Origin of the sequence: Pseudoalteromonas sp. SWYJ118 (assembly GCF_015864505.1) — a bacterium.
Taxonomy (GTDB): Bacteria; Pseudomonadota; Gammaproteobacteria; order Enterobacterales; family Alteromonadaceae; genus Pseudoalteromonas; species Pseudoalteromonas arctica.
In genome coordinates this window covers 346,030-403,700 of the sequence record NZ_JADYXC010000001.1, presented here as the reverse complement: position 1 = coordinate 403,700, position 57,671 = coordinate 346,030, and the positions used below count along the sequence as shown (strand labels likewise).

The 57,671-nt window shown below is 38.7% G+C and carries 52 protein-coding genes (2 of these 52 only partly in view); 14 read left to right on the top strand and 38 right to left on the bottom strand.

Annotation, left to right across the window (positions count from 1 at the left end; genetic code table 11):
• The 13 genes from I6F48_RS01940 to rppH form a co-directional block, all read right to left on the bottom strand.
• Positions 1-139 carry the 5' portion of an SPOR domain-containing protein gene (locus I6F48_RS01940; RefSeq protein ID WP_197118687.1) on the bottom strand. It extends 491 nt beyond the left edge of the window, so the window shows 139 of its 630 coding nt (coding positions 1-139); the start codon lies at positions 137-139; the stop codon falls past the left edge of the window.
• Between the two features lie 10 nt (positions 140-149).
• Complete coding sequence (locus I6F48_RS01935; RefSeq protein ID WP_231615166.1) at positions 150-3,095, bottom strand: MSCRAMM family adhesin SdrC; 2,946 nt, start codon at positions 3,093-3,095, stop codon at positions 150-152.
• Positions 3,082-3,912 carry a fimbrial biogenesis chaperone gene (locus I6F48_RS01930; protein WP_197101080.1) on the bottom strand — a complete coding sequence of 277 codons (831 nt, stop codon included), beginning with the start codon at positions 3,910-3,912 and terminating at the stop codon, positions 3,082-3,084. Before I6F48_RS01930 ends, I6F48_RS01935 begins: the two co-directional genes overlap by 14 nt.
• Positions 3,913-3,921: 9 nt before the next feature.
• Positions 3,922-4,404, bottom strand: coding sequence for a DUF4402 domain-containing protein (locus tag I6F48_RS01925; RefSeq protein ID WP_197101082.1), 483 nt, complete (start codon positions 4,402-4,404; stop codon positions 3,922-3,924).
• Between the two features lie 3 nt (positions 4,405-4,407).
• A complete protein-coding gene (locus tag I6F48_RS01920) occupies positions 4,408-5,010 on the bottom strand; it encodes a DUF4402 domain-containing protein (RefSeq protein ID WP_165727552.1) in 603 nt (200 codons plus the stop codon).
• A 115-nt stretch (positions 5,011-5,125) separates the two neighbouring features.
• Positions 5,126-5,680, bottom strand: coding sequence for an SPOR domain-containing protein (locus I6F48_RS01915; RefSeq protein WP_165721033.1), 555 nt, complete (start codon positions 5,678-5,680; stop codon positions 5,126-5,128).
• A gap of 371 nt (positions 5,681-6,051) precedes the next feature.
• A complete protein-coding gene (locus I6F48_RS01910) occupies positions 6,052-6,735 on the bottom strand; it encodes an SPOR domain-containing protein (RefSeq protein ID WP_024592961.1) in 684 nt (227 codons plus the stop codon).
• A gap of 703 nt (positions 6,736-7,438) precedes the next feature.
• On the bottom strand, positions 7,439-8,317 hold the full coding sequence (gene galU / locus I6F48_RS01905) for a UTP--glucose-1-phosphate uridylyltransferase GalU (RefSeq protein ID WP_007583126.1): 879 nt from the start codon (positions 8,315-8,317) through the stop codon (positions 7,439-7,441).
• A 23-nt stretch (positions 8,318-8,340) separates the two neighbouring features.
• Complete coding sequence (locus I6F48_RS01900) at positions 8,341-9,192, bottom strand: thymidylate synthase (RefSeq protein ID WP_197118686.1); 852 nt, start codon at positions 9,190-9,192, stop codon at positions 8,341-8,343.
• A 10-nt stretch (positions 9,193-9,202) separates the two neighbouring features.
• Positions 9,203-10,006: a prolipoprotein diacylglyceryl transferase gene (lgt, locus tag I6F48_RS01895; RefSeq protein WP_007583122.1), complete on the bottom strand. Its 804-nt coding sequence runs from the start codon at positions 10,004-10,006 to the stop codon at positions 9,203-9,205.
• Between the two features lie 13 nt (positions 10,007-10,019).
• Positions 10,020-10,829, bottom strand: a complete 810-nt coding sequence (locus tag I6F48_RS01890; protein ID WP_197118685.1) for a sulfite exporter TauE/SafE family protein — start codon at positions 10,827-10,829, stop codon at positions 10,020-10,022.
• A gap of 90 nt (positions 10,830-10,919) precedes the next feature.
• Positions 10,920-13,184 carry a phosphoenolpyruvate--protein phosphotransferase gene (gene ptsP, locus I6F48_RS01885; protein ID WP_165727554.1) on the bottom strand — a complete coding sequence of 755 codons (2,265 nt, stop codon included), beginning with the start codon at positions 13,182-13,184 and terminating at the stop codon, positions 10,920-10,922.
• 30 nt (positions 13,185-13,214) lie between these two features.
• Complete coding sequence (gene rppH, locus I6F48_RS01880; protein ID WP_002958704.1) at positions 13,215-13,733, bottom strand: RNA pyrophosphohydrolase; 519 nt, start codon at positions 13,731-13,733, stop codon at positions 13,215-13,217.
• Positions 13,734-14,416: 683 nt separating this feature from the next.
• Between rppH and mutH the strand changes: the two genes are divergently transcribed.
• A complete protein-coding gene (gene mutH / locus I6F48_RS01875) occupies positions 14,417-15,088 on the top strand; it encodes a DNA mismatch repair endonuclease MutH (protein ID WP_024589993.1) in 672 nt (223 codons plus the stop codon).
• A 197-nt stretch (positions 15,089-15,285) separates the two neighbouring features.
• Here the strand turns inward: mutH and eno are convergent, their stop codons facing one another.
• The 5 genes from eno to rlmD all read right to left on the bottom strand — a co-directional run bounded on the left by eno (position 15,286) and on the right by rlmD (position 22,784).
• A complete protein-coding gene (gene eno / locus I6F48_RS01870) occupies positions 15,286-16,584 on the bottom strand; it encodes a phosphopyruvate hydratase (protein ID WP_024589994.1) in 1,299 nt (432 codons plus the stop codon).
• A gap of 112 nt (positions 16,585-16,696) precedes the next feature.
• Positions 16,697-18,331, bottom strand: coding sequence for a CTP synthase (locus I6F48_RS01865; protein ID WP_010553216.1), 1,635 nt, complete (start codon positions 18,329-18,331; stop codon positions 16,697-16,699).
• A gap of 162 nt (positions 18,332-18,493) precedes the next feature.
• Positions 18,494-19,291, bottom strand: coding sequence for a nucleoside triphosphate pyrophosphohydrolase (gene mazG / locus I6F48_RS01860; RefSeq protein ID WP_165727555.1), 798 nt, complete (start codon positions 19,289-19,291; stop codon positions 18,494-18,496).
• A 2-nt stretch (positions 19,292-19,293) separates the two neighbouring features.
• A complete protein-coding gene (gene relA, locus I6F48_RS01855) occupies positions 19,294-21,450 on the bottom strand; it encodes a GTP diphosphokinase (protein WP_010553214.1) in 2,157 nt (718 codons plus the stop codon).
• 8 nt (positions 21,451-21,458) lie between these two features.
• On the bottom strand, positions 21,459-22,784 hold the full coding sequence (rlmD, locus tag I6F48_RS01850; protein ID WP_165739867.1) for a 23S rRNA (uracil(1939)-C(5))-methyltransferase RlmD: 1,326 nt from the start codon (positions 22,782-22,784) through the stop codon (positions 21,459-21,461).
• Positions 22,785-22,893: 109 nt separating this feature from the next.
• Between rlmD and barA the strand changes: the two genes are divergently transcribed.
• Positions 22,894-25,668, top strand: coding sequence for a two-component sensor histidine kinase BarA (gene barA / locus I6F48_RS01845; protein ID WP_007583105.1), 2,775 nt, complete (start codon positions 22,894-22,896; stop codon positions 25,666-25,668).
• Between the two features lie 82 nt (positions 25,669-25,750).
• Here barA and pdxJ read toward each other — a convergent pair whose 3' ends face one another.
• The 10 genes from pdxJ to rpoE all read right to left on the bottom strand — a co-directional run bounded on the left by pdxJ (position 25,751) and on the right by rpoE (position 34,459).
• Positions 25,751-26,482: a pyridoxine 5'-phosphate synthase gene (gene pdxJ, locus I6F48_RS01840; protein ID WP_007581734.1), complete on the bottom strand. Its 732-nt coding sequence runs from the start codon at positions 26,480-26,482 to the stop codon at positions 25,751-25,753.
• A 22-nt stretch (positions 26,483-26,504) separates the two neighbouring features.
• Positions 26,505-27,197, bottom strand: coding sequence for a DNA repair protein RecO (recO, locus tag I6F48_RS01835; RefSeq protein WP_165739865.1), 693 nt, complete (start codon positions 27,195-27,197; stop codon positions 26,505-26,507).
• A 20-nt stretch (positions 27,198-27,217) separates the two neighbouring features.
• The gene (era, locus tag I6F48_RS01830; RefSeq protein WP_007581730.1) at positions 27,218-28,150 is read right to left on the bottom strand and encodes a GTPase Era; all 933 of its coding nucleotides are present in this window, start codon (positions 28,148-28,150) and stop codon (positions 27,218-27,220) included.
• Positions 28,140-28,817 (bottom strand): ribonuclease III, encoded by a 678-nt coding sequence (gene rnc, locus I6F48_RS01825; RefSeq protein ID WP_007581728.1) that lies wholly within the window; start codon positions 28,815-28,817, stop codon positions 28,140-28,142. The genes era and rnc overlap by 11 nt, the downstream gene beginning before the upstream one ends.
• Positions 28,818-28,819: 2 nt before the next feature.
• Positions 28,820-29,755: a signal peptidase I gene (gene lepB, locus I6F48_RS01820; protein WP_197118684.1), complete on the bottom strand. Its 936-nt coding sequence runs from the start codon at positions 29,753-29,755 to the stop codon at positions 28,820-28,822.
• A 16-nt stretch (positions 29,756-29,771) separates the two neighbouring features.
• Positions 29,772-31,559: a translation elongation factor 4 gene (gene lepA, locus I6F48_RS01815; protein WP_007581724.1), complete on the bottom strand. Its 1,788-nt coding sequence runs from the start codon at positions 31,557-31,559 to the stop codon at positions 29,772-29,774.
• A 275-nt stretch (positions 31,560-31,834) separates the two neighbouring features.
• On the bottom strand, positions 31,835-32,284 hold the full coding sequence (locus I6F48_RS01810) for a SoxR reducing system RseC family protein (RefSeq protein ID WP_197118683.1): 450 nt from the start codon (positions 32,282-32,284) through the stop codon (positions 31,835-31,837).
• Positions 32,285-32,303: 19 nt separating this feature from the next.
• Positions 32,304-33,254 carry a MucB/RseB C-terminal domain-containing protein gene (locus I6F48_RS01805; protein WP_007581719.1) on the bottom strand — a complete coding sequence of 317 codons (951 nt, stop codon included), beginning with the start codon at positions 33,252-33,254 and terminating at the stop codon, positions 32,304-32,306.
• Between the two features lie 4 nt (positions 33,255-33,258).
• A complete protein-coding gene (locus I6F48_RS01800) occupies positions 33,259-33,876 on the bottom strand; it encodes a sigma-E factor negative regulatory protein (RefSeq protein WP_007581717.1) in 618 nt (205 codons plus the stop codon).
• 1 nt (position 33,877) lies between these two features.
• The gene (rpoE, locus tag I6F48_RS01795) at positions 33,878-34,459 is read right to left on the bottom strand and encodes an RNA polymerase sigma factor RpoE (protein WP_002958721.1); all 582 of its coding nucleotides are present in this window, start codon (positions 34,457-34,459) and stop codon (positions 33,878-33,880) included.
• A gap of 246 nt (positions 34,460-34,705) precedes the next feature.
• Here rpoE and nadB point away from each other — a divergent pair, with 246 nt between their 5' ends.
• Positions 34,706-36,316 (top strand): L-aspartate oxidase, encoded by a 1,611-nt coding sequence (gene nadB / locus I6F48_RS01790; protein WP_197118682.1) that lies wholly within the window; start codon positions 34,706-34,708, stop codon positions 36,314-36,316.
• Here the strand turns inward: nadB and I6F48_RS01785 are convergent.
• Both I6F48_RS01785 and I6F48_RS01780 read right to left on the bottom strand, forming a co-directional pair.
• The gene (locus I6F48_RS01785; RefSeq protein ID WP_197118681.1) at positions 36,291-36,647 is read right to left on the bottom strand and encodes a hypothetical protein; all 357 of its coding nucleotides are present in this window, start codon (positions 36,645-36,647) and stop codon (positions 36,291-36,293) included. The genes nadB and I6F48_RS01785 overlap by 26 nt on opposite strands.
• A gap of 55 nt (positions 36,648-36,702) precedes the next feature.
• On the bottom strand, positions 36,703-36,954 hold the full coding sequence (locus I6F48_RS01780) for an FAD assembly factor SdhE (RefSeq protein ID WP_007581709.1): 252 nt from the start codon (positions 36,952-36,954) through the stop codon (positions 36,703-36,705).
• Positions 36,955-37,118: 164 nt separating this feature from the next.
• Here I6F48_RS01780 and ygfZ point away from each other — a divergent pair, with 164 nt between their 5' ends.
• Both ygfZ and I6F48_RS01770 read left to right on the top strand, forming a co-directional pair.
• A complete protein-coding gene (gene ygfZ / locus I6F48_RS01775; protein WP_169044250.1) occupies positions 37,119-38,030 on the top strand; it encodes a CAF17-like 4Fe-4S cluster assembly/insertion protein YgfZ in 912 nt (303 codons plus the stop codon).
• 12 nt (positions 38,031-38,042) lie between these two features.
• The gene (locus I6F48_RS01770) at positions 38,043-38,528 is read left to right on the top strand and encodes an FKBP-type peptidyl-prolyl cis-trans isomerase (protein WP_007581704.1); all 486 of its coding nucleotides are present in this window, start codon (positions 38,043-38,045) and stop codon (positions 38,526-38,528) included.
• Positions 38,529-38,569: 41 nt separating this feature from the next.
• Here the strand turns inward: I6F48_RS01770 and I6F48_RS01765 are convergent, their stop codons facing one another.
• From I6F48_RS01765 to I6F48_RS01755, 3 genes are read right to left on the bottom strand one after another with little or no spacing between them, the layout of a single operon-like run.
• Entirely contained in the window at positions 38,570-39,052 is a 483-nt protein-coding gene (locus I6F48_RS01765) for a hypothetical protein (RefSeq protein ID WP_008168001.1), read from the bottom strand.
• A gap of 25 nt (positions 39,053-39,077) precedes the next feature.
• On the bottom strand, positions 39,078-39,890 hold the full coding sequence (locus I6F48_RS01760; RefSeq protein WP_007581700.1) for a DUF481 domain-containing protein: 813 nt from the start codon (positions 39,888-39,890) through the stop codon (positions 39,078-39,080).
• A gap of 42 nt (positions 39,891-39,932) precedes the next feature.
• On the bottom strand, positions 39,933-40,253 hold the full coding sequence (locus tag I6F48_RS01755; protein WP_007581697.1) for an HI1450 family dsDNA-mimic protein: 321 nt from the start codon (positions 40,251-40,253) through the stop codon (positions 39,933-39,935).
• 366 nt (positions 40,254-40,619) lie between these two features.
• Here I6F48_RS01755 and I6F48_RS01750 point away from each other — a divergent pair, with 366 nt between their 5' ends.
• The 7 genes from I6F48_RS01750 (at position 40,620) to I6F48_RS01720 (ending at position 48,472) form a co-directional block, all read left to right on the top strand.
• Entirely contained in the window at positions 40,620-41,411 is a 792-nt protein-coding gene (locus I6F48_RS01750) for a crotonase/enoyl-CoA hydratase family protein (protein ID WP_165727562.1), read from the top strand.
• A 71-nt stretch (positions 41,412-41,482) separates the two neighbouring features.
• Positions 41,483-41,836, top strand: a complete 354-nt coding sequence (locus I6F48_RS01745; protein ID WP_165740722.1) for a CidA/LrgA family protein — start codon at positions 41,483-41,485, stop codon at positions 41,834-41,836.
• Entirely contained in the window at positions 41,829-42,572 is a 744-nt protein-coding gene (locus I6F48_RS01740) for an LrgB family protein (RefSeq protein ID WP_165727564.1), read from the top strand. Before I6F48_RS01745 ends, I6F48_RS01740 begins: the two co-directional genes overlap by 8 nt.
• Before the next feature lie 38 nt (positions 42,573-42,610).
• Positions 42,611-43,441, top strand: a complete 831-nt coding sequence (locus tag I6F48_RS01735) for a mechanosensitive ion channel family protein (protein ID WP_165727565.1) — start codon at positions 42,611-42,613, stop codon at positions 43,439-43,441.
• A gap of 168 nt (positions 43,442-43,609) precedes the next feature.
• Entirely contained in the window at positions 43,610-46,864 is a 3,255-nt protein-coding gene (locus I6F48_RS01730) for an nSTAND1 domain-containing NTPase (RefSeq protein ID WP_197118680.1), read from the top strand.
• Between the two features lie 22 nt (positions 46,865-46,886).
• A complete protein-coding gene (locus tag I6F48_RS01725) occupies positions 46,887-47,276 on the top strand; it encodes a DP-EP family protein (RefSeq protein WP_166377285.1) in 390 nt (129 codons plus the stop codon).
• Between the two features lie 206 nt (positions 47,277-47,482).
• Positions 47,483-48,472, top strand: coding sequence for a sensor domain-containing diguanylate cyclase (locus I6F48_RS01720; protein ID WP_197118679.1), 990 nt, complete (start codon positions 47,483-47,485; stop codon positions 48,470-48,472).
• A gap of 78 nt (positions 48,473-48,550) precedes the next feature.
• Here the strand turns inward: I6F48_RS01720 and I6F48_RS01715 are convergent, their stop codons facing one another.
• Positions 48,551-49,033 (bottom strand): winged helix-turn-helix transcriptional regulator, encoded by a 483-nt coding sequence (locus tag I6F48_RS01715; protein ID WP_024598591.1) that lies wholly within the window; start codon positions 49,031-49,033, stop codon positions 48,551-48,553.
• A gap of 169 nt (positions 49,034-49,202) precedes the next feature.
• On the opposite strand from I6F48_RS01715, the gene putA reads away from it, so the two are divergent.
• Both putA and I6F48_RS01705 read left to right on the top strand, forming a co-directional pair.
• The gene (putA, locus tag I6F48_RS01710; protein WP_010553201.1) at positions 49,203-53,006 is read left to right on the top strand and encodes a bifunctional proline dehydrogenase/L-glutamate gamma-semialdehyde dehydrogenase PutA; all 3,804 of its coding nucleotides are present in this window, start codon (positions 49,203-49,205) and stop codon (positions 53,004-53,006) included.
• A gap of 117 nt (positions 53,007-53,123) precedes the next feature.
• Positions 53,124-54,317 carry an HD-GYP domain-containing protein gene (locus I6F48_RS01705; protein ID WP_007581678.1) on the top strand — a complete coding sequence of 398 codons (1,194 nt, stop codon included), beginning with the start codon at positions 53,124-53,126 and terminating at the stop codon, positions 54,315-54,317.
• 53 nt (positions 54,318-54,370) lie between these two features.
• Here I6F48_RS01705 and I6F48_RS01700 read toward each other — a convergent pair whose 3' ends face one another.
• The 4 genes from I6F48_RS01700 to I6F48_RS01685 form a co-directional block, all read right to left on the bottom strand.
• Positions 54,371-55,408 (bottom strand): general secretion pathway protein GspB, encoded by a 1,038-nt coding sequence (locus I6F48_RS01700; protein ID WP_024592310.1) that lies wholly within the window; start codon positions 55,406-55,408, stop codon positions 54,371-54,373.
• A gap of 11 nt (positions 55,409-55,419) precedes the next feature.
• Positions 55,420-56,337 carry an ExeA family protein gene (locus I6F48_RS01695; RefSeq protein ID WP_024592309.1) on the bottom strand — a complete coding sequence of 306 codons (918 nt, stop codon included), beginning with the start codon at positions 56,335-56,337 and terminating at the stop codon, positions 55,420-55,422.
• Positions 56,338-56,502: 165 nt separating this feature from the next.
• Complete coding sequence (locus I6F48_RS01690; protein ID WP_121954209.1) at positions 56,503-57,021, bottom strand: Lcl C-terminal domain-containing protein; 519 nt, start codon at positions 57,019-57,021, stop codon at positions 56,503-56,505.
• 9 nt (positions 57,022-57,030) lie between these two features.
• Positions 57,031-57,671 carry the end of an Lcl C-terminal domain-containing protein gene (locus I6F48_RS01685; protein ID WP_197118678.1) on the bottom strand. The gene runs 1,009 nt beyond the window's last position, so 641 of the gene's 1,650 nt are visible here — the last part of the coding sequence; its start codon lies beyond the right edge, outside the window — the gene reads right to left on this strand; the stop codon is at positions 57,031-57,033.

Genomic DNA, 57,671 nt, shown 5'->3' with positions numbered 1-57,671 from the left:
CTTGCTTTGTTATTTTTACGTAGCTTTTTTCGTCAGTTACGTTGGTCTGAGTAGCACCACCATCAATTGCTTTATTATTCGCACAACCATAACTTAGCAACATTGCACTGATTAAAAATATACATTGAACTCTTTTCATCCTAATTCCTTTAATGGAGTATTTTATGTGTTTCAACAACACACTTTAATCCTTGCGCTTTTACTGAGTCGCATACAGAAATAAGCTCTGGCGAACTGTTTGTTGCGTACGCTAAGGCTAAAATAAATTTATTTTTAGCTTTATCATGCATATAAAAAGCTTCTTGCTGCTCTATTCGTGGTTCTATTAAACGGTAATAAATTTTTAAGATATTTAACGAACTAAAACTTCCTGCATTGGCAATGCTTCCAGTTGTTGCACTGAGCGCCTTTAATGTTAAATCAACGCCCATTACTACATCTCCTTGAGGCGATAAATTAACTGTTATATTTTGAGTGTTTTTTAGCTGCTTGCGTTGTTTATATTCATCATCAATTACTGCTTTATACTGCCCCGGTTTAAGGTCTGTAAATAAGTAATAGCCATCATATGCTGCTTGAGTTTGTGCAACTTGATCCCCTTTCTCATTCAACAGCGCTATATTTGCAAAGGGTTGGATCTGTGTTGTATCACCTTTTTGTTGATAAACAACTCCCTCTACTTCACTGGCATTATTTAATGCGAAGTCCATATACTCTACAAAACCAGCCCTTGGTGTAATAGAAAAACCCTCATTAGCTGGTATTAAAAACGGATCTTCAAAACTATTTCTATCAAGTATTATATCTGTTGTACGATTTGCTGGCATTGAAGTTAATAGCGCAACGCCGTGTTCGTCTGTAATTGCTTGACGATAATTGTGAACGCCTTTTACTTTTACGCCGGCAACGCCGTGCTCATCATCATCCATAATACCGTTATTATTTTGATCTAAAAATACGCGTAACATTAAGCTACCCGTGTTAGTTAAGCTGCGCTTAGAGACAAAATATGTATTGTGTTCAACATCAAACCCTAAGCTAAAACGACTATAAATACCGAGCCGCCAATCATCGTTACTGTTGTAGTTTAAGTTACTCGTTAAACTAAACTTGTCGCTTTGCCAATTGAGCCCTAATTCGGTCGATTGAATATTATTACGAAGTGAATCAGTTAAAGTAAGTTCCGCTTGTAAATCTCGGCCCAAGTTACGGCTAAACTCAGCCTCGTAACTAACAAGCTCACTTACTGGCGATATACTATAATCTATACCAAACCTTGTGTAGGTTCTCCCAAAGCGCTTTTGAAAACGTGTTGTTCCAAAAGTACTCTCAGAGCTATCGTCTTGTTGCCACAGCAATTGGTTACTTAGTGCAAATCCTGAGTATGAGTAGTTGAACTGGTTGCGTACTTGTTTAAAACGCCCTCTAGTATCACTATCGTCATATAGGACGTTATTTTGATAAGAAAGGCGTCCATAAGTATTATTCATTAGCCCACCAGCTAAATTTATTTGGTAGCTGTTAAAATCTTGCTGCTGTTCGTCGGTACGATTTGTAGCGCTAAAAAGTAGTGATTGTTCGGCAATTTGAGTTCGGGCTGTAAATTCAAATTCTTGTTCATTGTTATTATTTTTTTCAACATTCGCATTTAATAATAATCGGTCAAATAAGCTTATGTTGGTACCAAATGCATACTTAAGTAGATCGTCATCTGTATTTTTTTGACCTGATGTAGCAGTGTATACAGATATATTATCTGTAAGCCCTTGCTCATATCTACCCGCAATTTGCCAACCCTGCCCCTGCGAGCTTGAAACATTGTTATTTAGTAACTGCTTGCCTTGTTCAGTAACCGACAATTCATAGTTACCTTGTCCCTGTTTCAGTTGATTTCCGTCCACAAAGTAATAATCACTTTTACGCTCAACTTGACCTTGAGGCCCATAAAAAATAAGCTCAAAATTATTAGCTCCAAATAATAGGTTTATATTATCAAAAATATAACGCCCATCTGCGAGGCTAAGCTGCTGGTCTATTAATATTTCATTACGATACAGCTCTACATCCCAACCTGGCTGTATAGCACCGCTTAAGTTAATTTGATTATTGACTATTTTTCTATTGGTTACATTATTAGAAACTTTAACACCTCGGGCATACTGACTACTGTAGCTATTACCAACTTGCGTGGCGATAACATCACCAAAAGATATTTCAGTAGGCATGAAGCCGTTTTTTATTTCTTTGTCTAAGTTTTGCTTTGTAAACGTTAACCTAGAGTTGGTAAGTAAGTCAGTACTTCGTCCAGACAAAAAATACTCTGCAGATAAATATGCAAAGTCTTGAGTGCCTAAAAGTGAATAGTTCGTAGAATGTCTATCATCGCTCGCGGTAAAATTTAGTTGTAAGTCGGCAACCGGAGAAGATAGCGCTTTATATGGGCTAGCTTTCCATGGCAGCGTAGGTGGCGATCTTTTGTTAGGTGATTTAAGGTTGCGCGACTGTCTGTATCTTTGTTGTTCAACCGGTAAGGGGCTCTCTGAGCTTATAAGTAATTCTAAATCTGGGTAATCAATATTAAACTCTAGATTTAAAGCATTATGTAAACTTTGAATATCTACATAAATATCATCTTCAATGGTAATTTGATTTTTTGCTAATAAGTAGCTCTGTGTAGGACTAGTAAATACAGCGGGTGTAACCGCTGCATTTAGAGAAAGAGGTTGTTGATTTGCTCCAACACCTTGAGCAATTCGATTGCTAGCATCAACATTCATTGCAAATTGTAGAATATCAAATAAGTCGCTTAAACTAACTTGTACACTTTGCTCGCTTTTAATTGCTGCAACTTCACCTAAGTAGTATGAGTTTAAATAAAGCGAAAGTATTAATAACTCGCCTGTGGCGATTCGCTGTTGCTGATTTTCTTTGTTTTTATAATCAATTACTTCAACGGGCTTAGTTAGCTTTAGTTCAATTGCGCGTAGTGTTGTTAAAGCATCCCCTACGGAAGAATTAGGATTAGCGATTACACTATTACTAAGCAAACTACTTATGCTTAGTAATAGTGCATACAATAAATTATTTAGCGTCATTCACTGTTAAAACATTAAGTGATTGTGAAGTTAAAGGCAGAGTGTATTGTGCAAATGTAAGGTCTTTATATTCTTGACTGCCTTCATATTTAAAAATGACTTTTCCTGCTTTATCTAAATTTTTGTCACTAAATAAACTAAGGGTTACAAACGCATTATCCACTTCTGGATAAATACTTAAATTACCAATTTCTGCAATTTTAACTTGCTCGTTATTACTATCAACAAAGTAAGCACTTAATTTACCGTAGCTACTAAACTTACCTTCTCGTTTTATATTCAATAAAAACTGAGGACGTTGATTGCTTTCATTTAGCACTAGTTTAGCATGCTCTATGGCAACTTCTGGCTGTTTCATGTCTTTACGTAACAAAATAGGAATGCTGTAGCTCATAATCATATTAACTTTTATTGAGCTTGTTTTATTAGTATTTTCACCAGGCAATGCTTGAAATAGAAGATGAGAGCGGTACTCACCAGAAGCTAGGCCTTTAGGTTTACGTATTGCTATTTTTACTGTTTGTTTTTCACCTGGTGCTAAACGCATTTGTTTTGGTGACAAACGTGCCATTGAACTTAAACTTTCGCTTGTAGCCTCTGCCAACTGTATGTAGCCACCGCTAGGTTGCGCTTGCTTCTCACTCCATAAAACACGATATGTTTGATATTCATCCCCCGTATTAATTACGGTAACTTTAGCGGTTCGTTGACGTTCATCAAAACTAATACGGGTTGGAGAGATAAGTAAATTTGCGTATGCATTTTTTCCTAAAATACATACACTCAGTGCGAGCAGCACTACAACTTTATAAAGCATGTTTTTCCTTTAGTAATCAATCGTAATTTCTAATTGGGTGTCAGTAATAAAACTACCATCTAAGTAACTTTGGCTAGTCCCTGTCGTTATTAAACGGCCACCTACTTTGAGTAAAAGCTCTCCAAATTCATCGCTAGTTTGCGTTCTTGGTAAATCCACTAATACAACCGAAAACTTGGCACTATTAGCTCCTAGCGCTTCACTTTGCAATGTAGAGTCACTCGTTTTGTTAAACGATATTTGAGTAAGGGGAGGTAAATCAGTAAATAAAAGTTCTGCGGGATTACCCTCAGTTAATACGTAAATACTACCAAATGTGATTATTTCACCTTCATGGCTAATGGTTATAGAGCTTAAAGTATTATTTTGAGGGATAACTAAAGTGCCAAAATTAAGCGCTTCTTGTTGTATGCTTGCGCTATAGGCTTGCTCGCTAAACATTAACGAAAGCCAAGCAGAAACATACAAAAAGCGCATTGTTTGTTTAAACACTAATTAATATGACACTTCAATATTAAAGCTACCAGAATACTCACCATCAGGGTAATCCACACTTGATGCGTTTGATGAAGTAGAAAGAGTCGCGCCTATATTAAATGATACAGCGCCATCAACGCCAGCTTGTAGGTTGGGCGTAGCACTTGTATATAATCCACCAGCATTAGTGCCGCTCGTTATAAAGTAAGTCCAAGCACCTACAGTAAAATCAGGTTCATTCAACCCTTGACCAGCTAAAGGTTGTACTAAAGTATTTAATGGGTCGCTAATGGTTAAAATAGAATTTGGTACTACATCTGAAACACTAAAAGCGCCCGCTTCACCACCTTCAATTATTGAGATACTCGCAGCGTTACCAGTTGGATTATCTTGTGAAGTAACATTGCTAGCAGCTGGATCAGGATTAACTGTCAGCGTTGCTTGTTCGGCGCCTAATGGATCTGAAATAGCACGAATAGTACCAAAATTTAAATCGTTATCTTTTGTGAGTACTACAGCATTTTGTACTGTTACTTTCGCTTCAAATGACTCTGTAGCAGCATAAGTGCTAAACGAGCTGACCACGGTGGCTACAGCTAATGCAGATAAATAAAACTTCATGCTAAATCCTTATAAGAAAATGGGCTTTATCAAATATTTGCCCAACTATAGTTAGTATCGACTATTAGTACAAATACTTTAATACTATATAAGTTTAAAAGGCCTAATTTATTAATTATATTGGTTTTCCGACAAAAGCAGCAATATTACATACTTGATCAAGCTGATTAGCTAAATAACAAAACGCACTTACTTGAGCATCGTTTTTAAATGGACCTACACGTAATCCATACAAAGTCATATTATTATTTTTACGTTCAAACATAGTAAAATTAAATTGAGTAAATGCACTGGGGTATAATTGCTTAAGCCTTTCGACTCTTGCTTTAACAAGCTCTGGCTTTAAATACCAACCAAGCTGTGCTCCAATTTTAGTTTCATCTGTTAAGGTGAGTTCTGAATTTTGTAAGTTTGGTGTTTTTACTTCGGGAGTGTTATTTAGTGCCGTCGGTTCCAAATTCTGTGAAGGCTGATTACCATAGGTGATATCGGTTTTACTTTGCATGAGTAAAGGAGGGTTTTCAGTTAATTCACTTCGAGACGATAACGCCATAATTAACAGCTGTAAATCATCTTCCATAGCAGTTAAACGACCAATGCTTTCTTGCTGTAAGTGCCACTGCGAAACATACTCTTTTACTTGTTTATCAGTAATTAAAGAATGCTGCACGCTCTCGTTATTTACAGTTGCGCTGCTACATCCATATAAATAAAAAGATAAGAATAAAACTGATATTAAATGACAAGACTTAAAATACCGCATTGCAAAATGCACTCTACTAACCAAGATAATAAATCAAAGCAAATTTTGCGCCACTTTATAGCAACTTTTTAATTAAGTAGTTTATTTTGAGGTAAGAAAAGCCATATCGATAACAAGGCAAAATTTCATCATTTAGTTGGTATCACTAATTGTTGCTGCATTGCTCTAACTCCGGCATACATGCCGTCGTATATCAAAAATTATTAGCGAAGTTAGCGTCAGGTCTAATCCTTCAAATTGATTAGGTATTATTGTAGATTGATATTACATGCTGTGCGCTAAAGCTTTACTGGCTTATCAGTGTAGTTACTTACTATGCAATCGAGTTTGTACAGTTTGAATACGTCACAGTCTGCTTTTGCATTTTTAAAGTTTTGGTAAGAGCCAAGTTTCAGCCTGTAAAACATTTTGTCGTTTATTTTGGCGGTTTCTACGTTAGTCAATATTTTGTCTCTAAACAACGGTGCTGCTTTAGTATTTAGCTCTTGCCATGCTTTAGCCACACCTTGCTCTGAGTCAACCGAAGCTACCTGTAAAGCAAATACATGTTTAGGTTTATTTAATTTTACAGTTTGTTTTTTATTACTGTAATTTTGTTTAACTTGTTGGCGTGACTTAACATTGCGTGTGTTACGTGGTGAGCGTACAGACTTGCTGCTATACCCTTGATTAGACTGTGCAATAGCTTTACTGTTTATAATATCGATATGATTTACGAGGTAAGTTATTTCTTTTTCTAATCTTAAAATTCGCTCTATGCCTTCACGAGCTTGTTGCCACTGCATTGCGGCATCTTTTAGCTGTGCAAGTTCAAGGGCTGTAATTGATACGTAGTCAGGCGAGTTACTTTGAGGTTGTTCATCAATGGTTTTTATTTCAGGCGAGACGCTGCATGCTGTACCAAATAAAAGCATTAGCAAGCTAAGTAAAAGCCCAATGTTATTTTTTTTATATATAAACATGTATTAGTTGTCCTGAAAGCAGTGTTTTTACACTACATTTCAGTTAAACATTCTCACAAGAAAGCGTTTAACTTTATTTAAGCTGTGAGCTATAAAACTTAGCTCTTCGCATGCTTGTCAGTATTTCGTAAAACACAACGTTGCATACTCCATCCCTTCCTTGAGAGCATTATTTAATACAAATTCAATGCCAATTAACACAAACTTTACAACATAAATAACAATATGTCTGTAATGACTTAAAAACTTTTATTTTAGAGCTATTCCTTTTCTTATTTTATTCTAGGGCCTGTTGACCTTTCAGGATTAAAATTTGTTCAATCTAGGGGCCATTTAATCGCGGCGCGAGGTTTGTAACCTAGTGGGCTCGATAACTGCTCCTGCGTTATTCTACTGGCTTACATCCATGTAAGAATAAGTAAAAACCGAGTAAAGCTTCCGCGTCCTGCTCACGCCCCTTACCTACATCCATGTAGGCAACAAAGAGTAAATTGCCCCGAGGCAGAACCCTTCGGGCAGCGCATGTTTGGCATTTATGCTACGTTATCGCCTATTTATGGGGAATAACCACACTACATAGGCTCTGCCTTGCTTAAATACCAAACAGCCTGCTGCAAATTTAACCTCGAAAGATAAACAGGCCCTGATAAAACTCATAAAAAAAGGCGCCGATATAGGCGCCTTTCATGTTTTACGTTAACTGTTAAATCAGTTTTTTGATAAATGATTTTAATTCATCGGCAAATTCGTCGCGACGAAGTGCAAATTCAATCGTTGCTTTTAAGTAACCAATTTTACTTCCACAATCGTGGCTACGGCCTTTTATAGCGTATGCATCTACTTTTTCGTGTTCCATTAACATCGCAATTGCGTCAGTTAATTGAATTTCGTCGCCTGCACCTTGCGGAGTTTTTGCAAGTAACGGCCAGATATTTTCGCTTAATACGTATCGACCCACTACAGCTAAGTTTGATGGAGCTTCATCTACTGGCGGCTTTTCTACCATATTAAGAATTGGCGAGCTTTCACCTTGCTTTAAGTCAACATCACCTAAATCAACCACACCAAACTGGTTCACTTGTGCCATTGGTACTGGTTCTACCATAATTTGGCTGTGCTTGGTTTTCTCAAAATTAGCGATCATTTCTGCTAAGTTATCTTTTTTAAGATCGCTCTCTACATCATCAATAATTACATCTGGTAAAATAACTACAAACGGTTCGTTACCAATAATAGGCGCTGCACAACTAATAGCATGGCCTAAGCCTTTTGCTTCACCTTGGCGTACGTGAATAATGGTTACGTCTTTAGGGCAGATTGCTTGCACTTCGGCAAGTAGTTGCCGCTTAACACGCTTTTCTAAAGTAGCTTCTAGTTCAAAACTTGTATCGAAGTGATTTTCGATTGAATTTTTACTTGAGTGCGTTACTAACACTATTTCTTTAATTCCTGCAGCAACGGCTTCGTTTACTACATATTGAATTAAAGGACGGTCTACCACTGGAAGCATTTCTTTAGGAATTGCTTTAGTGGCTGGTAACATACGAGTACCAAGGCCCGCTACTGGGATCACTGCTTTCATTTTATGTTTTCCTTAATCTTTTATTATACTGAAAATGGATATTGAATCGCTTCATGGCATTGATAGCCTATTACTTCAAAGTCGTCTCGTGTTACCCACGTTTCTATGTCTTCTAATGATTTAATTTTTGGATTAATTTTTAACTGAGGTGATTCAAATGGCTCACGCGTTAACTGCACGTCTCGCATCAGTTCAAGTTGGTTTTCGTAAATGTGTGCATTAGCAATTTTATGATACGCCTTACCCGCTTTGTGGCCGGTAATTTGAGCCACTAACGCAAGCAACACAAAACACTGAATTTGATTGAAATTAAGGCCGAGCGGTACATCACAGCTTCGCTGGTATGACGTTAAATATAGCGTATCGCCAAGTAGCGAAAAAGTGTGCGTATGCATACACGGCCGCAAACAACCAAGCTCAAACTCACCTGGATTATAAAACGTGATTATTTCACCACGGTCATCAATGCCATTTTTTAAGTTATTAATAACTTTGGAAAGCTGATCAAGCGTTGAGCCATCTGGACGTTGCCAACCACGGCCTTGTACGCCATAAACACGGCCCATATCGTCCTCGCCTTTACGGTAAGGATTATTAAGCCATGCGTTGTTATCGTTCGCGTTGGCATCCCATGTTTTACAGCCAATTTCACGAAACTGCTCAGCGCTGTCGTAACCACGTAAATATCCTAGTAACTCAGCAATCGCTGCTTTGTAGTAACTTTTTCGCGTCGTGATCATTGGAAACTTATTATTAGCCACATCGTATTCTAAATCGGCATTAATAACGGTTAAACAACGCGTACCTGTACGTTTGTTTTCGACCCACTGACCTTCGTCAACAATACGCTGACATAATTTTAAATATTGTTTCATGTTGTTTTTATTATGCCTTAGCTGTTTTAACGTGTTGTGGTTGCTTATATGCCCAAATTAATAAACCTAAGCCGCCTACAATCATAGGAAGTGACAATATTTGTCCCATTGAAATAAAGTCGGCAAATAAACCGAGTTGTGCATCGGGTTGGCGGAAATATTCAATACAGAATCTAAATACGCCGTAACCTAATAAAAACACACCGGCTACGCTGCCTGCTGGACGTGGTTTTTTAATAAACCATTGTAGGATTAAAAACAGCACTAAACCTTCAAAAAATGCTTCGTATAATTGCGATGGGTGACGCGCAAGCGGACCGCCCGTTGGAAATACCATTGCCCATGGCACGTCGGTAACTCGGCCCCATAACTCACCGTTTATAAAGTTACCAATACGCCCTGCTAATAAGCCAACAGGCACAAGCGGAGCAACAAAGTCGCCCACTTGAAGCAGTGACTTTTTACGCGTCCACGAAAAAATTGCGACGGCGGTTATAACGCCCAGCGTTCCACCATGAAACGACATACCACCCTGATCTATTCTAAATAAATATAATGGGTTTTCTATAAAGTAACTAAACTGGTAAAACAATACGTAGCCAATACGCCCGCCTAATATTACCCCTAACATGCCGTAAAACAGTAAATCGCTTACTTGGTCTTTAGTCCAACCTGAATTTGGTTTTGATGCTTGACGATTAGCAAACCACATTGCAAATGCAAAACCAATTAAATACATTAATCCGTACCAACGTACGCTTAGCGGTCCAACAGAAAAAATAATTGGATCAATTTGAGGGAATTCAAGTGCCATAAAAAATAAACCTTTAGCTAAAAACCATTTTAATTGCGATAACTACAAGCAGCACCGCGAAAACTTTCTTAATTGTATTAACAGGTAAATAGTGAGTTGCTTTGGCGCCAATAGGCGCAACAAACCACGAAGTAATAACAATTCCAAATAATGCAGGTAAATAAACAAACCCAGCAAAACCATGTTCTAAATCGGTAACCTGCCAGCCTGCGCTGATGTAACCAATAGAACCAAATAATGCGATAACAATTCCGCATGCGGCTGCGCAGCCAATTGCTTTTTTTATATCAACCGAAAAATAATTAAGCATCGGTACTATTAAAGCTCCGCCGCCAATCCCTATTAAACCTGATAACCCGCCCATTATTGCAGAAACGCCCCCTAAAATAGGACCTGCCGGCAACGGTTTTTCTGACATCGGTTTATTACGCGCGGAGAGCACCATTCTTGCTGCAATAAATACAACACTTATAGCAAACACTGTACGTAATATTTGTTCAGGGATTAAACTTGCTGCAAAGCCACTAATAAGTGCGCCTAAAGCCACACCCGACATAACCCACGGGGCGATTGCCCAAGGCACGTTATCATTTTTATGATGAGCCAGCGCTGAAGACGTTGAAGTAAATAAAATAGAAGCGAGTGAGGTTGCAATAGCAATTACTAATACATGTTCAGCCGACGTTACATTAAATGAGAGTAACAGAGTGCTTAGTACTGGAACGATAATTAAACCGCCGCCAATGCCTAGTAACCCAGCTAAAAACCCAACAATACAGCCTAGTAGTGCGCAGCTTGCGACTAACAAACCTAAGTCATACATAGTAATCTCAAGTACCCTTTGAAGGTTTATATATTAAAGGATTATAAAACTAATAGCATCTGTGTATGCAAATTAATTAGGTGTACAGTATTATTTGGGGGTGTAAAACAAATCACCTAATTTATGCTCTAGCATAAAGCTTCGCGTTAAACGTAGTACTTGTTTAGCTGTCGATTGCGCTAAACATTCACTTAGTAGTTGTTCCATGTCACTGACATTTAAACGCCTAAGTACCCACTTTACTTTATTAAGCGATGATAAGTTCATACTAAGGCGCCTGTAACCCATGGCAATAAGTAAAATAGCCCCTTCAGGATCGCCGCCTAGTTCACCACACAAACTAAATGGCAGTTCATATTGCTCACATTCGTGCGCCACTTTATTTAGTACTCTTAGTACACCAGGGTGATAAGGGTTAAAAAGTTCGGCTACACGTGCGTTAGCCCTGTCTACTGCTAATAAATACTGTGTTAAATCGTTACTACCTACTGAGCAAAAATCGACTTTTTTTGACCACTCTGGAAGCATAAATACACTTGAAGGTACTTCTAGCATTATTCCTATATCAGGTCTTTCTATGGTTTGCTCTGGGTATTTTTCACTTAACTCAAAATAAGCCTGCTCAAATAACGCAAGTGACTCATCAACTTCTTCAGTGCCACTGATCATAGGGAGCATTATTTTTAAATTACCCAAACCAATATTAGCTTTAAGCATCGCTTTTAGTTGATCTAAAAATAACTCTGGATGATCAAGACTAATACGAATGCCACGCCAACCTAAAAATGGGTTTTCTTCGGTAATATTAAAGTAATCAAGTACCTTATCGCCCCCAATATCCAATGTACGCATAACCACAGGATTAGGATGATAGCTAGTTAGTACTTCTCGGTACCAATTTTCTTGCTCTGATTGCGAAGGAAACTGACCCTTTTGCATAAACCACGCTTCGGTTCGATAAAGCCCCACACCGTCACAAATATGCGCGCTACTTTGCTCAGTATTAAGCTCAAGGCCTGCGTTTAATAATAAGCTAACATGTTCACCGTCAAGCGTAATTGATTCTGAGTCTTGCTCAGCTAAAAAGCGGTTATTTAGTAGGTTATCTTGATGCTGTAACTCTGTGTATTCGTCCATCAGCATTTGTGAAGGCGATATATATAAACGCCCAGCAAATGCATCTAAAATCATCGGTTTGCCATTAAACTGCAGTAGAGGTAAATCCTCTATACCCCAAATGGCAGGAATGCCCATCGCACGCGTTAATATAGAAGCATGGCTATTTGCAGAGCCATTTACGCTTACAACGCCTATTAAATGACCTTTTGGCACTTCAGCAAGCATGGCGGGTGTTAAGGTATTAGCAATTAAAATAGTGTTGGCCGGATAATTTTTAACAGCGTGCTCGGTATTTACAAGGTGGTGTAATACGCGAAGACCAATGTCTTTAACGTCAATAGCACGCTCTTTTATATAAGGGTCTTGCATGGCATTAAATTGAGATATTAAACGCTCTATTACAATTTTTAGGGCGCTTTTAGCACACCACCCTTCTTGTAATTGCATTTCAACATTATGCCCTAAACTTTTAGCATCAAGCAGTTGTTGATACACATCAAATACCGCAAGAGCTTCGTGCGGAATAGAATCGCTTAGCGTCATCGATAGGGTATTAAATTCTTTGCGCGTTGCAGCTACAGCTTGAGTAAACAAACGACGCTGCTCAGTGACGTCACTGTCTTTTAAAAGCTCAATAGATTTAAAATCAAGTTTTGGTAATACAACAAATGCTTGTCCTATACCTATTCCTGGCGCGCTCGATACACCTTTTAAAACAGACGTTTGATGAGATGATTCATCTTGGCGTAGTATTTCTTTAATTTCAGCATGCGCTAACTGTGACGCAAGTTGGGCAGAAAGCGTTATTAAAAACGACTCTTCGTCTTGGCTAAATACACGTGCCATCTTTTGTTGGACAACAATAACGCCCAGTACTTTTTTTTGATGAACAACGGGTACAGATAAAAAAGCGTTGTAGCCTTCTTCATTTACTTCGGGGGAGAGCTTAAAACGAGGATGCGATTTAGCAAATGCAATATTAATAGGTTCTTCACGTTGCGCTACTAGGCCAACTAAACCTTCGGTAAAACCAATTCTAAACTTACCTACCGCATCGGGGTTTAGCCCTTCGGTTGCCATAAGTACAAAATTGTCCTGGCTGTAATCTGCAAAATAAATGGAGCAGCACTGGGTTTTCATGGCATCTTTAACCATTTGCACAAAGCACACTAATGCGCTGTCTAAATTCGCTTGTCGCGATACAGACTCCGCAATAGATCTCAGTGTAGCCAGCATGTCCTGCTCCTTTATTTTATTCTGAATTAACTACCTTTTACTTCGCCAATGATCTTTATGTTGTTCTCTCTTATTAAAAGGCATGGCGAAAGGAGCAAACTCTTTCATTACACGTCGATAAACATCCCGTTTAAACGATACAACCTGTCTTACAGGATACCAATAACTTACCCAGCGCCAATCATCAAATTCAGGATGATGGGTTTTAAGTAAATTTACATCTTCGTCTTTACAGCGTAATTTTAGTAAAAACCATTTTTGTTTTTGCCCAATACACACCGGACTAGAGTCTCGGCGGATTAATCGTTTGGGTAATTTATAGCGTAACCAATGTTTTGAGCTTGCGACTATTTCTACATCTTCTGGTCGCAACCCTACTTCTTCGTGTAATTCACGGTACATGGTTTGTTCTGCAGTTTCGCCATCATCAACACCACCTTGGGGAAATTGCCAAGAGTGTTGACCATAACGTCTGGCCCAAAAAACCTGTCCCTGATTATTGCAAATCACAATTCCGACATTGGCACGAAAACCTTCGGCATCAATCACCTTAGTGCCTCATTTGTAAGTCGATTTTTAATGATTGTTCCACATTAGCCGCAATACGGCAAATACTATTATACCCAACCCGATTAGTAAGCTAAGTTTGAGCTTTTAGTACATTGATAAATTATGGAGAGTGGGTAAATATTTGGAAAATAACTTAACAAGGCTATTGCGGTTCTTGTTTTCCTCTAGTTACTCACAGTTTGTGCATAACTTTTGTAAAACACGCTCATTTTGCAAACAAATCCACAATATTAGATCTAAAAACTTGGCTTCTCCACAGATTCTGTGGATAAACATGTTCATATAGTTGTATTTATCCTTACAACTTTTAAATTGCTTAATCAAAACTGAATGTACAACATTAAAAAAACCAACTGAGTCAGTAACTTAAAGTAAAGCAGCTTAATTTCGATATGTTCAAAATTAACTCAAACAACAAGCGAGCAAAAAACACACAACTCTAGTGATATCCACGGCTTAGCCTATTTGCTATCATGGCTATGATATTTATACAACCGAAATTAAGAATACTAATTACGTTGAATTGATATTTATAATCGCAATAAAAAGTAGCTCAATAACAAAAAACTATCATATGCAGTTTCTCCGCATAAGTAATTTCAACGTAGTTAGTGAGTTGTTAAACCTCTATAATATTCATATTTTAATAAAATTGGCATGACATGCGACCTACAAAACCACACTCAATAAACGATTTAATGCAACGCGTTAATAATATTGCCGGATTAACTCTAGGGCAGCTTGCTAACAAGTATAATTTTAAAACGCCAGATGATTTACTGCGCGAAAAAGGTTGGACTGGTCAGTTAATTGAATATGTACTAGGTGCTACTGCGGGCTCAAAACCACTTCCTGATTTTGAAGATTTAGGAATTGAGCTAAAAACACTCCCTATTTCCTATAAAGGTAGGCCACTAGAAACGACCTTTGTATCGGTTACACCCTTAATGAACGTTACAGGAATGACGTGGCATACCAGCTCTGTACGTAAAAAACTAAATCATGTTTTATGGCTGCCAATTTTAAGCGAACGTGATATTGCCCCGTTTGATAGAACCATTGGCAGCGGCTTTTTGTGGCAACCCTCACCTGAACAGGACGCTTTATTACAGCGCGACTGGGAAGAGCAAATGGAGCTAATTGCGCTAGGTAGAGTCGACGAAATATCAGGCCATTTAGGCGATGCGATGCAAATACGCCCTAAAGCAGCTCATAGCAAAATAGTGACTGATGCTATTGGTCCAAATGGGCAAATAATTAAAACCCTACCCCGTGGCTTTTACTTAAAAACCAGTTTTACAGGTGATATTTTAAAGCAGCAGTTTCAGCTTTAACTGTGTTATAAAATATTAAAACTTAAGTAACCTTTAATATTATTGCCGCCACCCTCTTTCGCTCTGTGCGCGCGCCAGCAAGCTTAACCCTACAACTTATTCTCATATCTTTGAAAAAGTATCAGGCATAAAAAATCCCCGCTTATGCGAGGATTTTATCATCTAAAATTAAAAATTAGATTCTATATAAAATAGAATTACTGACCTTTAACTTCTTTAAGACCGTTGTACGGTGCTTTATCACCTAATTGCTCTTCAATACGTAGTAATTGATTGTACTTTGCAACACGGTCAGAACGGCTCAATGAACCTGTTTTAATTTGACCTGCAGCAGTACCAACCGCTAAATCAGCAATTGTTGAATCTTCAGTTTCACCAGAACGGTGAGAAATAACAACAGTAAAACCAGCATCTTTAGCCATTTTGATTGCAGCTAAAGTTTCAGTTAAAGAACCGATTTGGTTAAACTTAATTAAGATTGAGTTAGCAATACCGTTGTCGATACCACGTTTTAAAATCTTAGTATTTGTTACAAATAAATCATCACCTACTAATTGGATTTTATCACCCATTAGTTTAGTTTGATGTGCAAAGCCATCCCAATCAGACTCATCAAGACCATCTTCAATAGAAACGATTGGGTACTGATTAGTAAGATCTTGTAAGAAGAAGTTAAATTCTTCAGAAGTGAATTTTTTGCCTTCACCCTTAAGGTCGTAGATGTTTGCTTCTTTGTCGTAGAACTCAGATGCAGCACAATCCATCGCTAAAGTAATATCTTTACCTAGCTCGTAACCTGCGTTTGCTACAGCTACTTTAATTGCAGCAAGAGCCGCTTCGTTAGATGCAAGGTTTGGTGCAAAACCACCTTCATCGCCAACCGCTGTTGAATGACCATCAGCTTTAAGTACTTTAGCAAGGCTATGGAATACTTCAGCACCCATGCGTAGGCCTTCGCGGAAGTTTTTAGCGCCAACAGGTTGGATCATGAATTCTTGAATATCTACAGAGTTATCTGCATGCTCACCACCATTGATGATGTTCATCATTGGAAGTGGCATAGAGTAAACACCTGGCGTGCCGTTTAAGTCAGCGATATGTTCATAAAGCTCAACTTTTTTAGACTGTGCAGCTGCTTTCGCGGTTGCTAGTGATACAGCTAAGATTGCGTTTGCACCTAATTTTTCTTTATTTTCGGTACCGTCTAAATCTAGCATCACTTTATCTACAGCGCTTTGATCTAATGCACTTTGGCCTTTTAAAGCATCAGCAATTTCGTTATTGATATAACCAACTGCTTTTAATACACCTTTACCTAAGTAACGTGATTTATCACCGTCGCGTAACTCTAATGCTTCACGAGTACCAGTAGATGCGCCTGAAGGTGCTGCTGCACGACCCCAAGAGCCATCTGCTAAATGTACGTCTGCTTCAACAGTTGGGTTACCACGCGAGTCCATAATTTCGCGACCGATTACTTTTACGATTTCTGACATCTTGATTCCTCTATATTCCCAAAATGGTGAGTTCAGCTAACTTTACTACGTTTTATATAGCTTAGTCAGCCCTTAAAACAAAAAAGCCGTGCAATATGCACGGCTTTTAAAATTACGAATTCGCTTTTTGGTGGATATGCGCGGCTGCTACAAACCCTTCAAACAACGGATGACCATCACGTGGAGTTGACGTGAATTCCGGGTGGAACTGCGCGGCAATAAACCATGGGTGATCTTTATTTTCGATAATTTCTACCAGTTTTTTATCTTCTGATAAACCAGTAAAGCTTAAGCCTGCTTTTTCAAGTATTTCTACAAAGTTATTATTTACTTCGTAGCGATGACGATGACGTTCAACAATTTCGTCGCTGCCATATACTTCGCGTACTTTAGAACCTGGTGTTAAATGACATTTTTGTGCGCCTAAACGCATAGTGCCACCTAAATCAGATTTTTCGCTACGTGTTTCAACATTACCTTCAGCATCTAGCCATTCAGTAATTAAGCCAACTACTGGCGCTTCTGAATTTGCATTAAACTCTGTAGAGTTTGCATCCGTTAAGCCTGCAACATTACGTGCATATTCAATTAATGCTACTTGCATACCTAAACAAATACCTAGGTATGGTACTTTATTTTCACGTGCGTATTTAGCCGCTAAGATTTTACCCTCAACACCACGTCCGCCAAATCCACCTGGTACTAAAATAGCATCTAAGTGTGAAAGTAATTCAACACCTTTGTTTTCTAAATCTTGTGAATCTACGTATTGAATATTAATTGTTAAACGGTTTTTAAGGCCCGCATGCTTTAATGCTTCGTTAACCGATTTGTACGCATCTGGTAATTCAGTGTATTTACCAACCATACCAATTGTCACTTCACCCGTTGGGTTAGACTCTTGATAAAGTACTTGTTCCCACTCAGCTAAATCAGCTTCTGGTGGATCTAAGTGAAAACGACGACATACGAAGTTATCTAATTCTTGCGTTTTTAATAGCGCTGGAATTTTATAAATGCTGTCTACGTCAGGTAATGAAATAACCGCTTTTTCTTCTACGTTTGTGAATAATGAGATTTTTGCACGCTCATTATTAGGTAGTTTACGGTCTGAACGACAAATAAGAATATCTGGCTGAATACCTACTGAGCGTAACTCTTTAACAGAGTGCTGAGTTGGTTTTGTTTTAACTTCACCTGCAGGGCCTAAAAATGGCACTAACGTTAAGTGAATAAATAGCGCGCGTTCGCGGCCAATTTCAGTTCCCATCTGACGAATTGCTTCAATAAACGGTTGTGATTCTATATCACCTACAGTGCCGCCAATTTCTACAATAGCAATATCATAACCTTCAGCACCGTCGTATACACGTTGCTTAATATCGTTAGTGATATGTGGAATAACCTGAATAGTAGCGCCTAAGTATTCACCACGGCGCTCACGACGTAATACGTCTTCATATACACGGCCTTGTGTGAAGTTATTACGACTAGTCATTTTGGTACGAATAAAACGCTCGTAGTGACCTAAATCAAGGTCAGTTTCTGCGCCGTCTTCTGTAACGTAAACTTCACCGTGTTGAATTGGGCTCATTGTGCCTGGGTCAACGTTGATGTAAGGATCCAGCTTTAAAATGGTAACATTTAAACCACGGGCTTCTAAAATAGCGGCCAGTGAAGCTGCGGCAATACCTTTACCCAACGAAGAAACAACTCCGCCAGTAACGAAGATAAATTTTGTACTCATGCGAACCCTAGAATATCAGGAATTAAAAGGAATATAACACCCAAAGAAGAGCCTAAGGGTATATCATCAAGACGGGGCGAAATTGTACCAAAACACTGCTTATCAATCCAGCTAAAATTAGCTAATGCGCGCACAAAAAATGTGCACTATTTAACATTAAGCCTATTTTACTTTTTTAATCGCATCCCATGCGCTGTCCATTTCTTCAAAGGTGGCTGTATCTAAGCTTTTACCTTGCGCATGCAAATAGGCGTTTACCTTTTCAAAACGCGCTGAAAACTTATCATTAGCGCTACGAAGCAGTTGTTCGGGATCTCGTTTAACATGGCGTACAACATTAACAGTGGCAAAAAGTAAGTCGCCGAGCTCTTCCGCTGTATGATCAGATAACGGGTCTTGCTCAATCGCTTCTTTTACTTCAAGCACTTCTTCGCTCACTTTATCAAGTGCACCATGATACGTTGGCCAATCGAAACCTAGTGAGGCAACCCGTTGTTGAATTTTTTTGGCTTTACTTAAGCTTGGCATATTGGCAGGAATATCTTGCCAAAAAGAAGGTGATTCTGTTTGCGCTTTAGCACTGCGCTCTTGTGCTTTGATTGTTTGCCACTGGTGCGATAGCTGCTTATCTGTTAGCTCTTTTTTATCACCAAATACATGCGGGTGACGACGTGTAAGCTTATCGTTTAATTGCTCCACTACATCATTAAAATCAAATAGATTTTGCTCTTGTGCAAGCTGCGCATAAAAAATAATTTGAAATAACAAATCACCCAATTCACCTTTAAGCTCATCTAAGTTGCCTGACTCAATACAGTCGGCAACTTCGTATGCTTCTTCTAGTGTATGCGGCACAATAGATTTAAAATCTTGTTTGAGATCCCACGGGCAACCGCCCTTGGGATCTCGCAGTGTTTTCATTATGCTAAGAAGTTGTGTAAGCGCTGCATTATCATTCATGATTAATGACCACGCTTGGCATCGTGTACACCTTCAATTTGGTGTAACTTAGAAAGAACACGGTTAGTACCCGATAAGTCATGTACTTCTATTTGCATCGTAAATATAGCTAACTGATTATCTTCAACCGTATTTACGTTCATATTTAAAACATTTACTTTTTCGTTAGCAAGTACTGAGCTTATATCGCGTATTAGGCCTGAACGATCGGTTGCTTCTATTTTAATACTTAGTGCGTACGAGCCGTTGATATCATCAGACCAACTTACCGAAATAACACGCTCTGGATGCTGATTTTTTAAGTTATTAAACGAATCACAGTCTTCCTTATGAACACCTATTCCTCGACCTTGCGTTATATAACCTATTATCTCATCGCCAGGGACAGGACGACAGCATTTGGCTACATGGCTCATTAAGCTACCAACGCCATCAACCACTATGCCGTTTTTGTCACCGGTTACTTTGCTAGGCGCTTTAATACGAATAACCGGTTCATCTTCTGTCCGATCACTTACAAAGTTAAGCATTTGATTGAGGCGTACATCGCCCGCACCAATTGCAACCATTAAGTCATCAAGTTCTTTAAAGTTAAAACGCTTGATGGCTGGCTCTAAATCTTTGTATGTTAAATTAAGCTTTTGTAATTCACTGTCGAGAATTTCTTTCCCCGCACTTAAGTTTTTGTCGCGGTCGAGCTGTTTAAACCAGTGATGAATTTTAGCTCTAGCACGCGATGACTTAATATACCCTAATGATGGGTTTAACCAATCACGACTTGGATTTGGTTGTTTTTGGGTCAGTATTTCTACCTGATCCCCAGTTGTAAGTTGATGCGTGAACGGCACTATTTTGCCGAATATTTTTGCACCAATACAACGATGCCCCACATTTGAGTGAATGTAGTAAGCAAAATCAAGCGGTGTAGCGCCAAGTGGTAAATCAATAATATCGCCGCTTGGGGTAAATATGTATACGCGATCTTCTACTACTTGGTTTTTAAGCTCTTCAGCTAAATCACCACCATCGACTACTTCTTCTTGCCATTGAAGTAACTTACGCAACCAGCTAATTTTTTGCTCATAACCCGAGCCGCGTCCCGGTAATGCACCTTCTTTGTACATCCAGTGTGCAGCCACACCCAACTCAGCATCTTGATGCATATCGCTGGTACGAATTTGTATTTCTACTGTTTTACCTTCAGGCCCAAATACTACGGTATGGATTGACTGATAGCCGTTTTGTTTTGGGGTTGCTACATAGTCGTCAAACTCTTTATTAAGATGACGCCAATTGGTGTGCACAATACCCAGCGCTCCATAACAATCTTGTAGGCGTTCAACAACGATACGCATTGCACGAATATCAAAAAGCTGATCAAACTCGTAGTTTTTTTGCTGCATTTTTTTATAAATGCTGTAAATGTGCTTGGGGCGGCCATAAACTTGGGCCTCTATGCCCGCTTCACTTAAACGGTTTTTTACTTGCTCAACCATATCTTCCATATAGGCTTCGCGCGTAAGACGTTTGTCGTCAAGTTGTTTGGCTATGCTTTTATAGGTGCCTGGGTGCAAATATCTAAACGATAAATCTTCCAGTTCCCACTTTAATTGCCCTATTCCTAATCTGTTTGCCAATGGTGCAAAAATATCAGCCGTTTCTTTAGCGGCAATGACGCGGTCTTCTTCATCCGCATTTTTTACATTACGTAAATGACATACCTGCTCGGCAAGCTTAATGACCACGGCGCGCACATCTTCAACCATGGTTAATAACATTTTTCGAATATTATCAACTTGCATAGTTCCTTTACCTTGATGCGATAAAGTACTAATAGTGGCCATTTGTGCAACCCCAGTTAACAGCATGGCTATATTACTACCAAGCTGCTCTTCTATGGTTTCAAGTGATATTAAATCGTTTAAAAAATACGGGGTTAAATACGCAGTAGCTAACGATTCGGGGTCGAGATTTAGCTCAGCTAAAATTTCAACCATTTCGATTGCAGTAGTTTGCCTGCTTTCATTATCACATTTTACGCAGAGCGCTTGCGCTTTAGTAAGTAGCTCTGTTTTTTCTTCAGACAAGGCAAGAAATGAAAGCCGAGTGCTAAAATCTGTTGTCTCATCTTGTTGATGTGATTGTCGTGTAGCTACCATAATGCGTTCTACCTCCGTTGAAATAACGCCATAGTTTCAATATGCCCTGTATGAGGAAACATATTCATTAGCCCAATTTTATTAAGATCAAAGCCAGCTTGTGAAATAATTGCGCTGTCACGGGCTAAAGTAACAGGGTCACAAGAGACATATAAAATAGTTTTAAACTGCTTTAAAGATAATTGCTCTAATACAGCCATTGCACCAGTCCTAGAAGGATCGAGTACAAGCACATGTAAGTTTTTACTAAACCATGGGGCGCTCTGTATGCTTTGCGTTAAATCAAAGCAATGAAACTGCGCATTGGTAATAGAGTTAGTTTGCGCATTTTGAGCAGCCATTGCAACCGCTGAAGTCACACCTTCTACGCCAATTACAGATTTTGCTTGTTTTGCCAACACTAATGAGAAATTACCAATGCCACAAAATAAATCCAATAAATTTTCATCACCTTTTAAATCAAGCCAATTTGCGGCTTGCTTTAACATAGCTTCGTTAACTTGCGCATTTACCTGAATAAAATTACCTAAACCAAATTCAAATTTTAGATCAAACTCTTTAAGATAATAAAACGGCATGGCTAAGTGTGAATGCTCAATTACATCGCTCTCGCTTTGCCATACAACTTCAAACTGTTGGCTTTTTGTTATGTGCTCAACCAAAGCCTTTGTATCATCGTTAATTGCTTTAGTGTGACGAATAACAACAAAGTTTTTCTCATCACTTTGGCATAACTGTAAATGGCTTATACTGTGCAGCGCTTTGTGTTGATTAATTAAACCATCAAAAAGTGTAAAAACATCTGCAAATACTTCATCAAGTACTGTACATTTATTAATACTGACAATATTTTTTGAACCACTGGCTCTGTAACCCACACGCATTTTTTTTGCTGCTTTATCAAACATAACGGCTATGCGAGCGCTGCGCCTGTAATGCACAGACTTACTTAATAATGGAGCTTGCCAGTTTAAGCTGTTTAATTTAGCAAACTTACTAAATAGCTGAGTAACTGCAGTTTGTTTTTCTACAACTTGTTGGCTTACTTCTAAATGCTGTAATTGGCAGCCACCACACTGATTATAGTGCTCACAAAAAGCGTCTACTCTTGATTCACTCGCTTTAATAACTTTAATTACTTTTGCACTGCTGTATTTAGCTTTATCTTCGACGAGCATTGCTTTAACTGTTTCATTTGGTAATGCACCGCTTACAAAGCATACTTTATTATTATGCTTAGCAATGCCACGCCCTTGATGATCCATTCCCGTTATATTTAATTCTAATGTTTGTTGCTTAAGCGGTTTTTTTTTCGCTTTAAAAATTTGCGCCATTAGGCATTACCTTCAGTTTATTTATGAAGCACCTATATTTAGATGCTTTAGAATGCGTGTTGAACCGTATATACTCAAATCATACTAATAACGATAAAACGCTCCCATTATGACCAAATTAGGCTTACGCGATTCTGTTTTAACACTGACCCTGATCCCAACGGTGATCATAGGATTACTACTTGGTGGCTATTTTACAATAAATCGTTACATTGAGCTTGATGAAATTTTATATCAGCAAGGTACTACTATTTCTGAGCCCCTTGCTATTGCGCTTGAGCAACCCATGCTCGAAAAAAACAAACAGCTATTGAATCGCCTTATAAGCTACACACATAACAAGCACTCCCCTACAATTAAGTCGATTGCAATTTTTGATAAAAATAATGCGCTATTAATGACGAGTAATTATCACCGCTCATTTGAAAAGTTAATTAATCAAAAGACGCTCATAAATTTAAAAACGACCCACGTGCAAAAGTCAGATGAGCTTGTTACATTCTTCACGCCCATTATTAACCATACAAGTCACGACTCTAAATGGGACCCATCTGCTTTTCAGTCATCTTTGGGCACCGTTATTATACAGCTAAACAAAGACCAAGCGGTTATAGGGCAGCAACGTGCTTTATTAATTAGCGGTATTGTAATTATTTTATCATTGGTGTTTGCAGCAATTTTAGCTTTAAGGTTAAGCCGCATGTTTATGACGCCGCTTAATAAGTTAGTACTTGCAACCGACAAGTTAGTCGAAGGTAAAAGAAGTACTGGCCTTAACGACAACATGATAGGTGAATTTGAGCTATTGCGAGAAGGCTTAAATACCATTGCTCACACTATGGTGATGCAAAAAGATGAAATGCAAAAAAATATTGATCAAGCAACTAGCGACTACCGTGAAACACTAGAGCAATACGAAACTTCAAATATAGAACTCTCGTTTGCAAAAAAAGAAGCTCAAGATGCTAACCGCGTAAAATCAGACTTTTTAGCTAAAATGAGTCACGAACTTCGTACTCCGTTAAATGGTGTTATTGGATTTACACGCCAGCTTTATAAAACACCACTAAACAAGCATCAAAAAGATTATCTCGACACTATTATGCTATCAGCAAATAGTTTAATGACTATTATTAGCGACATTCTAGATTTCTCCAAACTAGAAGCGGGTGCAATGGAACTTGAGTCGATTCAGTTTCAACTTCGTGATGCTGTAAATGAAGTGATGACGCTACTCGCTCCTAGCGCACACGATAAGCAATTAGAGCTATCCATTTACATTAACCAACAAGTACCAGATGACTTAACGGGCGATCCCACTCGCTTTAAACAAGTGCTGATAAACCTATTAAGTAATGCGATTAAATTTACTGAAAAAGGCTCCATTAAGGTCGACATAAGCCATCGGTTACTCGACGACGAACGCACCTCTTTACTTGTGTCAGTAACAGATACTGGCGTGGGTATACCTATGGATAAGCAAGACTCTTTATTTACTCCATTTGGGCAAGCAGACTCAAGCATTACACGTAAGTTTGGTGGTACAGGTCTTGGCCTCATTATTACTAAGCATATTGTTGAAGCGATGAATGGCCGCATAACATTAAACTCTGCACCAGGTAACGGTACCTGTTTTACATTCAATAGTGTGTTTAGTTTGCCCAATCATGTATTTACTAACGACTTACCGACTAAATCGCTCATTGGTAAGCGTATTTTGTATTTAGAGCCACACGAGCATACACATCACGCTGTACTTTCGTTATTGACTCAGTGGGAATCAAGCGTAACGGCATGTTTTAATGAGACTAGCTTTTTAGACGCTATAAAAAATACTGAACATAAATATGATGTTTGCTTAATTGGCCATATGGCATCAGTTGATGATATGCAGCAACTAAAAAGCTATGTAAAAGCCGTGCGTGAATCTACAGACTACTTATACTTAATGCTTAATACAGTATCGCACAATATGCGAGAAGCCTTTATAGGCAGCGGTGCTGATGCGTGTTTAAGTAAACCACTTAATCACCGTAAGTTATGTGAAGTACTTGCCGCACCTTACAGGCTTGACCACCCTACTCATAATATTGAACAAAACGATCAAGCTTTGCTGCCGTTAAAAGTATTGGTTGTTGATGATAACGATGCCAACTTAAAACTTCTCCATACTTTATTAAGTGAGCAGATTGAAGTAATTGAAACAGCACATAATGGTTCACAAGCATACAGCTTAAGTAAAAGTCATAAATACGACATAATTTTTATGGATATTCAGATGCCAATTATGGACGGTATAACCGCATGCAAGCTTATACAAGAATCATCACTTAATGAAGATACACCCATTATAGCTGTAACGGCACACGCCCTTCAAAGCGAAAAAGAGCAACTACTAAAAGATGGCTTTAAAGGCTATTTAACTAAGCCTATTGATGAAGATATGCTTAAACAAATTATTAGCGACCATAGTCCACAGACCCCAGTTAATCGCGATAAAGCTAAAACAGATACACCACAAAGTCCTGCACCATTTCAAAGTAGTCGAATTGATTGGGCACAAGCCCTGCAGCGTGCTGGCGGAAAGAGCGAGTTAGCGCTAGAGATGCTTAATATGCTACTTCTAAGCGTCCCTGAAACTCTTACATTGCTTGCTAAAGCGATAGAGAGTAATGATTGTCAGCAAGTCTTAAGTATTGTCCACAAGTTTCATGGTGCATGTTGCTACACTGGTGTACCAAAACTTAAATCACTCGCAGAAACAATTGAAACATCACTTAAAAATAAATGCTTGTTAGAGAATATTGAACCTGAATTATTTGAGCTACAGGACGAGCTTGAAAACTTACTTGCTGATGCAAGCGTAACTGAGTTACAAAGATAAGCTTTGAATTTTAGATACAAAAAAACGCGGCATTAACCGCGTTTTTTTAATTAAGCTTTTTAAATACTTATGTAGAATCGTATTACATTCTTGCTTCAATCATTAATCGTTTCATATCGCGTACGGCTTTATCGAGTCCATCTATCGCTGCACGAGCAATAATAGCGTGGCCAATATTTAGCTCATAAATCTCAGGCATCGCGGCAATGGGTTTAACGTTATGGTAATGAAGACCATGGCCAGCGTTAACAATCAAACCTAAGCTTGCTGCGTATTTAACACCTTCACGAATATGCTCTAACTCTTTGTGTAAATCAGTATCATTTGTTGCATCAGCATACGCGCCTGTGTGTATTTCTACATAAGGAGCACCACATTCTTTGGCTGCATCTAGTTGTGCTTTATCTGCATCAATAAATAGCGATACTTTAATACCCGCGTCGGTAAGCGTTTTTGTTGCGGCTTTAATTTTATCTATATTACCCGCTACATCTAAGCCGCCCTCGGTGGTTAACTCTTCGCGCTTTTCAGGTACTAAACACACGTACTCGGGTTTTACTTCAAGCGCTATTTGTATCATTTCATCGGTAACAGCGGTTTCAAGATTCATGCGAGTTTGGATAGTTTTAGCCATCACATAAACGTCGCGATCTTGAATATGGCGTCTGTCTTCACGTAAGTGGATCGTAATACCGTCTGCGCCTGCATGCTCTGCTACACTGGCTGCATGGGCTGGATCTGGGTAACTTGTTCCACGCGCTTGACGAAGTGTTGCAATATGATCTACGTTTACACCCAAAAGAATATCTTTCATTTTCTTACCTGTAAAATTACGTTTATTGAGAGGCCATAAATAGCTCACGGCTTTTTAATGGTTTACTACCTAATAAGGGTTTTAATAAATAGCGACTTAATTGCTTTGCCATATATAGCACATCACTTTGGCTAAAGTCATGATTTGCTATGGCGTTAAGTTGTTTGCCACTAAATCCAGAACGCGTATCTTCTTGTACTAAAAAACCAAGTTCGGGGAAATAACTATACGTCTGCTTTTCATCTATTGGTTCACCACTGGCATCAAAACTAAAATCCACGCCATAACCGAGTAATTCCAATAATTGAAATTCGTACGAGCGAAGCACTTCTTGTAAATTGGCTCCGCTGTTTAGGTTTTCTAGGTGAGATTTATATAGCTCAAATACTTGTTCAATTGGCTCATTAACAGGAACGATGCGATTAGTCAGCTCATTCAAATAAAAACCACAATAAAGCTCATCACCTTTTAAAAAGTGCGGGTTACCATGCAGTTCAAACTTATTGATATATTTTAAATCGTACTTGCCACTGTAATTAACAAGGAGTGCCTGGAACGGCTGAAGTTGTGCTTTATGTTTAGTGGCCTGGCGACCACTAATTCGGGCCAGCATTCTTAACTGGCCAACGCCTTCTACAAGCATATCTAACATTACTTGGGAGTCACTATAAGGACGCCGATGTAATAAATACGCGGTGTAGAAGTCGCTATCCATTCACTAAGCTACTGCTTGGTTTAGTCTTCACTGTAACCTAAGCTTCTTAGTGCACGTTCATCATCAGCCCAACCCGACTTAACTTTAACCCAAAGCTCTAAAAACACTTTGTTATCAAGCATTTCTTCTATGTCTTTACGGGCTTCACGGCCAATGGTTTTTAGCTTTTCGCCTTTATTACCAATAACCATGCGTTTTTGTGTTTCGCGCTCAACAAGAATCAACCCATTGATGTGCCAAATACCGTTGTCTTGCCACTTAAACTGCTCAATTTCAACAGTCACAGAATACGGTAGCTCTTCACCCATAAAACGCATTAGCTTTTCACGAATAACTTCAGCTGCCATAAAGCGCATCGAACGGTCAGTTACATAATCTTCAGGAAAGTAAAATTCGCAAGGAGGTAAGCGTTTAGTTACTTCTGCTTTGATTAAATCAACGTTTTTACCTTGCGTTGCTGATACTGGCATAATTCCAACAAAATCAAACTTGTCACTTAACCACTTCATATGAGGCAATACAAGATCACGGTCTTTAACTTGGTCAATTTTATTAATAACCAATAATACAGGCTTACCACTTTGCGATACTTTATTAAGTACCATATCGTCATCTGCATTCCAATGAGTGCCTTCAACGACAAAAATAATAAGCTCTACATCGCCGATAGAACTAGACGCTGCTCGATTCATTAGACGGTTAATAGCACGCTTTTCTTCAACGTGTAGACCCGGTGTATCTATGTATACCGCTTGGTGTTTATCTACGGTATGAATACCCATAATACGATGACGTGTAGTTTGTGGTTTACGTGAGGTAATACTCACTTTTTGCTCAATGATTTCATTAAGCAAAGTCGATTTACCTACGTTTGGTCGACCGACAATCGCCACCATTCCACAAAATGTATCTACATCACGTTCATGAGGCTGTATTAAGGTATCAAGGTTCATTTTTAAGTATCTTCAATGCTTTTTCGGCAGCTTTTTGTTCGGCCTTACGGCGCGAGCTACCAACAGAAATTATGCTATCCATTCCATCAACAATACATTCAACCGTGAATGTTTGATTGTGTGCTTGGCCTTGTGTATCAACCACTGTGTAGCCCGGTAACGATAATTTACGGGCTTGTAAATACTCTTGCAGCAGGGTTTTAGGATCTTTCTGGTTAAGCCCTGGTGAAATAGCATCCAAACGTGATTGGTACCACGCCAATATAAGATCGCCACAACTGTCGATACCTGAATCTAAAAATGCAGCGCCTATAATAGCTTCTACTGCATCAGCAAGCGTTGACTCGCGACGAAAACCGCCACTTTTAAGCTCGCCCGGCCCTAAGCGTAAATAATCGCCTAGACCAAATTCAAGACCAAACTCGGCAAGTGTTTGACCACGCACAAGTGTTGAACGCATGCGGCTTAAATCGCCTTCACGCGCTTTAGGAAATTTGGCATAAAGTGCATTGGCAATCACAAAGCTTAAAATCGAGTCGCCTAAAAATTCTAGTCGCTCATTATGTTGGCCTTTGTGGCTGCGGTGCGTCATTGCTTGTTCAAGTAAGCCTTGATCAGCGAATTCATAGCCAATTTTTTTATATAATTCTGTTACATTTTTTTTCATCGTTACTGAATATTACCTAGGCGTTCAAAGCGAACACCAGTTGGAACCCATCCTGGTAAAATATCATCAGGGCCATTCTCAAATTCAAAACTCATCCATATAAAGACAGCTTTACCCACCAAGTTTTCTTTTGGTACAAAGCCCCAAAAGCGACCATCTTGGCTGTTGTCGCGGTTATCACCCATCATAAAATAATGATCAGCAGGAACAGTCCATTCATCAGAAGGCGTGCCCGGTTGCTGATAGTAACGCCCTTTTCTTTCAGGCGCTTGTGGGTTGATTAATATATCATGCGTAACTGTTGTTAAATTTTCATTCACACGAGCTAGAGGCATTGGGCCTTGTTTAAATTCGTTATCATTAATTAGTTTAAAATCAATTTTATTGAATTCATTACATAAAAGCTCACCCTGTTGGGTTTCGCCTTCTTTACAGTTTGGCTGAATATATAAACGTTTATCACGATAAACAATTTTATCGCCAGGTAAACCAATCGTACGTTTAATATAGTCAACACTTTCATCTAAAGGGTATTTAAAAACAACAATATCACCACGTTCAGGCTCACCGACATCAACTAACTGAGTGCGCCAAACTGGGTCTTTTATTCCATATGAATACTTTTGTACTAAAATAAAGTCACCCACTAACAGTGTAGGCATCATTGAACCAGATGGAATTTGAAACGGTTCAAAAATAAATGATCTAAAAATAGTAATTGCTGCAATCATCGGGAAAATCGACTTTGCTGTTTCTGTTAGTACTGGTTCTGGTGCAATTAATGCCGCAGTTTCTTCATCTAACAGAGCTCCAGCAGACGTTTGCGCTATCGCTAAGCGTTCCTGTCTTTTAGGTGCATACATTAAGTGATCTATTAACCATATTAAGCCTGAGCCTAAGGTTAATAGCACCAATAAAACTGAAAAATAACCAGCCATTTATAATCCTTTGTTTTTATTTACCAACTTTTAAAATAGCTAAAAACGCTTCTTGAGGCACTTCAACATTACCTACTTGCTTCATACGTTTTTTACCATCTTTTTGCTTTTTAAGTAGCTTTTTCTTACGACTCACATCGCCACCGTAACACTTAGCAATTACGTTTTTACGTAACTGTTTTACCGTAGTACGTGCAATAACGTGTTGTCCAATAGCTGCTTGAATCGCAATATCAAACATTTGACGAGGAATAAGCTCTTTTAATGCATCAGCTAATTGGCGACCACGAGACTGAGCACCATCACGGTGAACAATAATCGCAAGTGCGTCAACACGCTCACTATTGATTAAAATATCAACACGCACCATATCTGATGTTTGAAAGTGTTTAAAGTTATAATCAAGCGATGCAAAACCACGGCTTGTTGATTTTAATTTATCAAAAAAGTCCATTACCACTTCAGCCATAGGTAGCTCATACGTAACAGCTACTTGCTTTCCGTGATAGGTCATTTTTGTTTGGCTACCGCGTTTTTCAATACACAAAGTAATAACATTACCTAAGTATTCTTGTGGTACCAAAATATTAGCTTCAACAATCGGCTCACGAATTTCTAAAATATCGTTTACTGCAGGTAAATCAGACGGGTTATCAATCTGGAATGTACCTTCTTTAGTAACTATCTCATAGATCACCGTAGGTGCCGTTGTAATTAAATCAATATCGTATTCACGCTCTAAACGCTCTTGAATGATTTCCATGTGTAGCATACCTAAAAAGCCACAGCGGAAACCAAAACCTAATGCAGTTGAATTCTCTGGTTCAAAGAATAACGACGCATCGTTTAAGCTTAATTTATTAAGCGCATCACGGAATGATTCATACTCATCTGATGCAATTGGGAACATACCTGCATAAACCTGAGGCTTAATTTTTTGAAAACCAGGTAAACGAAGTGGAGCCGCATTTTTTTGATGAGTTATAGTATCGCCTACTGGCGCACCATGTATCTCTTTGATGCCAGCAATAACAAACCCTACTTCACCGGTTCTTAAAATACCGGTGTTAGTTTGCTTAGGTGTAAACACACCCACTTGGTCGGCAGTATGTATATGCTCATTCGACATTATTTTTATTTTGTCGCCAGTGCGTAATTCACCGTGCTTAATACGCACTAATGATACAACGCCTTGGTATGGGTCAAACCAAGAATCGATAATAAGTGCTTGTAGAGGTCCATCTGTATCGCCTACTGGCGGCGGAACATCTCTCACAATCATTTCAAGAACTTCGGCAATACCTACACCCGTTTTAGCGCTACATTGCACTGCATCAAGGGCATCAATACCAATAATTTCTTCAATTTCTTCTGCAACGCGCAAAGGATCCGCTTGCGGTAAATCGATTTTGTTAAGTACTGGAATTACTTCTAATTCCATTTCAATAGCGGTGTAACAGTTAGCTAATGTTTGTGCTTCAACGCCTTGGCCTGCATCAACAACGAGTAGTGCACCTTCACATGCAGCTAAAGAACGCGATACTTCATATGTAAAATCAACGTGTCCTGGAGTATCAATGAAATTAAGTTGATAAGTTTCGCCATCGTTCGCTTTGTAATTCAACGTTACACTTTGCGCTTTAATGGTAATACCACGTTCGCGCTCAATATCCATTGAATCCAAAACTTGTTTTTGCATTTCACGGTCGGTTAAACCGCCACAAACTTGGATCAAACGATCTGAAAGGGTCGATTTACCATGGTCAATATGGGCGATGATCGAAAAATTACGGATATGCTTCATAAACTGGATTCTATACTTCTATTTTAATGGACTAAATATGAATACCTAAGTGACTTGAAAATACTTGCTGTAGGATGCCATAAGCTCAGTTTGTAAATTACAAACATCACGAATGCTTTTTAATATTGATTAAAACCATTTTATTTATTGAATAACAATAAGTTAAACTTATTTAATTTACATAATTCAGCTAGATAAAATAATTTAAAAAACCACTATTCCCTGTATTTCCAAGTTACTTTGGTATAAAACGGCAATTTTACATTTAATTGGCGTCAATCACCATCTATTTGAGTTAAAGGGATACTAATTGGGTGAATTTTTATAACTTTTATATCGTGCTTTAGCGATTTCACGCGAGTTTTAGCTATAAAGAAACCAGTAACACCACCTAAAGCTGCAGCTAAAATTTGCCAAACTTCGGAAGACATAAATAATTGCGCTGCAATCAGTGCAAAAACCAGACTTAAAAGCAGTGGTAGCATGTATACCGCAAATGCATGCTTAACGACGTGACTATCATCAAGTGACAAGGTTACCTTTTGTCCTACTTCAACAGAGGATTCAAATTTATAAGGGAAGGTTTTTTTTGCAGTGCCAAACAGCTTACCAAACACTTGTGAGCCGCAACGACCATTGCAGCCTTCACAAGCTTGTTTTTGTTGTGCTTCTAAATGAGCAATGTGGCCATCGAGGGCCACAACAGTGAGGGTTTGTTCAATCATAACAATCCTTACGAATCGTTTATAATGCGCGGGTAACTGACTCAGCAATCGCTTTTGCGGTCATACTCGGTACATTACCAACAACCGATACATCAAAATTACCGCCATTATGCACATATACTGTCGTTGCACCAGAGGTTAGTGCACCACTTAAACGCTTACCCGGTAATGGACGCTGAATAAATACCGAAATTTCAACAAAACCATCGGAGAACAAGTAATAGTCTGTTAATTCGTTATTTAAATCGAGCTTATGTCTATCTGATTTTAGTAATTCAAAGCCATCCGGTAACCAACTAATCTGCCAGTTAGTCGCTGTACTGTCTTCGTTTATAAGTGCATCGTTTGGTAAAGGCGTTGGAAAGTTTCGATTGAGCACTTCAAGTAACATACCTGCTGGCTGCTCTGTCACACTAATATGGGTAAGCTGTAACTGTTCTAAGGCCTCACCTTCATGGTTAACGTACGCGGCTTTTAGTAACAACGACGATTCCATATCCAGCCAAATCCAATAATTATATTTATACTCGTCTTTAGATTCTATGCGAACTAGTTGAGCAGCACGCCCTGCAATACGACCTTTCCCGCCTAATACAAAATCATAGTGCGCGCTTAAGCGATCTATATCTTTAAAAAGCACTTCAGGGATTGGACCCGCTATTGAATCTGTTTTTAGGGAGTATGGTTCAGACTGAGGTTCAAAATAAGTAACTTGGTTGTCAATACGGACCATTTCAAGCCCAGCACCGTTAAGTAAACTTAAATGCTCAAGTTCTGTATCACCTTGTAAAGCATGCACCCATCGGTAGGGTTCCATTGTTTTACCTTTGACAACCACAAACGAAGCGTCAAAATTACGGGTGTGAACGGCATTAGCCATTTTTAGTAATAAATCTTTGGCAGGATTTGTGTCGTTGGCAAATGCATTAAAGCTTACTACCAACGACAGAACAAAAGTGATTACTTTCATTTAATTAGTTTTTTTCCTCAGACGCTTTGGTATTAGTTTGCGCTGTTTCTAAAGAATTCGCAACTCGTGCTTGGCGTTGATGCTCAAGAACTAATGCACCAATACGTTGTTGCTGTAATTCACGTAAACCTTGCTCTGCATTTTCAAGCGCAGGTTCAGATGAGTAACTTACTGGCGACGCCATACCTGTCAGCGGTGTGGTTTGTAGTAATGGAATTTCGCTTTGTTGCTCGTTGTTACTTTGAGGAAGCGTATTAACTCCCACAATAGCAAACATTGCCACACTGGCTGCAATTGCTAGTTGAGCAACTGGCTTGCGCCAATTAAAAGCCACTACTTTATTATCTTGTACCGTCTCAGTGATTGCTTGAGGCTGTGTTTTTGACTGACTAAAGTCAGCATAAACAGGCTCGCTTTCAAGTGCTAATGCAACGCGATCGCTAATATCAATATGTATGTCGTTATTATTTTTTTGAGCACGCATCGCATCACCAATTAACGCATAACGGCCAAACGTAGTTACATCTTGCTCTGCAATTTTTGCATCAGTCAGATGTTGCTCGCCATCAAGTAATGCCGATAACGCTTCGTTATCTAACTTGTTAAGGTGTGCTTTTGTCATACTAAGACTCGCCTATTAATGGGTTTAATTTGTTATCTATTGCTTCACGGGCACGAAATATACGCGAACGCACAGTCCCGACCGGGCAATCCATTACCACTGCTATTTCTTCATAGCTCATCCCTTCGATTTCTCTAAGGGTGATTGCGGTTTTAAGATCTTCAGGCAAACTATCGATCGTATTAAAAATAACAGCGCGTACTTCTTCGCTTAAAAGTAGGTTTTCAGGAGATGCATTAGATCGCATTGAATCTGCACAATCATAAAACTCGGCATCTTCAGCGTCTATATCATTTGCTGGCGGCTTACGCCCCTGGGCTACTAAGTAATTTTTAGCACAATTAACGGCAATACGGTATAACCACGTGTAAAAGGCGCTGTCACCTCTAAAGTTTGGAAGTGCACGGTAAGCTTTAATAAAAGCCTCTTGTGCTACATCAGCAATATCGCCTTGGTTTGATACATAACGTGAGATCAAACCTGCAATTTTGTTTTGATACTTCTTTACTAATAGGTTGAAGGCGTTTTTATCTCCTTGCTGGACCCTTTTTACTAGCACTAAATCTAATTCCTGCTCGCTCATTCGAGCCGGTACTCCTATGTCTGATTTTTGCTTGTTATTCATATTGTCGTCATTGTTCACAAATACTCTGACCTCTTTATGAATAAAAAGTTCTGCTTAATATTATTTTTTTATAAAATAGATGATAAATAACGGCGCTAAGCCTTTAAAATCACTACGTAGTAGTATGACAAATATGGTACAACTACAGATATTAAAAACAAATATTGCTCTATATGAGCATTGTAACCGCAAAGTACCTCTGACATGAACCAAAATAAACATCACATTGCAGATGTCGCTATTATAGGTAGCGGCGCAGCAGGCTTATCACTTGCATTATCTCTAGCTAATTATTGTAACGTTACCGTGATCAGTAAAGGAGCGCTTACAGAAGGTTCTACTTTATATGCTCAAGGTGGTATAGCAGCTGTATTTGATAAACAAAACGACAGCATAGAATCTCATGTTGAAGATACACTCGATGCGGGCGGCGGTTTATGCGATAGAGACGCTGTTCATTATACTGCCAGCAATGCTCACGATTGCCTACAGTGGTTAATCGACCAAGGTGTTCCCTTTGATATGGAGTTTGATAGCAAAGGAAAAGAGCGTTTTCATTTAACACGTGAAGGCGGTCACAGCCATCGTCGTATTTTGCATGCAGCCGATGCTACTGGCAAAGCTGTGCAAACCACGCTTATTAGCCAAGTTAAAATTCATAAGAATATAACGCTCTTAGAGCAATACAATGCTATTGATTTAATTACAGATAAAAGCGCCGGAAAAACAGGCTCACACATTGAAGGTATGTATGTGTGGAACAAAAAAGCTAAAAAGGTAGAAACCATTTCAGCTAAATTTGTTGCTCTTGCCACTGGTGGCGCAAGCAAAGTGTATTTGTATACATCTAATCCAGATGTATCAAGTGGTGATGGCATTGCAATGGCATGGCGCGCAGGCTGTAAAGTTGCCAATATGGAATTTAATCAATTTCATCCAACGAGCCTTTATCATCCAGAGCTACAAAACTTTTTAATTACAGAAGCTATGCGCGGTGAAGGGGCTTATTTAAAACGACCTGATGGCACTCGTTTTATGAAAGATTTTGACAGTCGTGAAGAACTTGCACCACGCGATATAGTGGCACGCGCAATCGATTTTGAAATGAAGCGTTTAGGTGCTAATTGTGTTTACTTAGATATTAGCCACAAAGACAAAGATTTTATTATTGAGCACTTCCCTACTATTTACGCAAAATGCTTAAGTGTTGGCCTTGATATAACTAAAGAAGCAATCCCTGTTGTACCTGCTGCGCATTACACCTGTGGTGGCGTAATGACTGACTTTAACGGTAAAACAGATCTCGATAACTTATATGCAGTTGGTGAAGTGGCTTATACAGGCCTGCACGGTGCAAACCGTATGGCAAGTAATTCACTATTAGAATGTATTGTCTTTGCCCACGCTGCAGCGAAAGATATTTTAAGCAAAATTGAACATGCACCTGAGCCAATGGAACTGCCTCATTGGGATGAAAGCCGTGTTAGTAATTCAGACGAGGAAATAGTTATTACCCATAACTGGCATGAGCTACGTTTATTTATGTGGGATTATGTAGGTATTGTACGCTCAACTAAACGCTTAGAACGCGCATTACACAGAGTTGAGTTACTGCAGCAAGAGATACACGATTACTATGCAAACTTTAGAGTAAGTAATAACTTACTTGAGCTTCGTAATTTAGTGCAAGTATCTGAGTTAATTATTAGAAGTGCGATGGAGCGAAAGGAAAGCCGAGGATTGCATTACACAATTGACTACCCTGAACAAAATGAAAACCCAACACCGACTATTTTGACTCCGCAGCGCAATTAATCGCATTTAAAGCCGCGCGCTTTAAGCGTGCATAGCTTTGTTTATTAACACCATTGGCTGAAATTATTAGCCAATGGCTGTTACTAAAACCTTTAATATGTAGCCATATATTATTGCCATAAAAACGGCTTTTTTTACTAATTTCACCCTGAATTTTTAAACCTTCACCCTCAAACCTAAATAGCTTGGGTTCTAGAATTATAACGCCATGGTTTGGATGAATTGCCAACACTTTTTGCCACACTAAAAAGCCAGCTAATATATTAATTATCAAACAAAAAAGCATAGCTAGTAGCGAATCTAAAAATAAACATAATATTAAACTGAGCATGCAAAAAAAGACCACAATAGGTTTGTGGTCAGCGTTATTATTAGTAACTGTAAACCTATACACGAACTCGGTCTAAGATCAGCGAAACCATACCGTTTAACTGCTCATCTTTACATTCTTGATGACCCATAAACCATGCAAATAAGTCAGGGTCTTCTTCTGTTAGCAAACGCTGAAAAATAGCCTGTTGCTCTGCGCTTAAAGAGTCGTATGCTTCTTCAACAAACGGCATAAACAAAACATCAAGCTCTAACATGCCACGACGGCAAGCCCAACGAATACGTGCTTTACTATGAATTTCAACCATTTTAAACCTCATACTTAATTGACTCGAGTTTAACAAACACAAGCCTATTTAGCAGCTATTAATCTCTCATTAAAGAATAAACCCGCACCAATAAGCGCTTGTCTGTACCATACGTAACAACTGCGTTATTATGTCACTTCATTTATATTGCAAAGAAGGTTTTTATGTCGAGCGTTTATGCATGTCCGTTATCTCATCAACTTATTAGCCTCTGCGGTGCTGATAAATTATCTTATTTACACGGGCAAATCACTCAAGATCTAAATAAATTAACCAGCAGTAATTATTTGTGGGCTGGCCATTGCAGCGCTAAAGGTAAACTTTGGGGCGTATTTAAATTATTTTCTTATCAAGACAGCTACTACCTTACAGGCAGCGAAAACGAAGTAGAAAAATCGTTAGCTGAGCTAAAAAAGTATGCCGTATTTGCAAAAGTTGACATTAGTGCATGTTCAAAGCGATTAATTGGTCTCATTGGTGATGATTTATCGGGTGTACTCGCACAACTTGATATTAACTTTGAAGGTGATGCGAGCGCGTGTGACTTTGAAAGCGGTAAAGCACTAAAATTAGCTGATAACCGTGTTTTATTGATGGTCGATAGCCAGTTTAGTATGCCTGATGACGTATCTACACTTGATAACGAAGCTCCTTGGCAACAAGCATCTATGCTTGCAGGTGAACCTCAGTTAAGTGCAGATGCAATTGGCGAGTATGTTCCTCAAATGGTAAACCTACATGCTATTGGCGGTATAAGCTTTAAAAAAGGGTGTTATACCGGTCAAGAAACTGTGGCTCGCATGAAGTACCTAGGTAAAAATAAGCGTGCAATGTATATAGTTTCAGGTCAAAGCGAAGGGATACTTTCAGAGCCCGATTTAGAAACCCAATTAGGCGAAAATTGGCGCCGTGCGGGTAAACTTATTGCACAAAGCTTTAATGAACAAACAAATAAATTAACAGGCCTCGTTGTGTTGCCAAACGATACTGATGTAACTCAGGTACTTCGTGCAAAACACACACCTCAGGTGGAGCTAAGCATTCTGCCTCTACCCTACTCTCTTGAAGATGAATAAATAGGAATGACTATGATCGTTGCGGCAAACAAAGTGGTAAAAATGCATTATTCGGTAATGGATAATGATGGCAATAGCATTGATAACTCGTTCGGTGGTGAGCCACTACACTTTATCATTGGCACAGGCTACTTAATTTCAGGCCTAGAAAATGCTTTGCAAGGCAAACAACCAGGCGACACACTTAGCGTAAAAGTTGAACCTGATGAAGGTTATGGCGAACGCCACGATAACCTAATGCAAGCTGTACCTAAGTCGATGTTTGAAGGTATGGAAATTGAAGTCGGCATGCAATTTCGTGCATCAACAGATGATGGTGACCAATCAGTAATGATCATCGATATCCAAGATGAAGAAGTTATTGTAGATGGTAATAACCCACTTGCAGGCATAACACTTAACTTTGATGTAGAGATACTAGAAGTACGTGATGCAACCGAAGAAGAACTCACTCATGGTCATGTACATGGTGAAGGTGGGTGTGGTCACGACCACTAATACACTGTTAAACCAAGAAAAAAGCGCCTAGGGCGCTTTTTTTATATCATATTGTTGCGCTTAACCGTTTCAGTTTTTGCCTTACTAGGCAGCGCGATTGATACATTCTTTTCTTTTAGAGCGGCTAGTAAACCTTTTTGATCGTTTGTGCCAACTCGATACAAAGTGCCATCTTTAAGCGTTAGCTGTATTGCACTAAAGCCAGATACTGTATACACCCAACCATCGTGAGTAATTCGCATACCAATACCGTGTCTGTAAGAGTTTTGAACTGCCTTAGCTTCTACTACTTCGCCAAGCTCAATGCTTTGCCCTGCAACGCCTGGGCCAAACGCCCAGCTAATTTTTTTATCATCTACTTTTACTGTTAGACCATGGAACAAAAAGCCCACCAGCACTAAAATCCCAGCAAATATCATTAAAGGTCCATCAGCGCCTAACAAGTTCCATGCAAGCGCTACAAAACCGCCTATCCACGCTAATACAAAAAAGATAAACACCGCATACTGTTTATGCTGATACATAATATTCTCTAAATTAAATAAATACTTAAAAGCTGTACACCAATGTAGCACTCAGCTCTGAGTCAAACTTGAGTTTATCATCTTCGGGTTTTGAATTATAACGATACATGTAGGTAAATTTGAGTGATACCGCACCAATCACTTGGCTTATTAGTGCGGTTTCCGATTTTAAGCGAGAATTAAGACCTGAGAGCGACTGCTCTATACTCACATCTTGATTAAAACGAGTACGCTTAGAAACCAAACGTTCCCACTGCATTGCAACACGTACTAAATAACCGGTTTTATTAATTTCATCTTCGCTCACATCCGAATCTTCATCCGCTACTGAACGGTATAAACCAGGTCCTATATCAATATCTACTTTGTTTTTAGAGCCTTGATATACACGTGCACCATAGCCTGTCGCCACCGTACTTTTAAAATCAAGTCCACTAAACTCATCTTCTTCGTAATCACCGTAAATAAAAAATGAGGAGTTTTTAACACCTACTTTATAGTTACCTTGCGCTGATACAAAAACACGATTAGCTGTAACATCAGTGCCACCGCTTTCATCGTTCTCATCACGCTTATAAAGAGAGTCTATTTTAAATTGGTTACGCCACTTTTCAAAGTCTTGGTATAAATTACCTTTGAGCTTAAAACTGGTCGAATTGGTGTTACCTTTACTTAGAATAAAGCCAAATTCAGTATCACCATAGAACATGTCACCTTTGTGTAACTCATGAATTTCTTCATCAGAGAGCTTGCCATATTCATGAAAATCTTCAAATGGATCAACGGCCCAACTTGGGCTGCTAATTATTAAAAAAATTAAAAATAAATACTTACGCACAATACTCTCTCTGCACACAATTATAAAAATAAGCCGTATTGCTTATTCAGTTTCTTTCCATAAAATATGACAAAACGGAGCATCTTTATCACGACTAATCAAAATTTTAGCAAACAAAACATCATCATTTTCAAATTCTAAACCAACCAACACCTGAATAAAGTGCTCTGGCTCTATTTCAAGGGCTACAAAGTCTTGCCACTGGTCATCTGGCTCGTCTTCTTCAATAAAGCCTAGGTCTTCTCTAAACTCATTAAAGTCTTCAACATCTTTTTCACTCAAGTTATTTGGCGCTAACTCTAAAAAAATATCATAAGCTTGGTGAGTAGCTTCTTCTACCGTATATAAACGTGGACCCGACATATGTGCTTACCTTAAGCTTTTAAGTTGCGCTATATTATCAAATCTCATCATCATTTTGATAAAAAAAAACGTAAAACACTGACTTTTTTGTAACCGAGTCATGCTTTATTCAGCATACAACTAAATCGACAAATAACAATTCACCTAAACTATTGAATATAAAGATTACTTTTATTATTTTAGTTAAAATAACAACGTAAAATATTTTTATTATCTTAGGTTCGAATTGTTTAGCTTTTTCTCATCTAAAACCAATCCTTTAAGACTACGGCTTTAGCAATAAATTCCATTTATTTAAAAAATACCGTCACTTTACTTAATTCCTATAACAACATAAGCTCAAGCAACAGGTCAGAGGAGTGTGTAATGATAAAACTAGAAAAACAAAATGGCATTGCAACCGTCACGCTTAGCAGAGCAAAAAAACAAAATGCATTAAGCTTTGAAATGTTTGTAGAGCTAAACAAAGCCATTAAAAATATAAAAAGAGATCGTAGTATTCGTGCTGTGGTAATAAAAGGTGATGGCGAGCATTTTTGTGCAGGCCTTGATATATCTGCAGTAATGGCTACACCAATGAACATAGTGAAATTATTGCTTAAATGGTTACCAGGCAATCAAAATTTAGCGCAAAAAGTAGTATTAGGCTGGCAGTCACTTAGTGTGCCCGTTATTGCACAAATTGATGGCAACTGTTTAGGGGGTGGTTTGCAAATAGCTTTGGGGGCAGATTACAGAGTTGTTCATATTGATGCCAAACTTGCCATTATGGAAGCGCGTTGGGGATTGTGCCCCGATATGGGCGCAAATGTAATGATGAGCGGTTTAGTTAAGCGCGACCAAGCACTTTGGCTTGCAAGCCACGCAAACCCAATCACTGCACAACAAGCAAATGAGCTAGGTTTGGTTACTAAACTTACCGATGATACTCAGCAAGCAACGCAAAACATGCTCGATACATTACTTGAGCGTTCACCCGATACGCTTGCTGCTATTAAACGTGTTACACAACTTAGCTATAAACCAAACCAACGAAAAATACTCGCTAAAGAAACCTTAAGCCAAATTCGCTTACTGCTAAACCCAAACACTAAAAAAGCAATTGCTAAAGCTAAAGGAAAAGCAGATATAACCTACGCAAATACAAAGCACTGGTAGACTATTGCACAATGCATAAAAGAGTTTGATTTGTTAAAGTTAAGCTCTTATCTTTTCTGTGAGCCACTTTGATGAAATATCTGCTCAGTAGCGCTATTATTTTACTATGTTTAGCCTGTGCTAAACTCATTATGCACTTTATTGGTGGAAGCTTTCCTGCACCGTTACTCGCTATGGTTATTTTATTAGTTTTACTCTTATCGGGTATTGTAAAAGAGCAACATGTAAAACCATGCGCCTCCCCTATTTTAAATATTATGCCTATATTTTTCATTCCTGCGGGTGTGGGATTTATTGAACATCTCGGCCTTATAAAGTCGCACTGGGCATTTTTAGCCTCAGTTATGGTGCTAGTCCCTATAACTACCTTGTTGCTTGTTAGCAGTGTAATTGCGTATTTTAAGGGAAAAGAAAATAATGACTAATTTAACTTTTTCCGCTATTTCAGAGCTACAGCCTAATTTATGGTGGCTAAGTATCCCTTTTATTATTGTATTGTTTTTAGCATTAAGAGCCGTAAATCAAAGTATAAAAAACAGCGTATTTAAATCGCTCACTAACCCCGTATTTTTAAGTATTAGTATTATCGCTTTATTGCTAGTTAATCTAAATTTGCCTTATACGCAATTTACCTCGCACAGCAAATTACTAAGCTGGTTATTAGAGCCCGCGATTGTGGCTTTAGCGCTTCCTTTATATCAGCAGTTTACACACGTACGAAAAAATCTATTACTCATAGTCGCATCATGTAGCTTGGGGATTGTTAATGCAACCGTTGTAGCATTTTTACTAAGCATACTATTTAATGCGCCAGCGCAGCTAAGTGCATCTGTTGCTGCTCTTAGTGTTACTACGCCCATTTCTTTAATTGTTACAGACTCATTAGGCGGGATTAGCTCTCTTGCTGCGGCTTTAGTTATTTTTATTGGTTTACTAGGCGCTTTATTTGGTTTTATGCTTTTTAAACTCATTAATATTTTTAATCACGAATCTCAAGGTGTTGCAATGGGCACAGCTTGTCATGCAATTGGGACTGCTGCTGCTATTGCTGAACATCCAAAAGTAGGCGCTTACTCCTCAGTTGCAATGGCGCTAAGTGCTTTATTAACAGCAATTATAGTGCCGCTGTTATATCCATTTTTAGTCAACATTTTGCTATAGTTGGAAAAATACAACATAGCCCTAACATAGAGCGCTTTATGATCAGTTCTGAAATCGAACAGTTTGAAAAATATTACACCATGCTTACTGAGTATATGGTTACCTACAGTATGCAAATTGTTGGCGCTATTTTTATCGTCCTCATTGGTTTGTGGATAGCACAAAAGCTTGCCAAATTTGTAGCCGCGTTAATGACCCGTCATAACGTTGACATTACGCTTACTAACTTTGTCAGTAGCGTGGTAAAAGTACTGCTAATTGTAATGGTTATAATTATTGCACTTGGCAAAATAGGTATCAGCGTTACGCCATTTGTAGCAGCCATTGGTGCTGCATCTTTAGGTGCTGGTTTAGCGCTGCAAGGAATGCTCTCTAACTATGGTGCGGGCCTTGCCATTATAGCCACTCGACCTTTTGTTGTTGGTGATACTATTGAAGTTAAAAATGTAAGCGGCCAAGTTAAAACAATTGAGCTTGGCTACACTATTTTAATCAATGAAGAAAAAGTAGAAATCACCATTCCAAATAAGCATATAGTAGGTGAAATACTTCATAACTCATTTAGTTACTCATTGGTCAAAGGTGAAATAGATATAGCCTATAGTGCTTGCTCTGATAATGCGATTAGCCTTATTGAAGACGTACTTAAAGCACACGAATTAGTCGCACAAAATCCGTTATCACAAGTGGGTATTGAACGCTTTGCCGATAGCGGTGTTACAATAAGCTACCGATATTGGGTACCTACCACTAAAATTATTGAAACCAAGCTGGCTATTAATGGCGGTGTTTATAAAGCAATTAATAACGCTGATATTGAAATCCCATTCCCTCAACGCGTAGTTACTATAAATAAAAGCGATATATAGTCATAAAATCCAGTGGGTAATTCAATATTGAATTACCCACATCAATAAACCTCTTTTACTGCGTAAAAACTCCTTATCTGTTTGTTATTTTATCTGTAATATAAAGACTTGGTTAAAAAAGTCGGCTAATCACTCGCTTTAATTACATAATAACAATAATGAGCAATTATGAATCGCAGCCCTTTTTATTTAGGTGATTGGCAAGTCAATCCCCAGTCAAATACTCTTCAGCGTGCAGAAAAAACTAAACAGTTAGAACCAAAAGCCATGGATGTGTTAGTTCATCTTTGCTTCCAAAAAGGCGAAATTGTTACTAGTGACGAGCTATTAGATCAATGCTGGAAAAATGTTGAGGTAGGCGATAACCCGCTGCATAAAACAATTACCCAGTTACGAAAAGCCCTCGGTGATAAAGCAAGTGAACCCACCTACATAGAAACTATTCGAAAGCGTGGTTACCGCGTTATTGCAAAACTTGAGTTTCCTCTAGCTGAAGACATAAAAACAACTGAAAACACATGGCAAGGTGGCTCACCTTTTTTAGGATTAAGCGCCTACAACCCAAGCGATACACACCTATTTTTTGGCCGCAATCAATCTATAGAAACGTTACTCAATAGAATATCGAGCCAAGTTAAATTTGGTCGTGCTTTTTGCTTAATACTCGGTCCAAGTGGCACGGGTAAGTCATCACTTGTTAATGCGGGTATATTGCCTAAATTACTTGATGAGCGAGGTTATAATGGCATTGGGGTAGTTTCCTACGCTCAGCTCGACTTTGCAGACGTCCATCAAAATAGGCTTTTTCTAGATTTAGCTTCCGCACTGCTTGATTGGGATATAAACAACCTACCTGTGTTTGAAGGATTAAGCGCGCAAACACTTGCAGAACAACTAGAGTTGGCAATAGATGACGTAATTAACGCCATACAAGCTGCACTAAGCAAAACCTCTACACAACTTAAAACACCGCAGTTATTTTTATTTATTGACCGCTTAGAAGTACTGCTTTCTTCTCCTTTATTTAGTAGCGAAACACGCAGCCATTTTTTATCGGTTATTGAGCGCTTAGCAACCTCTAAAACAGTGATTCTATTTAGTGCATGTCGTAACGACTTTTATCCTTTAGTGGTTGAACAACCCAGCCTAATGGCAGGTAAAGCTCATGGTGCGCATTACGATTTAACACCACCAAACAGGCACGAACTACAACAAATTATTCGCCTGCCAGCGTTAACCGCTAATTTAACATTTTCACTCGACCCGCAAACCCAAACGCCACTGGATGAAATTCTGTGCGCCGATACAGCTAATAACCCCGACGCACTGCCCATGCTGCAATACACACTGCAAGAACTGTATTTACAACGCAGTGATGATAACGAACTACTGCACAGTGTTTACACAAAACTTGGTGGTATTGAGGGCGCCATAGGTAAAAAAGCAGAAGATATATTTATTGACCTTAGTAATGATCAACAGCAGCAACTTAATAGCGTGTTATCGCAATTAGTTACCCTAAACCCTGATGGTAAAACCATTACTAGCCGCGCAGCCCGCTGGCAAGCATTAACCAACACAAGCCAAAAAGAGCTTGTGCAAGCCATGATCGACAGTCGATTATTTGTATCGCACTTACAAAACCAAGAAGCCTGTTTTAGCCTTGCTCACGAAGCATTATTACGTCAATGGCCGCGCGCAAAACAGTGGATAAGCGATCACAAAGATGCTTTAGCAATAAAAAGCCGCTTACAGCATCAAGCGCAAAATTGGGTAGATGAAGGTAAAAGTAGTGCTTACCTCCTAGCGCCAGGTAAACCTCTACAAGAAGCGCAGCTATTACTTAGCGACAAACTGTTTAAATTAGATGATAACGAGCACGCTCTTATCAAAAGCTCTGTAAAAAAAACAAAAGCAAAAATAAGAGTAAAACGAGTGACCGTTGCTTTATTGTGTTTGCTTACATTTACCGCGTTATTAATGAGCTTTACTAGTTTTAAGGCCCAGCAAAACGCACAAAAAAAGCAGCTTGAGGCAGAAAGCCTGCTTGGTTTTATGGTCGGTGATTTTGCCGATAAATTACGTAGCGTAAAGCGTATGGATTTACTTGATGGTATTAGTAATAAAGCACTTGAGTATTTTACTAATCAAACTGACGAATCAGGTTCACTTTTTAGTTTTAGCGATGATAAAGCACAATTTAACAACCGTTTTCAGTACGCACAAACTCTTGAGGCAATGGGGGAAGTGGCCTATTCGCGCGGTAAAACCATTGAGGCCTTCACCGCCTTTGAAAACGCCCGCACCCGCCTTGAGGCATTATTAAAAATCCAGCCCGATAATTTAGAGCTACTCACGCTTGCGGGTGCCAATGCCTTTTGGTTAGGGCAGCTTAGTTACGATAAAAGTGATTACGCCGCCACTGAGCCATTATTTAAAAAGTACCATTCATATAGCAAAACCATGTATTCGTTAGCACCGAATGATTTTAATTCCATTATGGAGTTGTCGTATTCACATAACTCATTGGGTTCTTTATACACAGAGAAATTTGACTATATAGCCGCGAAAAAAAGCTTTACAGAGTCACTTATGCTTAAGAATAGGGCCATTGAACTAAAACCGAATAGTAAAAATTTATTACGTGATAAAGCAGATACAATCAGTTGGCTTGCAAAAACTGAAGGTAACTTAGGTAACTTTAATGTCGCAATGAATATGCTGGAAAATGCAGTTTCTGTGGTGAAAAAAATGACTAATCACTACCCTGATGACGCCAGTCTTTTTTATATGTCAGCAAATATACATATGCAACAAAGTTATTTACTAAGTTATTTACCTGATAAAAAAATGGCCTATTTAAAAGCTCGCTTTGCGAATGAAATTATAAATGAGGCTTTAAAGCAAGATCCGGAAAATAATGAATTTCAACATATGTATTATCGCTCATTAGCGCAATTGATAATGTTGTCTTATGACAAAAAGATTGATTCAAGGACAGAAAAAATTATTAGCTTCTTAAAATCACAAGGTCTTAATAGTATCAATTCTATCAATACACAAATTAGTCTAATTCACTATTTTATTGACAGAAACTTCCCCCTTAAAGCGCAAGAGTTATTAACGACCCTTGAGAATGATGGCGAATATAAACGGTACATAACCAATAAAATGAAAAATAGAGATAACTTAGCCCCCATAAATATAAACCTACTCAAAGCTAAATTAGCTGCGACCAGCGAACAACGAGAGCAATTTTGCTTAAATGTGCTTAAAGCTATTACTAAAACAGTAAAAATAAACCAAAGTATTCACGTAAAGTACCCGCAGGTACAAGCATATACCTGCTTAAACCGAGCAAACGAAATACCAACAATAACAGCAAGCCTGTTAAAACTAGGCATTACTGACTTTAAACTATAAAACTAAACACAAAGGAAATTACATGACGACCACTATAAACAAAGTCGACATTCAAGTGCATATTGAGTTTAACGATAAAAAAGAGGCTATTTTTAGCTACACAGAAAATGGCAAAGCCGTTGATGGCGGCGGTACAGTAAGAACCGAAACTGCAGGTACTTACACTTTAACTCCTGCTGCAGTTGGGCTAGGCTTTTTTTTCACAGGAGCTACAGTTACTGATAAAATAGGAACATGTGCCCAAGACTTCAGTTATGCACTTAGTGATAACCACCAAGCAATCACTATCACCGATACAGCAAAAAACTCAGGCACTGCGTGTTTAATATTTAACGTTGAATGTAATGATAAACCTTATTCAAGCCCTGACCCACAAGTTATAAATAAAAAAAAATTAATCAACAACGATTAATTATTGATTTTAAATTGCATGGGGCTGATTTATTCCTATGCAATTTATTTATAAACTAACTACCTTTTAGTTAAACACTGACACACTTCAATAAAAACAAGTAAAATCAAACAATTAAAAAAGAAGGTTACCGAAAGGTTTAAAAAATATAAATTAAATAAACTACTAGACATAAAGTTTCATTAACAATAAAAATGAGCAACACCATGTCTAACAATAATGAAAATAGCAGAGCAAACAACGCCGACAATGCTGTATCTGCATTAATGAGCAGCATTTCTAACACCGTTAACAATGAAAAAATAAGCGCTATTATTAATGTCACGAATGTCATGGCCGATGCTATTTTTATTGTTAATGCAGATGGCGTATTTGAATCAGTAAACCCCGTCGCAGCACGTTTTTTTAACGTGACGTCAGATTTATTAATAGGTAGAAAATGGCATGATTGCTTACAAGAGCAATATCGCGATGACTATGCTTACATGTTTGAAAGTTGGAAAAATAATTATCAAACACCACTCAATCATGGTCCCAAAGAAGTTAAAATAATAAAAAACAATGGTAACTGTTTAGATATAGAGCTCTCAATTTCTTGTATACCCGCATCAACTACAAACAATATCCCTCTATTTATTTGTATTATGCATGATATTTCTAGGCATGTTAAAAAGTATAAAGTACTCGAAAACATAGCCAAAATAGATCACCTTACAGGCGTCGCTAATCGCTGCACTTTAGAGAAGGCGATTATTAAAAATTGGCAAGAATGCATAGTAGACAAACAGCCTTTGAGTTTTATCTTGATCGATATTGATTTTTTTAAACTGTTTAATGATAATTTTGGTCATGTAAAGGGTGATAAATGTTTGCAAAAAGTAGCTCAAACAATTGAAGACTGCCTCCCCTCAAAAGATAGTTTAGTAGCACGCTATGGTGGTGAGGAGTTTGCTGTTGTATTACCCCGCTCACATGTCTCAAATGCAGAAATGATCGCAAAACGTATTCAAGAAAAAATACTCAACATTAATTTTAGAGATATTGGTTTGCCAGCGAATGTAAAGATAAGTGTAAGCCAGGGTTTAGCGTGTGAATACGATAATCAGTACAGAACATCTGAGGCATTAATATGCGCGGCTGATACGGCTTTATATAGAGCGAAGTCGGAAGGTCGTAATAAATTATGTATAAGGTGATGTACTAACTATTTGGTATAGCCTTTATCTACTAAAATAAAAAACCGCAATTGCGGTTTTTTATTACTTAAGAAAAGCTTAAACGTCGATTAGCAGCCCTTCGTCTTTTTTAATCTTTTCGATCACCATATAAGTATGATGAGTGCCCACGCCGGGAATATCGACTAAGTCGCCAAGAACTTGTCTATATTCTTCCATATTAGACACGCGGATTTTTAATAAATAATCATAACCGCCTGCCACCATGTCGCATTCAACGACTTGTTGTATTCTTAGTATATGCTCTCTAAATACCTTAAATACTGCTGTATTTGAAGCAACAAGCGACACTTGAACATGTGCTACTAAGCTTTGATTAAGCTTTGCTTCGCTAAGCTTAGCGTAGTAGCCTTCGATATAGCCTTCTTGCTCTAATCGTTTTACACGATCAAGACACGGGCTTGCACTCAAATTAACCTGTTTTGCGAGGTTAACATTTGAAATTCTGCCGTTCTTTTGTAGAACGTCTAGTATGGCTAAATCAATACGATCTAGCATGCGTAATCTATTTGGAATTGTCATAACAGAATTTTATGCGGATAAGTTAAATTTATGCCCTGTAAATTATCGTAAAACGCGAAATTTAACCAGCATATTCTGCTGAAATTTAATTAGAATGCACTCACAATATCACTGGTAATTTATTGGTAATTAATTTTACTTTAATTCTTAACACTCCTGAGGGTTGCTTATGTTATTCAACGGCGATTTAACAACGATTTGTCCTATTAGACAAAGAATCCGTGACTTCTACCGCATAGATGAAAATGCGGTTATTGATCATATTTTACCGCTTGCAGAAGTAGGCGTAAAAGCACGAAGTCGTGCCTGGGAAAGAGCCCGCCAGATTGTTTTAAACATTCGTAAAGAGCAAGATGGGCAAGGCGGTGTTGATGCGCTTTTAAATGAATTTTCACTCTCTAGTGAAGAAGGCGTTGTATTAATGTGTTTGGCCGAAGCGCTGCTTCGCGTACCAGACAAAGCAACTCAAGATGTACTGATTCGTGACAAGTTAGCGAAAGGTGATTGGAGCTCTCATTTAGGCAGCAGCGATTCTTTATTCGTAAACGCGTCTTCTTGGGGGTTATTAGTTACCGGTAAAATGGTTAACTACACAGACAAAACGAAAGAACAACAGTTCGGCATGCTTAAAAAGACCATTGGTCGTTTAGGTGAGCCAGTTATTCGTAAGTCTGTAAATTTTGCTATGAAAATTATGGGTAAGCAATTCGTTATGGGTCGTACCATTGACGAAGCAATTGAACGTGCTGCCGATACAGAGCAAAAAGGTTATGTATATTCTTACGATATGCTAGGCGAAGGCGCGCGCACAATGAAAGATGCGAAGCGTTACTTTGACAGCTACATGAATGCTATACACTCGATTGGTAAAGCGGCAAATGGTCGTGGTCCAATTAAGAGCCCTGGTATTTCAGTTAAGCTTTCTGCTATTCATCCGCGCTATGAGTTCACTCATAAAGACCGTGTGATGGAAGAAATTGTACCAAAGTTAAAAGAGCTTGCGCTTGCTGCTAAGAAATACGATATCGGCTTTACCGTTGATGCTGAAGAAGCTGACCGTTTAGATATTTCATTAGATGTCATTGAAGCAGTATTTAGTGATGAAGATCTTGGTGATTGGCAAGGATTTGGCTTAGCGGTTCAAGCGTATCAAAAACGCGCTATTTTTGTAATTGAATGGCTAACAGACCTTGCAACCCGTGTTGGTCGTAAAATGATGGTACGTTTAGTTAAGGGCGCGTACTGGGATACTGAAATCAAAACCACACAACAAGATGGTTTAGAGCATTTCCCTGTATTTACTCGTAAAGCAACAACCGATGTTTCTTACAAAGCATGTGCAATTAAAATGCTTGAAGCGCGCGACGTACTTTATCCACAATTTGCAACGCACAACGCTTACACTGCCGCGACTATTTTAGAAGTAGCGAAAGGCGACAACACCGGTTTTGAATTTCAACGTTTGCACGGTATGGGTGAATCATTATTCGACCAAATCGTAAACGAGGAAAAAATCCAGTGCCGTGTATATGCCCCTGTTGGTCAACACGAAGACCTACTTGCTTACCTTGTTCGTCGTTTATTAGAAAATGGCGCTAACTCATCATTTGTAAACGCGATTGTAGATACAACAAAACCTGTTGAATCATTACTACCAGACCCTGTGGAAACATTGCAAGGCTTGCGTAACAAGTACAATACGCAAATCAAAATGCCAATTGATTTATACGGTGAAGAACGTGCTAACTCTAAAGGCATGGATTTAACCGATATTAACGTTATTACCCCTTTCAAAGAGAATCTTGAAACATGGTTTAACGAGCACCTAATTGAGCAAAGCCAAGTACCAGAGGGCTCATTGGCTGTTAAAAACCCAGCGAACCACAAAGAAATCATCGGCCACGTTAAGTTACAAACTGGCGAAGAGATGAAAGTATTACTGGCCAACGCTGAAGCCGCACTTGAATCATGGTCACAAACACCAGTAAAAGAGCGCGCTAATTTACTGCGTCGCGTTGCTGACATTTTAGAGCGTCATCATGATGAACTAGTCGCTATATGTATTAAAGAAGCAGGTAAAGTAGCGCAAGATGGTATTGATGAAGTGCGTGAAGCGGTTGATTTTTGTCGTTACTACGCAGCGCGCGCTGAAGAGTTATCTAAAGATGAGCGTTTTGAAGCCCGTGGCGTTATTTTATGTATTAGCCCGTGGAACTTCCCGCTTGCAATATTTTTAGGTCAAGTTGCTGCTGCGATTGTTACAGGTAACACTGTAATTGCTAAGCCTGCTGAGCAAACAAGTTTAATCGCCCTTCGTGCCATTGAACTAATGCTATCTGTTGGTTTACCTGAGCACGTTGTTCAACCGGTTATCGCTCGCGGCTCTGAAGTAGGTAAAACAATTGTTCCTGATGAGCGCATTCAAGCGGTTATGTTTACAGGTTCTACTGAAACAGGCACATTAATTTCTCAAACACTTGCTGCACGTAACGATATTCAAGTACCGTTAATTGCAGAAACAGGTGGCCAAAACTGTATGATTGTTGACTCAACGGCGCTTCCTGAGCAAGTAGTTGACGATGTGATCAGTTCTGGTTTTCAAAGTGCTGGCCAACGTTGTTCTGCTCTTCGTGTTTTATTCATTCAAGATGACGTAGCTGATGGCATTATCGAAATGCTTAAAGGCGCTCTAGCTGAGTTACACATTGGCGATCCATCGTTACTATCAACTGATGTTGGCCCTGTAATTGATGAAAAAGCACTTAAAAACTTAAATGAACACGTTGAGTACTTAAAAGGTAATTCTATACTTCATTACGAATGTAAAATTCCTGATAATACTCAAAATGGCGCATACTTTTTTGCTCCTCGTTTATACGAAATTAAAGACTTATCAGTACTTAAACGTGAAGTATTTGGCCCATGTGTTCATATTGTTCGCTTTAAATCGAATGAACTTGATGATGTGATGGATCAAATAAATAACACGGGCTATGGTCTGACAATGGGTGTTCACTCACGTATTGAAGAGCGCTGTGAGTACCTTGCTAAAATGTCACGTGCGGGTAATGTTTACATTAACCGAAACATGATTGGTGCCATTGTTGGTGTGCAACCGTTTGGTGGCCGTGGTTTATCAGGTACTGGCCCTAAAGCCGGTGGCCCTAACTACCTACAACGTTTAGTAAAAGAAAAAGCATCACCAGATAACGTACAAATGACTAACCTAACGCCTGACGAACTTGATTTACACCACTACAGCGGTGCGAATGAACAAGTTAAAAAGCTAATGGCTAACTCAATGCGCGATGAAAAAATCTGGCGTGCAACACCACTAAACGACCGTGTTTCGGCTGTACGTCAGTTGCTTGCTAAAATCGCGACGGTAGAAATTATCGACGATTTAGCAGACGACTTAGCATTAACATTATCAGAAGCACGTGCACAGCTTAACCGCCTTGAAAAGCACATGCGTAAGTTTACTACCCTGCCTGGGCCAACGGGTGAGTCTAATACACTTCATCTAGAAGCACGTGGTTGTGTAGTGTGTTATGCAGATAAGAGCACATCATTTAACTTCTGGGCATTGTCTATCATCACTGCTATTGCCGCAGGTAATACGGTAATTACTGTAGCGTCTGAGCTGTTTTATGATGAAGCAGTTGCCTTTAAAGATAAATTTATCTCTACAGGTGTTGCAGAAGGTGTTTTCCAAGTAGCTAAACCTAACCAGTTACAAGCTATTTTGGCGCACCCTCATTTAGCCGGTGCGGTAGTTGCTGCTCGCTCGTCTCGCTTGGGCTACTTTAGCCAACAGCTTGCACAGCGTAAAGGTGCTATTTTACCAGTAATTAGCTCTGAGTATTACGATACATTAATCAAACGTCTTATTACTGAAAAAACAATCAGTATTGATACAACAGCATCAGGTGGTAACACGTCACTAATGACGCTTGTTGAAGATGATGAATAATTAAGCTAATGATTTTTAACTAAAAAATAAAAAAGGCACTGAAAAGTGCCTTTTTTATTAGGTAGTAACGTATATATTTGTTAGCTTAATGAAAGATTAATAATAGAAGTAATAAATTTGAAAATAATTCCTGTTGGTCAGTTACTGCCTGGTATGTTTGTGCAAAGCGTTACTAGACAAACTGGCAGTATTAAAATTAAAAATCAAGGCTGGGTTAAAACTCAGGCTGGTATTAATAACCTAATAAAAGCAGGTATTTTAGAAGTAGAAATCGACCCTGATAAAACCCTCATTGAATCAGTCCCTGAAAAAGCTCCTATTGCTGTACCTGCAACAAAAATAAAGCGTGACCCTTGGCAAAAAACACACAGTGCCGAACAAGAAATGGGAAAGGCAAAAAAACTGTATGACGAAGCTAAAACACTGCAAATAAAAGCATTTAAAGATATTAAAGCAGGCCGCGATATAGATATTGCACCATTCAAAGAGCTGGCAAGTGGCTTTATGGACTCTGTTTTTAGAAACCAAGATGCCCTAGCCTGCCTTACCCAAATGCGCCAAAAAGATGCTTACCTACTTGAGCACTCTATTAATGTATCGATATTAATGGGGATTTTCGCTAAACATTTAGGTATAGAAAAAAACATTATTGTTGAACTGACTACCGGCGCACTTTTACACGACATTGGTAAGATAAAAATCCCTGATGAAATACTCAATAAGCCGGGCCGCTTTACCGATGATGAATTTAAAATAATGAAAATGCACTCGCTTTTCAGTAAAGAAATATTAGAAGAGTCTGGCTTAACGGGTATCGCGGTTGATATTGCAGGTATGCATCATGAAAGGCTTGATGGTAAAGGCTACCCGTTTGGTAAAAAGGGCGACGAAATAAGTCAGTACGTACGTATGGCATCAATTGTAGATGTGTATGATGCACTTACCGCAGAACGTGTTTACAAAGCAGGCATGGAGCCAATAAAAGCCTTTAAAATACTAAAAGACGGATGCCCAGATAGCTTCGATCCCGTGCTGCTTAATAAGTTTATTCAATGTATTGGTATTCATCCGGTAGGAACGCTCGTTAGATTATCGAGTCAAAAAGTGGGTTTAGTGACCGAGAGTAACCCCAGTACACCACTAAAGCCTATCGTTAAAACATTTTACAGCGCCAAACATAGTCGCTATACAGAGATAAAAGATATCGATTTATCTAATAAAAAAACCTTAGACACCCTTGAATCAGCGGTGAAACCTAAAGAATATAATATTGATTTAGAACGCTTTTATAAAAACTCAATATTACCCTAAGCAATATTGAGAGCTCAACATTCTACCGAGCTCTCAATATAATAGCTAAACGTTTACTGCGGCCAGTCTTGCAAAGCCTTTAAGCTAAACTCATAACCATCAAAATCAAGTACACTTTGCTCAGGTGTAATCTCTCTTACAGTTAAAGCGCCTATGCTCTCTCCTTCATGTAACTCTCGGCCATTTAGCTTGATCCAACGTTTGTCAGCACTCGATGAATAAATATGCGCTTGATATTTAATACTAGGCAACATTGATTGCAAACCATCTGGTAGTAATTCTACAGGCTCAACACGTGATGACGTTTTTGATGCATGGGTAACTTCATAATCCTGATTTTTTTCGACGTCTTGTATAGCTTGCGCAAACGCATTTTTAAGTGTTGTAGGCACCTCATCAAGCTCAGGATCGCTCATCTGTTGAGATTGGTTGTTACCATTAATTGGCTTACCTAGTACTTTATATTTACTCATATCTAGTTGAGCTGATGCTGTATTTTGACTTTGCCCAAATACCGAAGCGTTCTGTGTATTATTTGGATTGTAATTATTTTGTGGATTAAATACTGGCTGATTATAATTTTGAACTGGCATTACTTGTTGCACGTTCTGCTGATTATAACCCATTGCGCTCGTGACCGGACTCGATGGCATAGGAATATATTGCCCATTAGGCGTTAATAACATTTGCTGTACACCATTAGGTGTTTGCACATGTACAAGTTGCCCTTCAATCGTTGCAGTATTATTTGGAGCTATTTTAGCGGGTTCTAACTTAGCTATTTGCTGCTTTTCAACTGCGGCATCTACTTCTTTAACTTGTTCTTTAGGTGACGATTTTTCGCTTTCAACCACCTTAATTACAGCGGGTTCCGATGTGTTTAATAAAGTAGTACCTTGAAACCACTTACCAGTAGTAAACCCACCAGCTACAGCAATAAAAGCAGCTAAGCTTGTACCAAATACTAACGCTAATCGTCTATAACGCTTTAGTGCTTGCTGTTGCTTTAACTGCTCTGATTGTAAGTCGTATTGCTCAGCACTCATATCTGATTGCTGCGACTGCTTTAGCGCATCTAATAAATAAGACATAACTTACCTAACTATAAAATAAATGAAAGCCCAATGCCTACGGCAAATAAAGCAACGAATGCAAGGCTATATGGTACAAATGACGTTGCTTTGTTGGCCTCATTAACTGGCGCTACAAAATCCATGGGTAATGACTCATGTGCTGATTTTTTTATTATATCGCTATCAACTATCAACTGCTGCTTTGCAAAAGTGCCTACCAAAGCTCGCTCACATACCAAGTTCATTAATCGTGGCACACCACCAGTTAATTGATGAACAGCTTGCATGGCATCCATCGAAAAAATTCCTTTATCACATCCTGCAACATGTAACCGATGCTTTATGTAAGCAACTGTTTGGCCTTGCGTAAGTGGTAATAAATGGTAACGAGCTGTTATTCTCTGGGCGAGTTGCCTTAATTCATTGCGCTTTAAAAGCTCTTGTAGCTCAGGTTGACCAACCAATACTATTTGTAATAATTTTTTATGATCGGTTTCTATATTTGTCAGCAAGCGTAATTGTTCAAGCACATTAGGGGCAAGTAACTGCGCTTCATCAATTATAAGTATGGTGTGCCCACCCGATTTATTATTGGTCTCTAAGTGCTTTTTTATAATATCGGTAAGACTTTTAAGCGTCGCATTATTAGCATCGTAACTAATGTTGAGCTCATCACAAATACTAGCCAATAACTCCAGCTCTGATAGTGCTGGGTTATGGATCATCGCTACTTGCGTGTTTTCAGGTAACTGCTCTAACATACTGCGGGTAATTGTAGTTTTACCAGTACCCACTTCGCCTGTTAATAATACAAAACCACCGTCTTCACCTAATCCGTAGGTAAGGTGTGCTAAGGCTTCTTTATGTCGTTCACTTAAAAATAAGTAATGAGGGTTGGGCGAAATTGAAAAAGGTTTTTCATTCAGGCCAAAATAGCTTAAATACACCGTGATGTTCCTTCGTAATTAAATCACGGCCTATAATGGCAAAAAAACGCACTAAGTGACAACGTTGTAAGCGCTTTATTATTGAAATAACGTAAATTTATGTAAAACAAAAAAATGCAGCGGTTTTAAGGCTGCACTTTCATCTGTCTAATCTTAATATGTAATTTACTCTTCGTAGCGAACTAACCGTAAATACACATTACTAGTTTTGGCATGCAAGCTATTCAACCCACTATCAAATTGATAAACCCATGCAGAGCTCATCGTGCTCACACCCGATGTATTTGACCAATAGTTTTGAAGCTTAGTACCAAAAAACACCTCTTCATTAATGCTCGGCTCGGTGCAACTGTGCTCTAAAATACTCGCCAACTCTTTAATGTTAGGCATTTGCCAATCATCGTAATCTGCGGTTGTATCATTTTTAGCACCGCGTAGTGCCTCTTGCCAAGTAAGAGAAGGTGTAGAGCCTTCGCAAAGTTTTGTATCTGTATTATAAATTTGCCCATAACTACAGCGTTGCCACATAAGACCTGTTTCGGTATCAGACACTGTGCCATCTGTATTTATAGTAAATCTATCTGTCGGCGTTGTGGTATCTGCACCGTCGTAGCACGTTTGCGCCGCTGCAATATTAAAGCTCAAGCTTATAGTTGCTAGTGCATAGAGTAATTTAAATCTCATTATTTTCTCCTAACGGCTTCTAACTAAACGAACATACGCGGTATTTTCTTTTGGATAAGCAAGATCGTTACCATCACTCATATCAATAATGTACGCTTGCGATAAACTTGTACCATCGGCTGCGGTTTGTGAAGTCCAATAACGTAAGTGGCTTAATGCACTTTCACTTGGCATATTGGGGAAAAACACCTCATCAATTAATATGCTTTGCCCTTGCTTACCATAATCAATTAAACCTAAAAGCTCTGTATAAGTAGGTAACCGCCAATTTGTACCACCACAAAAATCTAAGTTATTCACTTCGTTTATATAACTTTGTACTCCACAACTCGTATCATCCGGACAAGTTGAATTGGCTGTACTGGTATCGGTAAAAGTAGTGTTGCCTAAATCCCAAAAGTAATGATTTTGCCCCTCACGCAAGCTTGTATTTGGCAATACTCCTGAGGATTCACTTTTTACTTCCCATACAAGTCCAGTAACATTATCGCGTATACAGGTAAAGTCACTACTATTATCACCAACTTCATCCGCAAACTGATTAAGTTTAGTGTAATCAAACGCTAAATTACCTTTACCAACCTTATCTAAGCGGTTTGCATAGCTATCGCGTCCAAGTTCAGCATCTTGCGCTGGAAAGTCATCGCTTT

Coding starts and splice junctions, on each gene's coding strand:
- I6F48_RS01935 (WP_231615166.1), bottom strand. CDS start 3,095: ATGACGCTAAATAATTTATTGTATGCACTATTACTAAGCATAAGTAGT.
- I6F48_RS01930 (WP_197101080.1), bottom strand. CDS start 3,912: ATGCTTTATAAAGTTGTAGTGCTGCTCGCACTGAGTGTATGTATTTTA.
- I6F48_RS01920 (WP_165727552.1), bottom strand. CDS start 5,010: ATGAAGTTTTATTTATCTGCATTAGCTGTAGCCACCGTGGTCAGCTCG.
- I6F48_RS01910 (WP_024592961.1), bottom strand. CDS start 6,735: ATGTTTATATATAAAAAAAATAACATTGGGCTTTTACTTAGCTTGCTA.
- galU (WP_007583126.1), bottom strand. CDS start 8,317: ATGAAAGCAGTGATCCCAGTAGCGGGCCTTGGTACTCGTATGTTACCA.
- I6F48_RS01900 (WP_197118686.1), bottom strand. CDS start 9,192: ATGAAACAATATTTAAAATTATGTCAGCGTATTGTTGACGAAGGTCAG.
- lgt (WP_007583122.1), bottom strand. CDS start 10,006: ATGGCACTTGAATTCCCTCAAATTGATCCAATTATTTTTTCTGTTGGA.
- I6F48_RS01890 (WP_197118685.1), bottom strand. CDS start 10,829: ATGTATGACTTAGGTTTGTTAGTCGCAAGCTGCGCACTACTAGGCTGT.
- ptsP (WP_165727554.1), bottom strand. CDS start 13,184: ATGCTGGCTACACTGAGATCTATTGCGGAGTCTGTATCGCGACAAGCG.
- mutH (WP_024589993.1), top strand. CDS start 14,417: ATGCGACCTACAAAACCACACTCAATAAACGATTTAATGCAACGCGTT.
- eno (WP_024589994.1), bottom strand. CDS start 16,584: ATGTCAGAAATCGTAAAAGTAATCGGTCGCGAAATTATGGACTCGCGT.
- I6F48_RS01865 (WP_010553216.1), bottom strand. CDS start 18,331: ATGAGTACAAAATTTATCTTCGTTACTGGCGGAGTTGTTTCTTCGTTG.
- mazG (WP_165727555.1), bottom strand. CDS start 19,291: ATGAATGATAATGCAGCGCTTACACAACTTCTTAGCATAATGAAAACA.
- relA (WP_010553214.1), bottom strand. CDS start 21,450: ATGGTAGCTACACGACAATCACATCAACAAGATGAGACAACAGATTTT.
- rlmD (WP_165739867.1), bottom strand. CDS start 22,784: ATGGCGCAAATTTTTAAAGCGAAAAAAAAACCGCTTAAGCAACAAACA.
- barA (WP_007583105.1), top strand. CDS start 22,894: ATGACCAAATTAGGCTTACGCGATTCTGTTTTAACACTGACCCTGATC.
- pdxJ (WP_007581734.1), bottom strand. CDS start 26,482: ATGAAAGATATTCTTTTGGGTGTAAACGTAGATCATATTGCAACACTT.
- recO (WP_165739865.1), bottom strand. CDS start 27,197: ATGGATAGCGACTTCTACACCGCGTATTTATTACATCGGCGTCCTTAT.
- era (WP_007581730.1), bottom strand. CDS start 28,150: ATGAACCTTGATACCTTAATACAGCCTCATGAACGTGATGTAGATACA.
- rnc (WP_007581728.1), bottom strand. CDS start 28,817: ATGAAAAAAAATGTAACAGAATTATATAAAAAAATTGGCTATGAATTC.
- lepB (WP_197118684.1), bottom strand. CDS start 29,755: ATGGCTGGTTATTTTTCAGTTTTATTGGTGCTATTAACCTTAGGCTCA.
- lepA (WP_007581724.1), bottom strand. CDS start 31,559: ATGAAGCATATCCGTAATTTTTCGATCATCGCCCATATTGACCATGGT.
- I6F48_RS01810 (WP_197118683.1), bottom strand. CDS start 32,284: ATGATTGAACAAACCCTCACTGTTGTGGCCCTCGATGGCCACATTGCT.
- I6F48_RS01805 (WP_007581719.1), bottom strand. CDS start 33,254: ATGAAAGTAATCACTTTTGTTCTGTCGTTGGTAGTAAGCTTTAATGCA.
- I6F48_RS01800 (WP_007581717.1), bottom strand. CDS start 33,876: ATGACAAAAGCACACCTTAACAAGTTAGATAACGAAGCGTTATCGGCA.
- rpoE (WP_002958721.1), bottom strand. CDS start 34,459: ATGAGCGAGCAGGAATTAGATTTAGTGCTAGTAAAAAGGGTCCAGCAA.
- nadB (WP_197118682.1), top strand. CDS start 34,706: ATGAACCAAAATAAACATCACATTGCAGATGTCGCTATTATAGGTAGC.
- I6F48_RS01785 (WP_197118681.1), bottom strand. CDS start 36,647: ATGCTCAGTTTAATATTATGTTTATTTTTAGATTCGCTACTAGCTATG.
- I6F48_RS01780 (WP_007581709.1), bottom strand. CDS start 36,954: ATGGTTGAAATTCATAGTAAAGCACGTATTCGTTGGGCTTGCCGTCGT.
- ygfZ (WP_169044250.1), top strand. CDS start 37,119: ATGTCGAGCGTTTATGCATGTCCGTTATCTCATCAACTTATTAGCCTC.
- I6F48_RS01770 (WP_007581704.1), top strand. CDS start 38,043: ATGATCGTTGCGGCAAACAAAGTGGTAAAAATGCATTATTCGGTAATG.
- I6F48_RS01765 (WP_008168001.1), bottom strand. CDS start 39,052: ATGTATCAGCATAAACAGTATGCGGTGTTTATCTTTTTTGTATTAGCG.
- I6F48_RS01755 (WP_007581697.1), bottom strand. CDS start 40,253: ATGTCGGGTCCACGTTTATATACGGTAGAAGAAGCTACTCACCAAGCT.
- I6F48_RS01750 (WP_165727562.1), top strand. CDS start 40,620: ATGATAAAACTAGAAAAACAAAATGGCATTGCAACCGTCACGCTTAGC.
- I6F48_RS01745 (WP_165740722.1), top strand. CDS start 41,483: ATGAAATATCTGCTCAGTAGCGCTATTATTTTACTATGTTTAGCCTGT.
- I6F48_RS01740 (WP_165727564.1), top strand. CDS start 41,829: ATGACTAATTTAACTTTTTCCGCTATTTCAGAGCTACAGCCTAATTTA.
- I6F48_RS01735 (WP_165727565.1), top strand. CDS start 42,611: ATGATCAGTTCTGAAATCGAACAGTTTGAAAAATATTACACCATGCTT.
- I6F48_RS01730 (WP_197118680.1), top strand. CDS start 43,610: ATGAATCGCAGCCCTTTTTATTTAGGTGATTGGCAAGTCAATCCCCAG.
- I6F48_RS01725 (WP_166377285.1), top strand. CDS start 46,887: ATGACGACCACTATAAACAAAGTCGACATTCAAGTGCATATTGAGTTT.
- I6F48_RS01720 (WP_197118679.1), top strand. CDS start 47,483: ATGTCTAACAATAATGAAAATAGCAGAGCAAACAACGCCGACAATGCT.
- I6F48_RS01715 (WP_024598591.1), bottom strand. CDS start 49,033: ATGACAATTCCAAATAGATTACGCATGCTAGATCGTATTGATTTAGCC.
- putA (WP_010553201.1), top strand. CDS start 49,203: ATGTTATTCAACGGCGATTTAACAACGATTTGTCCTATTAGACAAAGA.
- I6F48_RS01700 (WP_024592310.1), bottom strand. CDS start 55,408: ATGTCTTATTTATTAGATGCGCTAAAGCAGTCGCAGCAATCAGATATG.
- I6F48_RS01690 (WP_121954209.1), bottom strand. CDS start 57,021: ATGAGATTTAAATTACTCTATGCACTAGCAACTATAAGCTTGAGCTTT.